This window comes from Streptomyces lasiicapitis, from assembly GCF_014646335.1.
GTDB lineage: Bacteria > Actinomycetota > Actinomycetes > Streptomycetales > Streptomycetaceae > Streptomyces > Streptomyces lasiicapitis.
This window is the reverse complement of sequence record NZ_BMNG01000006.1, coordinates 172,576-224,606: the sequence shown is the minus strand read 5'-3', so window position 1 is coordinate 224,606 and position 52,031 is coordinate 172,576. Positions and strand designations below refer to the sequence as shown.

Below are 52,031 nucleotides of genomic sequence, written 5' to 3'. Positions count from 1 at the left end.
TGTTTCGGAAGGCTCAGGCGACCTTCAGGTCCACCTTGATGTTGCCGCGGGTGGCGTTGGAGTAGGGGCAGACCTCGTGGGCCTTTTCCACGAGGGACTGGGCCGTCGCGGCGTCCACGTTGGGGATGGAGGCGACGAGCTCGACCTCGAGGCCGAAGCCGCCGGCACCGTTGGCGCCGATGCCGACCTTCGCGGTCACGGTCGAGCCGGAGATGTCGGCCTTCTCGCGGCGGGCGACCACGCCGAGCGCGCCCTGGAAGCAGGCGCTGAAGCCGGCGGCGAAGAGCTGCTCGGGGTTGGTGCCCGCACCGCTGCCGCCCATCTCCTTCGGCGGGTTCACGACGACGTCGAGCTTGCCGTCGTCGCTGGCGACACGGCCGTCGCGGCCGTTCTCGGCGGTGGCCACGGCGGTGTACTTGACGTCTATCTGCTGGATGGACATAAGTGCCGATTCCTCCTGGGGTGTGCCGTGTCGCGCGCCCGCCCGACCGGCAGTTGTGGAATTACTTTATCGGATTACGGAAGAGGGGGAGGGGGAAGCGTCCGCGCTTCCCCCGTGGTGCGTCAGGCGTTCAGCGCGACGACCATCTTTCCGGTGTTCTCACCGCGCAGCATGCCGAGGAACGCCTCGGCGCCGCTCTCGATTCCGGGCGAGACGGTCTCGTTGTACTTGAGCTCACCGGACCGCACCCAGGCGCCGACCTCGCGGACGAACTCCGCCTGGAGGTCCTGGTGGTCCTGGACGAGCATGCCCCGCACACTCAGCCGCTTGCCGATGATCATGGCCATGTTGCGCGGGCCCGGCGTCGGCTCCGTGTCGTTGTAGCCCGCGATCATGCCGCAGATGGTGATGCGGCCGTGGACGTTGAGGCGGCTGATGGCGGCCTCCAGGTGCTCGCCGCCGACGTTGTCGAAGTAGACGTCGATGCCGTCGGGGGCCGCTTCCTTGAGCTGCTCGGCGACCGGGCGCTCGTCGCGGTAGTTGAACGCCGCGTCGAAGCCGTACTCCTCGGTCAGGAGCTTGACCTTCTCGTCCGATCCCGCGGAGCCGATGACGCGCGAGGCGCCCTTGAGGCGGGCGATCTGGCCGACCTCACTGCCCACGGCACCCGCGGCGCCGGAGACGAAGACCGCGTCGCCCTCCTTGAAGGACGCGACCTCGAGCAGACCCGCGTACGCCGTCAGGCCCGTCATGCCGAGCACGCCCAGATACGCCGACAGCGGCGCGGCCTCGGGGTCCACCTTCGTCGCGTACTGCGCGGGCACCGACGCGTACTCCCGCCAGCCCGCGAAGTGCAGGACGTGGTCGCCCGCCGCGAAGCCGTCCGCGTTCGACGCCACGACGACGCCGACCGCGCCGCCCTCCATGGGCTGGTCGAGCTGGAAGGGCGGGATGTACGACTTGACGTCGTTCATACGGCCGCGCATGTACGGATCGACCGAGAAGTAGAGGTTGCGGATCAGCACGCGGCCTTCCGCCGGGGCCTCGACCGGGGCCTCGCGCAGCGCGAAGTCCTCCGGGACCGGCCAGCCGTGCGGGCGGCGCACGAGGTGCCAGGCGCGGCCGGTGGCCGGGAGCTTCTCGGGGGTGACGGACATGGGTGGCGTCCTCCTCAGACTTGCCTCGGACCCTGATGCGGTCAGCGATGCTGCTACGCCGTGGCTCACGTCAGGAATGCTTCATGTTCTGAAATAAGCATGCGCTTCGATATTTCATGTTGTCAAGTAAATGGGTAACCTGGTGGGCATGGTCACCCAGAAGCCCGGCACGCCCGCCCCCCGCATCGATCCGCTGACGCTCGAGGTCGTCGAGCTCATCGGCGACGTCGTGGCGCGCTACTACCAGGAGTACGAGGTCGCCGCGGGCAAGCACGCGCTGACCGGCGCGCAGGCGCGGGTGCTCGGGCTGCTCTCGATCGAGCCCATGCCGATGCGCCGCATCGCGCGGAAGCTGAAGTGCGAGCCGTCGAACGTCACCGGCATCGTGGACCGCCTGGAGGCGCGCGGCCTCGTCGAGCGGCGGCCCGACCCGGCCGACCGGCGCGTGAAGCTGGCGGCGCCGACCGAGGAGGGGCTCAGCACCGCGCGCAGCCTGCGGGAGTCACTGGACTTCGCCCGTGAGCCGCTGGCCGAGCTGTCGCGGGACGAACGGGTCTCGCTGCGCGGGCTGCTGCGGCGGATGCTCGGCGAGGACGCGGAGTCACCCAGGGCCTGAGTCTTACGTGCACCACCACAGGAACCTGTCGCACGTCTCCGACGGGCTCGGGTCCGGTTCCTGGGGGTCGCTCGGCGGCTTCGTGGTGGAGGGGTCCGGGTCGGGGTCCGGGTCCTGCGGGCGGCTGGTGGTGGGGGTGCCGGAGGTGGGCTCGGGGTCGGGGCCGCCGGAGGTGCCGCCGGAGCCGGTCGCCCCCTCGGTGGCGCCGCCGCTCTGCCGGTCCTCGTCGTCGGGGCTCGACTCGTCCTTGCCGTCGTCCCGGTCGCCCTTGTCCTTCTTTTTCTTGTCCTTGTCCGCTGCGGACTCCGATGCCGACGGCGACTTGGACGACGACACCGGCTCCGCGGACGCGCCCGCCGCGTCCGATGCCCCGTCGGCGTTCCCCGAGCCGTCCGACGGGTCGTCCGAGGACTCCTCGCGGTCCGGCGCGGACGCCGTCTTCTGGTCGTCGGAGGCGAACTCGGTGCCGAGTTCGGCGAGGCTCAGTCCGCCCGCTGCGAGGACGATGCCCGCGGTGATCAGAAGGATCTTGCGGCGCCTGCGGCGGTGCTGGGCGGCTTTGCGACTGCGTTCCCTGCGGCGGCCTCGGCCGCGGACCCTGCTCCGCGGCTCCTGTTCGTCGTCGGCCTCGTCGAGGTCCTCGGGCTCGTCCTGGACGGAGAGCGCCTCCGCGTACTCACGACAGGCTTCGGCCGGGGTGCCGCACCCCGGGCAGGCGAGGGCGCCGTTGAGGTGCCTGTGGCACGCGTGGCAGTAGTCCATGAGGCTTGGAGGCTAGGTCCCGGGCCGGTACGGAGGAAGCCGAAGCTGTGAATGTTGTGTGCGGAACCGAACCGTCCGGCGTGTCATCGCGTCCGGGGCGGCGGGGAACCTTCCCGGTTCGTCACGTCCGGCCCAGTTCGCCCCGCAGCCTGCGGGCGCGCAGCACCAGTTCCAGCTCGAAGCGGCGGTCGGGGTCGTCCACCTCGTCGCCCCACAGCTCCCTGATCTGACGCAGGCGATAGCGCACCGTTTGCGGGTGCACACCAAGCCGGGCGGCGACCTCGGGGGCGCCGCCGCGGGTCTCCAGCCAGGCGAGCAGGGTCTGGGCGAGGCGGCGGCCGTGTGCCGGGCCGCAGTGGTCCAGGGGCGCCAGGCAGCGGCGGGAGAGGTCCTCGATGAGTTCCTCGGGCTGGAGCAGGACGAGGGCCTCGGTGTGCTCGGTGCAGTACAGGACCTCGCCGGCGGGCAGCAGTCCGCGCTCCATGAGGCCGACCGCGGCCTCGGCCCAGCGCAGCGACTTGGCGGCGTCGGCCAGCGGCACCGGCGGGCCGATGGCGCCCGACCAGCCGGTCATGGCGCGGCGCAGGAGTTCGGGGCGGCCCGCGGCGTCCGGGTCGGGCACGACCATGCGGGGCTGCTCGGCCTCCATGTCGAGCAGCACGCCCTCGCCGACGGCGGGCGCGACGGCCTCGCGGGCGGGGCGCAGGAGCACGCCCACCGCGACGCGTTCGGGAAGTTGCCAGCCGACGCGGGCGGCCCGCTCGTCCAGGCCGTTCTCGGCGCCGAGCGCGGAGGCGGCGGAGGTGTCGGGGCGTCGCTCGGACAGCAGCAGCTCCATGAGTTTGCGTTGCAGGCGCAGACGTTCGCCGGCCTGCCGCGCTGCCGCCTCCGCGTAGCCGCGTACCGACTGGTCGACCAGGCCGTCGAGGTACTCGAAGCCGGACTCGGCGAGCTCGTACATGGCGGGCGGCGGGATCTCGGTCTGCTGGCCGATCTCGGCGAGGCGGCGCCAGGCGAGGCGGACGCCGAGGCGGTAGATGGCCTGGAGCGAGTCGAGGCTGCGGCCGTGCAGGCCCTCACCCCGGCCGAATTCCTGGAAGACCTCCGGGTGGTAGCGCGGCCTGCCCTCGCGGGTGGCGAGCTGCTGGACGAAGCCCTCCAGGGCGCGGCGGATGCCGACGAGCGCCATGGGCTCGCCGGAGTCGTCGAGGACGACGGGCAGACCGGGATATTCGGCGCGTATCTCTCGCAGGATGTCCTGCGCGAGCACCGGGACCTCCTCCAGGGCGAGCGCGGCGAACCGGCGCACCTGGAGCGGCGGCACGTCCCGCCAGGCGGAGCGCGACGACTCGGAGCCGGAACTCCCGGGGGCGCCCTCGACGACGCCCTCGGCGTCAACGGACTCGGGGGCACTTTCGGACACGCTTCTCGGGGCGGCGGCCACGTCGGTCACTGGTCCCGCTCGGGTGTCTCGTAGTGCACGAGCGGCCGGTTCGGCTGGTCGGGCGTGGCGTTCAGGAGCGCGACGATGCCGAGCGCGGCGCCCACGGCGAGAGCCGCGGCGGCCACGACGGTCAGCGTGGCGGCAAACATTCGGTGCATACAGGGTCAGCCTCTCTGCTGGAGGTCGTCCCCTACCCCGCCCCGCAGGTGCCCAGTGTCAACAACGCATTGACACTGCGTCAAGGGTCCGCCTAGCGTTCGCGACCCATACGGGTCAGTAACTCCGTGGAAACAGCGCCGCATCATTTCGGACATTCCGGCGGCAACAGCACCGCAGCAGTCCCCAACTCGTGGGCAATCCACCACAGTTGACCGATCGTCCCCCGTTACGTCCTCATGGCAGGAGCGCCGGATGACGCGCCGCAAAGCATCGCCCTTGTCCCTGGTCCTGCTCGGCCTGGGCGCCTTTCTGCTTGTCCTGGCACCACTGCTGGCCTGGTACGTCGAGCCGCGCGCCAAGCGCACGCCGACCGACATCGACCAGATCACCGTCTTCCGTGGCACAGGCAGCTATTTCGACACCCAGAAGATCAAGACCGTCAAGAAACAGCGCCTGACCATCACCCGGCAGGTGCGCGGCGACGTCGCCGACAGCGAGAAGTCAGGTCGGGCCGTCTGGGACGTATCGACCTCCATCGACCCCGACAAGTCGCTGCCCGCGGCCGATCCGCATGACTCTCTGCAGTGGACGCTCGAACGCTGGGTGACCGACCGCAAGACCAACAAGCCCGTGCACTGCTGCGGCGAAAAGCCCTATTTCGAGGGCGAGGTGTATCTGAAGTTCCCCTTCGACGTCGAGAAGCGCACCTACCTGTGGTGGGACCCCACCCTCGGCGACACCGTGCCGCTGGCCTACCGCGGCAAGAAGAAGATCCAGGGGTACGAGGGCCTCCGCTTCACCGGCACCGTGAAGGCCGCCAAGACCGGCACCCGGCAGGTGCCGGGACGCATGGTCGGCCTGCCCAAGCGCAGCCAGGTCATGGCCGAGGAGTGGTACGCCAACCACGGCGTCGAGCTGGTCGCCGACCAGCGCACGGGCCGGATCATCTACGCCGCGATCGGCCCTCGCAAGACATTGCGGGCACCCGGGGGCAAGAAGGACGTCACGGTACTGCTCGACAGCAAGCGCATCGGGTTCACCGAGAAGACCCAGAAGTCCCAGGTGAAGCTGGCCGACGACGACAGCTCGCGCCTGAAGCTGGTGGGCGAGACGCTCCCGCTGGTCTCCGTGGTGCTCGGCGGCGCCCTCGCGCTGCTCGGCGGCGCCCTCGTCGTACGTGGCCGGGAATCGGGGTCGAACGGGGCGCGAAGGGACGGTGAAGGACCGGATTCGAACGGTCCACATTCCGAAACGTCCCCAAATTCCCTGCAACCCACCACGATGTGATGAGACGTCAGGTCTAAGAAGGGCCGAAATTGTCACCCCGGTGAGTAGCCGCGCCGTTCCTTGCGGCGAAAACTATCCACTCAACCAAGACACAGTCCCCGCACAGTCCCAGCACAACGGTCGCGCAGCCCGACCCCCGCAGTCCCCCGCAGTCCCCCGAGTTCCACCCCGCGCGCACCGTCCCCGCCCCGCCCCGCACCACCCGCGGAAACCCCCGCGAGACCCAGCGCCGCAGAACGGCCAGAGCGAACGGAACCACCCGCACGACCGGGCCCCACCCCGGGAGCCACCTGTAAGCCCCCACAGTTCCGCACCCCGAGACGAGTTGGAGCACCGATGCCCCAGCACGTGCCGTCGTCGCTGCGCCCGGTCGCTCCGCGGCCCGCGCGGCTCCTTCCGGCGCTCCCCCCGCAGCCGCGCCGGATCGCATTCCTCGCCCGCCGCGACCTGGCCAACCCGGCCGCGGGCGGTTCCGAACTCCTCGTCGACCGCCTGGCCGACGGACTGACAGGCCACGGCCACCAGGTGACGCTGCTCTGCGGCGGCCCGGCCGCGTACCGCGACTACCGCGTGGTGTCCGCGGGCGGCGACCTCGGCCACTACCTGCGCGCCCGCTCGGCGTTCACGCGCCAGATCGGCGACTGCGACCTGCTGGTCGAGGTGTGCAACGGCATGCCCTACCTCGCCCCGCTCTGGCACCGCGGCCCCACGCTGTGCCTGGTCAACCACGTCCACACCGAGCTGTGGTCGATGCGCTTTCAAGGCGCGCTCGCCCCGGCCGCGCGCCTCGGGCGGCGCCTCGAGCACTGGGCGCTCTCGGGCGCCCAGCGCGGCAATCTCCTGGTGGCGGTCTCGCCGTCGACGGAGAAGGCCCTGGTGGACCTCGGTGTCGAGCGTGACCGGATCCGCGTCGTGCACAACGGCGTCGAGGAGCCGGGACCGCTCCACGAGCGGTCCGACGAACCGCTGTTCCTGGCCATGGGCCGGCTCGTCGAGTACAAGCGCGTCGATCTGCTGCTGCGGCTGTGGGAGCGGGTCCGCCCGGTCACCGGCGGCCGTCTGGTGATCGTCGGCGACGGGCCCGAGCGGGAGCGTCTCGAACGCCTCGCGGGCCCCGGCGTGCAGTTCACCGGCCATGTGTCGGAGGCCGAGAAGCACCGGCTGCTCTGCGAGGCGTGGATGCTCCTGCACCCGTCGGCCGTCGAGGGCTGGGGCCTGGTCGTCACCGAGGCCGCGGTGCGCGCGACGCCCGCGATCGGCTTCGACGTACCCGGCGTACGCGACTCGATCGAGGACGGCGTGACCGGGCTGCTCGCGGGCGGCGAGAGCGCGTTCGCCGCCGCCTGGTGCACGCTCGCGCTCAGTGCCGAGCGGCGCCGGTCCTTCGGCAAGGCCGCGGCGGAACGCGCCGCGCAGTTCCGCTGGACGAACACCGTCCGCCAGTTCCGCGCGGTGGCCGCGGAGGCCGTCGCCGCCTACGAGCCGCCGGCGAAAGCGAAGGGATCTGTGTGAAGGACCCGTCGCTGCGCCGCTCCATATCCCTGTTCCGGGCCTTCCTGCGGGAGCAGCAGGAGCCCGAGCGGTGCTACGCGCTGCTCGCCAGGGACGCCGCCGACCAGGTCGAACGGCACATTCCGGTCAAGGACCGGGTGGTCGTCGACGTCGGCGGCGGCGGTGGCTACTTCACCGAGGAGTTCCGCAGGCGCGGCGCGCAGGCCTTCCTCTTCGAGCCCGACCCGGCCGAACTCGGCGCGAAGCCCCCCGAGGGCTCCGTGGTCGCCGACGGCTATCTGCTGCCGCTCGGTGACGGCGTCGCCGACGTCACGTTCTCCTCGAACGTCCTGGAGCACGTCGACGACCCGCAGACCTTCCTCAGCGAGATGGTGCGCGTCACCCGCCCCGGCGGACTGATCTACGTGGCGTTCACCAACTGGTACTCCCCCTGGGGCGGCCACGAGTGGGCGCCCCTGCACTACTTCGGCGCCGAGCGGGCCCGCGCCCGCTACGAGCGCCGCACTGGCAGACCCGCCAAGCACAAGCTCGGCGAGAACCTCTTCGCGCACCACGTCGGACCCACGCTCAGACAGGTGCGGGCCCGCGACGACGTCCAGGTCGTCTCGGCCCGCTCCCGGTACTGGCCGTTCTGGGCCGAAACGGTGGCGAAGGTACCGGGCGTGCGCGAAGTCGCCACCTGGAACCTCCTCCTCATCCTCAGGCGGTGTCCATGACCACCACGGTCCAGTCCCCACCCCCGGCGGCCCTGAAGCCGACGGCGCCCGCGCCCGAACCCGGGCGCGGGCCGCGCTCACGGCGCTGGCTCGCCGGGTTCTGGGCCGTGGTGCTCGTGTGCTTCCTGGCCGTGCAGCCGGGGCGGATGACGTTCGACACCAAGCTCGGTGTCGCCGTCGACCCCTGGCAGTTCCTGTCCGACCTCGGCCAGCTCTGGCACGACCGGGGCGGCTTCGGCGGCATCCAGGACCAGTACATCGGCTACGCCTTCCCGATGCTGCCGTTCTACGCCCTGGCCGACCTGGTGCAGCTGCCGGTGTGGCTGGCCGAGCGGCTGTGGATGTCGCTGATCGTCGCCGTCGCCTTCTGGGGCGCGCTGCGGCTCGCGGAGCGGCTGAACATCGGCAGTCACGGCTCACGCCTTCTCGGCGCGGTGGTGTACGCGCTGTGGCCGACGTTCACCGTCGTGGTCGGCTCGACGTCGGCGGCGGCGCTGCCCGGCGCGTTCCTGCCGTGGGTGCTCATCCCGCTCACCAACGCCCGTGTGACCGCGCGGATCGCGGCGTTCCGCTCCGCCCTGTTCATCCCGTTCATGGGCGGCGTGAACGCGGCGTCGACGCTGGCGTCGCTGCTGCCCGTGGCCCTCTATCTCCTTTCGCGGCCGAACGGCCCGCGCAAGCGCAAGCTGATCACCTGGTGGGTGCCGGGCGTCGTCCTGGCCACCGCCTGGTGGGTGGTGCCCCTGCTGCTGCTCGGCTTCTACGGCGAGAACTTCCTTCCGTACGTGGAGAACTCGGCCACCACGACGGGCACGATGTCGGCCACCGAGACACTGCGCGGCGCCGGTAACTGGGTGGCGTACCTCCACTTCGGCGAGGCCTGGCTGCCCGCCGGCTGGACCGTCGCGACGGCCGTGGTCCCCATCGTGTGCTCGGCGCTCGCCGCCGCCCTCGGCCTCGCCGGGCTCGCCCGGCGCGATCTGCCGGAGCGGCGCTGGCTGGTGCTCACCGTCGTCTCCGTCGCCCTGGTCACCCTGGCCGGGTACGGCGGCGCGTTCGGCGGGCCCTTCCACGGCACCGTGCAGGACTGGCTGAACGGCGGGCTCGTGCCGTTCCGCAACATCTACAAGTTCCAGACCGGGCTCGCCCTCGCCCTCGCCTTCGGCCTCGCGCATCTCGTGGGCATGGCGGCGCGGGCGCGCGGGGCGCGGCCGGTGCGGGGGCGGCGGTACGCGCCCCTTGTGGCGGCCGCCCTGGTGCTTCCGGGGCTCGCGTGGCCGTATCTCAACGGCTCGATCCTGCAGCCCGGTTCGTTCAACAAGCTCCCCGACTACTGGGACGCGACGGCCGACTGGCTCGACAAGTACTCCCCCGACTCGCGCGCCCTGGTCGTGCCCGCGACCGCGCACGGCGTCTACACCTGGGGCTCGCCCATCGACCAGCCCCTCGACGTGCTCGCCGACTCCCGCTGGGCGCAGCGCGACTACGTGCCGTTCGGCACCAAGGGCAACCGGCGCGCCATGGACGCCGTCGAGAACGCCCTGATGACCGGCGGCGAAGTCCCGGGCCTGCGCGACTACTTGACGCGTGCGGGCATGTACTACGTCGTCGTACGCAATGACCTGGACCCCGACCAGATCGGCTACGTCCCGACGGCGACCGTCAAGCGCACCCTGGAGGAGTCCGGGTTCTCGCGGGTCACCGGGTTCGGGCCGCAGGAGACCGGCGGGCGGATCGCCGACGACACGCCCGTGCAGGTCGAGGGCCTCTACCCGCGCCAGCGCGCGGTGGAGATCTACGCGCCGGGCAAGGACGCCGCGCGTCCCGGCCAGGCGGGCCTGAAGCCGGTGTCCAACACGGCCGTCGTCAGCGGCGGCCCCGAGGCGCTGCTCCCGCTGTCCGCCGACCCGGACATGAAGGACCGTCCCGCCGTGCTGACCGGCGACAACCACCCCGGGCTCGGCTCACCGCCCGGCCTGCAGGCGGTCGGTGACGGGCTGCGGCGCGCGGACACCCGCTTCGGCCTGGTCAACACCAACACGTCGTACACGTACACCAAGGACGAGAAGAACGCGCCGGACGCGCTCCAGGACGGCGGCGAGAAGCCGCGCCAGATCCTGCCGACGAAGGGCGTCGAGCACCAGACGACGGCCGAGCTGCGCGGCGCCAAGTCCGTGACGGCCTCCTCTTATGGCAACTGGCTCTTCCACCTGCCGCAGTACGACCCCGTGAACGCCTTCGACGGCAACCCGGACACCGCCTGGACCGAGGGCAACCCGGGCAGCCCCGACGGTGAGTGGATCAAGGCGGAGTTCACCAAGAAGACGGCCGTGCCGTCCTCGTTCAAGGTGACGCCGCTGCCGCAGCAGGGCGTGCGCTCCGCGCCGACGAAGGTGCGGGTGGAGACCGAACAGGGCAGCGCCACCACCTACTTGCAGGCCAACGGCACGACGCAGCGCGTCAAGGCCAAGGCGGGCGACACCAGTTGGGTGAAGCTGACCATCGAGGACGCGCAGGTCGCCACCAAGGGCCTGACCGGCGCCGGGTTCGCGGAGATCAGCATCCCCAAGGTGCAGATCACCAAGCTCCTGAAGATGCCCTCCGACACCGTGGGCAGGGAGGGCGACGACGCCGAGGCGGACGCCACGACGTACTCCATGCACCGCTCGGCCGACCAGAGCGGTCTGTCGCCGGTGACCGCGGAGGCCGGGCTGCACCGCAAGTTCACCACCACGGCCGACGGCGACTACAAGGTGAAGGCCAGCGCGGTCGCCACCCCCGGCTCCGCGCTCGACGAGCTGCTCTACAAGGTCGCCCCCGACCAGCGCCAGCAGATCATCGCCAGCGCCGACTCGACGTCCGGCATGGGCAACGGCCTGTCCGCGCGCAACCTCACCGACGGCGACCTGACGACCGCCTGGATCGCCGGTGACCGGCCGGTCATCCATCTGCGGTGGCCCGGCAAGGTGCCCGTCGGCGAGATCGTCCTGCCCCCCGCGGGCGGCCTGTCGTCCCGGCCGGAGAAGATCGAGATCAGCTCTCCGGACGGCGCGGCGACCGCCGGGGTCGACGAGAACGGCAACGCCCGCTTCACGCCGATCACCACCGACCGCCTCGACATCACGATCACGAAGACGGCGCCGCTCACCCTGCACAACCCGGTGGCGGACGAGAAGCTGCAGCTGCCCGTCGGCCTGACCGAGGCCTACGTCCCCGCGCTCGACGCGTACCGCACCAAGCAGCCCTCGCCGAGCCGCACCTTCGAACTCGCCTGCGGCGAGGGCCCGGCGGTGTCCGTCGACGGCAAGCTGTACTCGTCCAGTGCCAAGGGCACCGTGCGGGACCTGGTGGACCGGCGGCCCGTCGAGCTGACGCTGTGCGACGACGGCAAGAAGCAGCGGTCGGTGGAGCTCGCCGCCGGGAAGCACCGCGTGGAGGCCGGTGACGGGGGTCCGCTCGCCGTCACCGACGTCTCGCTGACGCGCGGCACCCCTGGCGCCATCGAATCCACCTCGCGCGAGCTGAAGATCGACGACTGGCTGGGCGACCGGCGCGAGGTGACCGTCGGCGACGGCGCCGCCTCGTACCTGACGACGTACGAGAACGTCAACGACGGCTGGAAGGCCACCCTGGACGGCAAGGAGCTGCGTTCGGTGCGGCTCGACGGCTGGCAGCAGGGCTGGCTGGTACCGGCAGGCGAGGGCGGCAAGCTCAAGCTCGTCTACGAGCCGTCCACGGCGTACGAGGCCGGGCTCATCGGCGGCGGAGTGGGCGTCCTCGCCCTGGTGGCCCTCGTGTTCGTGCGGCGCCGCGAGCCGAACCCGGACGGGCCCGACCTGGCGCCGCCCGCGCCCGGCCTGGTGCTCGGCACGATCGCGCTGACGCTGATCGGCGTGGTCGTCGCGGGCTGGTTCGCACTGCTCGTGCCCGCCCTTGCGCTGCTCGCCTGGCGACGGCACACGCTGCTCGTGCCGGTGGCGTTCCTGGCGATGGCCGGGGCCGGCATCGCGGCGGCGACCGGCGCGGGTGAGGCCGTGGCGGCGGACGAGGGTGCGTTCGGGCACGCGGCCCAAGTCCTCGCGTTCATCGGGTTGTTCGCGGCTCTGGTGAGTGTGCGGGGGCCGGGTGACGGCGGGGCCGGTGTGGCTGCGGGAGTCGGGGCCGGTGGGCTGGCCGGTGCTGCCGGTGGCCAGACTGGTCCTGGTGGGCCCGGTGGTCCGGCTGGTCCGGCTGGTGCTGGTGGGCCCGGTGGCCCGTCAGGTCCCGATGGCCCCGGTGGTCCGGCCGGTCCCGGTGGCCCGGGTGGCACCCCGCCCGTTCCGCCCCAGCCGACCGGCTCCCCCGACGCGACCACGATGCCGCTCGGCCCGGACCGGGACCTGGGCGCACCGACGGGCGCGCCGCCGCTGCCGCACCGCAGGCGCGGGGACGAGGGGTCGGGCGCCGAGCACGCTTCGGGGCCGGGCGAGGGCCCGGACCCGGCGTCCGGCCAAGCCCCCGCCTCCGGCCGGGACTTCGGCTGGGGCGGCGCGGGTCAGCCCCCGTCGGGCGCCCCGGCCGACCCCGGCGCCCCCGACACCGACCCCACCCAGCAGCTCCCTCCGTACGAAGCCGGACCGACCCTCTCGGCCCGTGGCCCCGACCCCCTGCGCAAGGACGACCCCGCCCCCGTGGAGGACTCCGTCCCGGGAGAGGGCACGACCACGGACGAGGGCACGGGACCCGGACGGGGTACGCGCTCGGGCGAGGACCCGCGTACGGGAGAGGGCAACGCACCATGACCGCCCCGGAACACCCCGCCTCCGTGCAGGGCTCCACCCCGGCACAAAGCACCCCCACCAACGAGGGCACCCGCCCCCGACGGGGCACTCACCCGGGAAAGGACCCCCGCACGGGAGAGGACACCGCACCATGACCGCCCCGGAACACCCCGCCTCCGCGCAGGACTCCACCCCGGCACAAAGCACCCCCACCAACGAGGGCACCCGCCCCCGACGGGGCACCCGCCCGGGGAAGGGCCCACGCACGGGAGAGGACAGCGCACCATGACCGCCCTGGAACACCCGGCACGGCGTGCGGACGGCCCCGGCCGGCCGCCGCGCCGGGTGCCGTTCCCCGTCGTCGACGAAGTCGCCCGGCACTGCCTGCAGGAGCAGGAGCCGGAGACCGTCCACATCGAGGTGCACCTGCCGGGCACGCCGGACCCCGAGCGCCTGAAGACGGCGTTCGGAGATGCGCTGCGCAGCCACCCGCGCATCCTCATGCGGGAGGCGCGCGGCGCCTGGTACCGGCGCCGCTACGAGTGGGAGCTCACCGAGGCGCCGGACGTGGAGGTGGTCACGTTCCCGGCGGCCGAGCCGGACGCGCTGAAGCGGGCGCGCGAGCGCGCCCTGTGCGACGCGCCGCCGCTCACCGCGTCCCCGCCGATCCGCCTGGAGGTCGTCGCCGACCCGGAGGCGGGCGGCGAATCCAGCGTGCTTTTCCTGACCATCAACCACACCGCCCTCGACGGCCCGGCGTGCCTGCGCGTGCTCGCGACGGCGGCCGAGCTGTACGGCGGCCGGGACAACGCGCCCGCGGCGCCCCCGACCCGTACTCCCGTGGCGGCGAACGGCGAGGGCGGCCCCGATCAGGCGCCGTCCGGCCTGCCGTCGCCGTGGGCCGCCCCGGCCCGCGTCGCCCACGGCACCCCCGCCCCTTCCCCAAGCTCTCGGCTTCGCTCGAGCAGGGGAGACCCCATTCCGGGCAACGGCATGCTCGTCGCCGACCTGCCGGTGCCGCGCCGCCCCAAGGGCGCGCCGTACACCGTCAACGACCAGCTGATGGTGGCGACCGCGCTGATGATCGCGCACTGGAACCGCGAACACGGCTCCAGGCCGCGCCCGTTGCGCATCACCATGCCCGTCGACGACCGGCCGCGCGACATGACGATGCCCATCGGGAACGGCACCCGGCTTGTGGAAGTACCGTTCGGGGCGGGCGAGTTGGGGCCGGATGCCGCCACAGGACGTTCGGGCCCGGGGGACCTGACCCCCGAGGAGATCCACGCCCTGCTGCGCCGCACCTCCGACCGCACCCGCGCCCTCAAGGCCCTGTCGCGCCCGCAGCTCGGCCACGGTGCCGCGCTGCTCACCGCGCCGGTGCTGCCGGTGACGATGCGCGCCGCCGTCACCCGCGGCCTGCGCAGGGCCGCCGCCCCGTGGACGTCCACGACGCTGCTCAGCAACATCGGCCGGGTGCCGTACGCCCTTGACTTCGGGGACGCCGGGGCCGCGTACGCCGTGTGGTTCTCCGCGCCCGCCCGGATGCCGCGCGGCCTGACCGTGACCACCGCGTCCACCGCGGGCCGCCTGCACCTGGCCCTGCGCTGGTCCCGGACGCTGCTCAGCCACGGCGACGGCGCCCACCTGCGCGACCTCTTCGAGCACTATCTGCACGCCACGCAGAACCTCCACCCGACCCCGGAGGACAGCGGCTCATGACCACGACCAGCACCACCCCTCGTACAAATGCAGAGCAACGCCCGCACGGGCTGCGGGACTTCTACGAGAACCCGGACGTGCCCGTCGCGTCCGGCGACGCCCGCAGCCTGCGCCAGGCCCGGATGCTCGCCGCCGCCCTCGGTCCGGCGGCGTCCGGCGGCGGCGTCGTCCTCGACATCGGCTGCGGCGACGGCAGCGCGGCCCGGGTCGCCGCGCCGCTGCTCACCGGGCACCGCGTCATCGGCGTCGACTGGTCCCAGGACGCGCTGCGCCGCGCGAGCGGCCACCTGCCGCACGTCGTACGCGGCGAACTCACCGACGGCGGCCTTCCGTTCGCGGACGGATCGGCGGACGCGGTCCTGTTCAGCGAGGTCATCGAGCACCTCGTGGACCCCGACAGCGCGCTCGACGAGCTGCGCCGCGTGCTGCGGCCCGGCGGCCACCTGATGCTGTCCACGCCCAATCTCGCCGCCTGGTACAACCGCGGGCTGCTGCTCGCGGGCGTGCAGCCGGTGTTCTCCGAGGTCAGCCTGCGCGGCATCCACGGCCGTCCGGGCCGCGAGGTCGTGGGCCATCTGCGTCTCTACACCGCCCGCGCGCTGCGGGAGTTCGTGGCCGCGTCCGGCTTCGACGTCGTACGGCTCGCGGGCGCGCCCTTCCACGGCGTGCCACGGCCGCTGCGTGCCCTGGACCGACTGGCGTGCGCCGTGCCGGGCGCCGCCTCGATCCTGCTGCTGCACGCGCGGAAAGCGTAGCCATGTGGTGGGGTGTGGCCGCGGCGCTGCTCGCGAACCTGCTCTACAGCACCGGATTCGTCCTGGAGAAGCGGGCCCTGACCGCGATGCCGTCGGTCAGCGTGCGCAATCCCGCCAAGCTGCTGCGCCAGGTGATCTCCAGCCCGCTGTGGATCGGCGGTTCGCTGGCGCTCGCGGCGGGCTTCGGCGCGCAGCTCGTCGTCTACCGGACGCTGCCGATCGCGGCGGCGCAGGGCATCTTCGTCTCCGGCCTCGTGCTGCTCCTGCTCCTGTCGGCGAAGCTGCTCGGCGAGCGCACGTCGGGCCGCGAGCGGTACGCGGTCGGCGCGATCCTCGTGGCGCTCCTGATGGTCGTGCTCTCCCTGAAGGAGGGCACGGACACGGTGGGCCGCGACGCCCCCGCGCCGCTCGTCCTCACCGTCTGCCTGCCCTCGCTCGCCCTCGGCCTGTGGCTGTACGGATCGGCCGAGCGCCGCAGCCGCAGCAGACACCGCCAGCCCACGACGGGCGTGGAGTACGGCGTCGCGGTGGGCCTCCTGTACGGCGTCAGCTCCCTCGCCATCAAGGGCGTCTCCAGCCATCTGCCCGCAGACTGGCACGACGGCTTCGGCGGCGCCCTGCTCGACCTGCTGCGCTCGCCGTACCCCTATCTCCTGCTCTTCACCGGCGCGTTCGGCCTGATCATGTCGCAGGCCGCGCTCCAGCGGTGCCGCGCGTCGCTGATCGTTCCTGTGTGTACGACGGTGACGTCGCTGTTCACCGCGGTGCTCGGGACGCTCGCGTTCGGCGAGGCGCTGCCCGACGACCCGGTGCGGCTCGCGCTGCGGGTCTCGGGGACGGTGCTCGCGGTGGCGGTGCTCCTGATGATGCCCAAGCACGACCCCCCGGCGCCCGCCGCGCCCGCCGAACCGACCCTGCCTCCCAAGGAGCTGATGCCCTGATGAACGCCGATGACCCACTGCTGAAGATCCTCGCCTGCCCGCTGGACAAGGGTCCCCTCGTCCTCCTGGAACCCGACGAGGTCCTCCTTGACGAGGCGGCCGAGGCGGCCGAGCCGGCCCCCGCGCCGGAGCAGTCCCTCTACAACCCGCGCCTGCACCGCCGCTACCCGATCGTCGACGGCATCCCGCAGCTCCTGCCGTCCTCCGGGGAGCAGGTCACGGAGGATGAGCACGAGCGTCTCCTGAAGCGGACCTCGACGTGACGGCGGGCGAGGAGAACAGCGCGGGTGGCGCACCGGCCGCCCCCGCGAGGAAGACCCTCGCCGCCCGTGTCGCGCCACGGCTGCCCACGCGTGCCGTGGCCGCCCTGGCCCGCGCCGTCTATCCGCGCTTCGAGCCCGAGCTGGCCCGCCTGGGCGATCTCTGCCCGCCCGGCTGCGGCACCGCCGTGGACGTCGGCGGCTGGTACGGGCCCTGGTCGCGCCGTCTCGCCGGGCGGGCGCGGCGTGTGATCACCGTCGAGCCGGTGCCGCACCTGGCGCGGCTGCTCGCGACCGCCACGCCCGGCAACGTACGCGTGATCCAGGCGGCGGCGGGCGACCGCGACGGCACCGCGCGGCTGTGGCTGCCGCGGGACGACCGGGGCGACCGGGGTGTGTCCTCGCTGGTGCGCAGGGACGACGTGCACGCCACCGCCCTGGACGTGCGGTGCCTGACCCTGGACGGGCTCGGCCTGCGCGATGTGCACTTCATCAAGATCGACGTGGACGGCAACGAACTGCCCGTCCTGCACGGCGCCCGCGAGCTCCTCGACCGGGACCGGCCCGCGCTCTTCGTCGAGCTGGAGTACCGCATCCAGCCCATCACCCCGGTCGTCGACCACCTCGCCCACGCGCACGGCTACCGCGGCTGGGTGCTGCCCGAGGACACCTGGCTGCCCCTGGACTCCTTCGACCTGGAGGCGCACCAGCGCGCCACCTCGTACGTCGTCTCGCAGGGGCTGCTGCGGCGGGTGCTCACGCCCCGGCGGCCGCGGTACGTGAACTCGGTGCTCTTCCTGCCGGACGGGCGGCGTCCGGGCCGGCCCGCGGTGCGGGACCATGGGGCGTATGTCCGCTAGCTCCGCCGCCGGGCCCGGCTCCGGCTCGTCCCGACCCCCAGGGCCGCCCTCCGGTCCCTTCACGCCGCTGGACTTCCAGCTCGTCCTGCTGCGCCGCATGGCCGATCACAACCCGGGCCTCGTCGAGGACGCCCGGCGCGAGCTCGGGACCTCCCTCGCCGACATGCGCGAGGCCAACCGCCGCTGGCAGGCGATGCTGCACGCGCGCAAGGGCCGCGCGGCCGTCTCCCGCTACCGCTCGGTGCTCGGACAGCCCGAGGCGAGCATTCCCCGGAAGATCGGCGACCTGGAGTGCGAGGCGCTGCTCTGGCCGGTGCCGCTCTGGCCAGACCTGCGCTTCGAGGTGCTGCTCGGACCGAATGCCGCGGTGTGGAACGAGTGGCTGATCCGCGCCCCCGGCACCCCGGGCCCCGCTCTTCGCTCCCTCGCCGACCTCACCCCCTGGTCCTGCACGGTCGACGAGGCGGCCCGCGCCTTCGCGCCCGCGCGGCCCATGGAGGGGACAGCGCCTACGCGGTGGCGCCTCGCGTTCACGGCGCCGGACGGGGAGACGGGGGAACGGCGGCACTGCGTGGCGGAGTTCACGTGGGGGTTGTTGCAGCGGGTGTCGTTTCCGGAGGGGTGAGGGGCGCTCGAAGAGGCGTAGGCGGGTGTACGCGCCCTACGCGAGCGCGGCCTTCAGGATCGCCTCGGCCACCACGGGAGCCGAGCCCGGGTGGGCCCAGAGGAACAGGTTCGGCTCGACCAGTTCCAGCTCCATGACGCGCGGCTGCCCGTCGGCGCCGTCGACCAGGTCCACGCGGGCGTAGAGCAGGTCCGGGTCGCCGGGTATAGCGGCCAACGCCCGTGCGGCGACGTCGAGTTCGGCCTCGGAGGGGGCCCAGGGCCGCACACCCGGGTGGGAGACCTTCTCGGCGTCGTACGCGGTGCCCGGCGCGAGGACCGCGCCCTTCTGGATGGCGTGCAGGAAGCGGCCGCCGAGGAAGACCAGGGCGCGCTCGCCGGTCTCGTCGATGTGGGGCGCGTACGGCTGGAGCATCGCGGTGAGGCCGTCGGCGTGCAGGCGGGCGAGGTGGGCGCGGGCGGCGGGGTGCTCGTCGGGGCGGTAGCGGGCGGCGAGGCGGGCGCCCGCTCCTGCGGTGGGCTTGAGGACGAACTCGGCGCGCTGGGCGGGGAGTTCGACGTGGTCCGGAGTGAGGTAGGTGGTCGGCACCGTGGGGACGTCCGCGGCGGCGAGCTCGCCCAGGTACCGCTTGTCCGTGTTCCAGCGGACGACGTCGGCCGGGTTGGCGAGCCGGGTGACGGCGGCGACGCGCTCGGCCCAGGCCACGTACTCGGCGGCGCGCGGGGTGTAGTCCCACGTCGAGCGGATCACGACCAGGTCGTACGCGGCCCAGTCGACCGCCGGGTCGTCCCAGACGACGGCCCGCGCCGCCGCACCGGCGTCGCCGAGCGCCCGCACCAGCTCCGGAAGATCACGGTCACGCCCGTCCGCCATCTGGGAGGCACAGGTGACCAGGGCGACGGCGGGGCCTGCGGCGGTGCTCACGGGCGGCTCTCCTCATGCGGATACGTACGTCGGGCTCGGCGCAGGCTAACGCGGCCGTGGCGGGGGTGGCCAGCGGTTATGCCGTGGCGGCCGGGGAGGCCGAATCCCAAGGTCCGCGCGGCTCAGGGGAGTTCGTATGATGCGCCCATGGCAAGCACGGGGGAATTGGTCGCCGGACGCTACCGCATCGAGACGCGGCTCGGCCGGGGCGGCATGGGCACGGTGTGGCGGGCCCGGGACGAGCTGCTCGGCCGTGCCGTCGCCGTCAAGGAACTGCACGTGAACGCCGGCCTTTCGGCGGACGAGACGGAGCGGCAGCAGGAGCGGACGCTGCGCGAGGCCCGGTCGGTGGCGCAGGTGAAGCATTCCGGCATCCTCGTGCTGCACGACGTGGTCCGGCACCCCGAGGAGTCCGCGCGGCCCTGGCTGGTGATGGAGCTGGTCGACGGGTGGTCGCTGGCCGACCGGGTGGCTGCCGGAGGGCCGCTGCCTTCGGCCGAGGCGGGCCGCGTGGGCCTGGCGCTGCTCGCCGCGCTGCGGGCCGCGCACACGGCCGGGGTGCTGCACCGCGACCTGAAGCCCGCGAACGTGCTCCTGGAGGCGGAGACCGGCCGCGTCGTCCTGTCCGACTTCGGCATCGCGCAGGTCGCGGGGCAGACGACACTGACGGAGACCGGGGCGTTCGTGGGCTCGCCCGAGTACACGGCGCCGGAGCGGATGTCGGGGCGGCGCTCGGGCCCGGAGTCCGACCTGTGGTCGCTCGGGGTGCTGCTGTGTACGGCCGTGGCGGGCACGTCACCGTTCCACCGGGACTCGGTGGCGGGGGTGCTGCACGCGGTGGTCCTCGACGAGATCCGCCTCCCCGAAGACAAGCTGGGCCCGCTGCTGCCGGTGGCCCGGGGCCTGCTGGAACGCGATCCGGAGCGGCGGCTCACGTCGTCCGGCGCGGAGGCGGCTCTGCGTACGGCGCTGAACGAGCCCGCACCACCCGCTGCGGCGGCCGCCTCCGCGACACCGGTCGCCCCGGCCACGCCCGCGACACTCGCCGGCCCGCCCGCCACCACGAGCCCCGCCGAGGCGGCCCCCACCCCGGCCGGAACCGTCCCCGACCCCCACCCGCCCTCCGGCCACGCCCCACGCTCGCGCCCCCGCTCCCGCAAAGCCGTCCTGATCGGCGCCCTGGTGGCCGCCCTGGTGGCGGGAGGCACGGCGACGGGGATATGGCTGGCGGCATCCGACGGGGACGACGCGGGCGGGCGCGACGGCAAGGGGGCGACGGAGGCCGCGGACCTCAAGGACCTGGAGCCCACCGCGAAGAAGTCCCCGGGCGGCCAGGACACCGGGCCCCGCGGGACCCCCGAGCCCGGGAAGTCGGCCGACTCCGGATCGAAGCCCACCGAAGGGCCCGGCAAGAAGCCCTCGTCGAACGGCACCGAGTCCCCCGACGCGACGAAGGACGGGATCCCCGCCGGATACCGCGAGTTCCCCGACCCGGCCGGTTTCTCCCTCACCCTCCCCGAGGGATTCACCCGCTCCCCCGAACCGCCCCGCGTCTACTACTACTCGCCGGGCAAGAAGTTCCGCATCGGCGTCCACCCCCAGCCCCGGGCCCCCGAGGGCCCCCTGTCGGTGATGCGCGAGGCCCACCAGAAGGGCCCTTCGAACTACCCCGGCTACCACGCCGGTTCGGTCACCCGCACCACTCACCACGGCAGGCCCGCCGCCCTGTGGACCTTCCGCTGGAACGGCGGCGCCGAGGACGGCGGCCCCCGCGTCACCTACGACCTGAGCTGGAACGAGAACGGCAAGATGCACGACGTGTGGGTCTCGGCGCCCGCGGCCAACGAGGCCGAGGGCAAGCAGTACTTCGACCGCGCCCTGAAGTCGTTCAGGTGGACCGCCTGACACTGCCACCGAGCCGCTCGGCCAACTCCCGTACGTGATCGACCAGTTCCGTCGGCTCATGGATCTCGAACGGCACCCCCAACAGCCCCACCCAGAGGGCCAGTTCGTCGAGCGAGTCCGAGCCACAGGTGAGGCGGCAGGTGCGCGCGGTGAGGGGTTCGACCGTGGCGGCGCCGGGAGACATGCGATCGGCGACGTCGACGGCGGGGGCGTGCACGGTGATGCGGGCCCGGTGGCGGTAGGGGGACGTGGACAGGCCGCGGGACGTGTAGGCGGAGAGGTCCGCGGCGGGCGGGGTACGGGGCGTGAAGCGGGGGCCGCCCGGGGTGCGCAGGGTGATGCGGTCGACGCGGAAGGTGCGCCAGTCGGCGCGGTCGGTGTCGTACGCGACGAGGTACCAGCGGCGGCCGGACGAGACCAGGCGGTGCGGGTCTGCGCGGCGCCGGGTCGTGGTGCCGTCGTGGGCGCGGTAGTCGAAGCGCAGGCCCTCGTGGTCGCGGCAGGCCGCGGCGAGCGCGGTCAGCGTCTCGGGCGCGACCGTGGGTCCGCCGTCGGCCAGCGGCACCGTCATGCTGCCGAGCGCCCGCACGCGGTGGCGCAGGCGGGACGGCAGGACCTGTTCCAGCTTGGCGAGGGCGCGCACCGAGGTCTCGGCGATGCCCTCGACGGTGCCGCCGGCCGCGACGCGCAGGCTCACGGCCACGGCCACCGCCTCCTCGTCGTCCAGGAGCAGCGGCGGCAGGTCCGTGCCCGCGCCGAGCCGGTAGCCGGCGAGTCCGGCGCTCGCGTGCACGGGGTAGCCGAGTGCGCGCAGTCGCTCCACGTCCCGGCGCACGGTGCGGGTGGTGACGTCGAGGCGTCCGGCCAGTTCGGCGCCCGACCAGTCGCGGTGGGTCTGGAGCAGGGAGAGCAGCCGGAGGAGGCGTGCGGAGGTTGTCGGCATGTCTCTCAGACTGCCGCACGGTTAGGACCGAAGTAGTCCTAGGTGGCTCCTAGCGTGGTCTGCATGGACATCAACGAGCACTCCTCGAAGGCTTCCGACACCACCGCCCACGCCACCACCACCGCCGCCCACGTCACGACCGGGGCCGACGAAGCCATCCGCCCCTTCCGCGTCGCCGTCCCCCAGGCCGACCTCGACGACCTCCGCGAGCGGCTGCTGCGCACGCGCTGGCCGAGCGAGGCGCCGGAGCAGGGGTGGGCGCGGGGCGTGCCCGTCGCGTATCTGAGGGAACTGGCCGCGTACTGGGCCGACGGGTACGACTGGCGCGCCTGGGAGGCCCGCCTCAACGCGCACCCGCAGTTCCTGACGGAGATCGACGGGCAGACCGTGCACTTCCTCCATGTGCGGTCCGCGCACCCCGACGCGCTGCCGCTGATCCTCACCCACGGCTGGCCCGGCTCCGTCGTGGAGTTCCTGGAGCTGATCGAGCCGCTGTCCCGCGACTTCCATCTGGTGATCCCGTCCATCCCGGGCTTCGGCTTCTCCGGGCCGACGGGCGACGCCGGCTGGTCGACGGCGCGGATCGCCGCCGCGTGGGCGGAGCTGATGCGCAGGCTCGGCTACGACACGTACGGCGCGCAGGGCGGCGACTTCGGCAGCGGGATCTCGCGCGCGCTCGGTGCCCTCGCCCCGGACCGCGTCGTCGGCGTGCACGTCAACGGCGGCACCACGTATCCGAGCGCCGCCGAGGACGATCCCACGCTCACTGAGCGCGAGCGGGCCCGGGTGCGGCGCATGAACGCGTTCATGAACGAGGCGGGCGGCTACCTCGCCATCCAGTCCACCCGGCCGCAGACCCTCGCCTACGGCCTGACGGACTCACCCGTCGGCCAACTCGCCTGGATCGTCGACAAGTTCCGGGACATGACCGACCTCGCCCACGACCTCCCGCACGAGGCCGTCGACCGCGACGCGCTCCTCACGGACGTGACCCTCTACTGGCTCACCGGCACCGCGGGCTCCTCGGCCGCCCTGTACTACGAGGAGGCGCGGGCCTGGGGCGAGCCCGCCCCCTCCCCCGTGCCGCTCGGCATCGCCCAGTTCACGGTCCAGGACATCGCGCTCCGGCGCGACGAGGAGAAGATCAACAACGTGGTGCACTGGGCGGATTACGACAGGGGCGGCCACTTCGCCGCGCTGGAGGCGCCGGAGCTGCTTGTCGAGGACGTGCGGACGTTCTTCGCGGGGGTACGGGACGGTCAGCGCGCCGTATCACCCCCGGTCTCCGGATAGAACTCGCGCGGCGCCCCCCGCGCGTCCCGGGCCCGCCCGAGCAGCGCCGCCGGGTACTCGATCAGCCAGTAGCTCGCGGCGCCCACGACGGCGGCGACCGCGACGACGGTCAACGTCCCGACAGCGAAGCCGAGTTGGCCGCGCGGCAGCAGCCCCCACTTGTCCAGCTCCAGCATGACCGGCTCGTGCCAGATGTAGAGGCTGTAGCTGATGAGGCCGACGCCGGTCACCCAGCGTGCCCGCAGCAGCCCGTGCCACCGGACCCGGCGGCCGTCCCGTTCGCGCAGGTGGAGAGTCGCGAGGAGCAGCACGAACCACAGCAGCGCGGCCAGCGGGTGGTAGTAGGTGTGCGGGACGTTCTCCGGGTCGGCGGTGTACGACAGGGCGTACAGGCCGCCGAGCGCGGCGAGCGACAGCGTCGTCGCGACCCGGGCGTCCACCCGCCCCCGCTCCCCCAGCGCCACGAGCAGCACGGCGAGCGCCATGCCCGCCGCGAACCCGCCGAAGCGGGCCTGCGGGCCGAAGTACACGGGCCAGTCGGTGTACGGCACGTCCAGTGCGTAGTGCGCGTACGAGATCCACAGCACCGGCGCCGCGAACAGCGCCGCGCAGCCCGACAGGCACAGCGCCACCCGCGCCCGCCGCGTGGCCAGGCGCGCGCAGGCCCGGATCGCGAGCGGCCCGAGGGCCACCAGGGCCAGGTAGAAGGCGACTTCGAGGGAGAGCGACCAGGTGGGGCCGAGCGTGTAGAAGATGCGCTCGCGGTCGAGGACGTGCGTGAAGGTGAGGTGGCCGACCAGGTCGCGCCAGTCGCCGGGCAGCGTCGGGTTACGGCTCGACCAGACGACGAGCACCGCCAGGAAGTACAGCGGCAGGATGCGGACGGCACGCCGGAAGAGGAAGTCGCGGCCGGACCGCACCCCGCTCCCGCCCGCCGCCGGCCCGTCGATGGCGGCTCTGGCGTACGACAGCGTCAGCAGATACGCCGACATCACGAAGAACAGGTCGATGACCTCGAGGGAGATCAGCGCGCCGAGGTAGGGGTTGTCGACGGGCGGGTGCGCCCCTGCCGCGTCGTACGTGTAGTACTGCTGCCACACGTGGAACACGACGGTGCTGAGGGCGGCGAGGCCGCGGAAGCCCTGGAGTTCGACGGCTCGGGCGCGGGCGGGCTTGTGGGTGCGGGGCCCGGGGACGGGCTCGGCGGGGAGCGGGTGCTCCTTGGTGAGCGTGGTCCCCTCAGAGGGTTCGACGGCCGTACTCACGAGGCCTCCGCGTCCGCCGTCGCGGCCGCGCGCGGGGTGACCCGCCACTGCCGCTCGCCCAACGCCTCCTTGAGATGCGCCTGCCGGGCCACGAGGTTCTTGAAGTGGGTGTAGAAGACCGTGGTCACCAGCAAGTACCGCCAGAACCAGGCCTTCTTGCGCCGCAGTTCGGGCACCGCGAGCCGCCACGCGAAGGCGGCCTGCACCACCCCGGCGGACATCGTCACCGCCGCGGCCATCAGGCACACCGGCACCGCCCAGTCCAGCTTGTCCGCGCCGCCGGCGCGCCAAGCGGCGTGCAGCAGCACCGGCAGGATCTGGAGCGTGAGCCAGGGCTGCACCTCGCGCCACCCCAACAGCACGAACAGGCCGGTCTTCTGACGGCCCGTGAACCGGTCCGACCGCAGGGCCGCGCGCAGATGCCGCAGCGACACCTGGAGCCAGCCCTGCGCCCAGCGGGAGCGCTGGTTCCACAGGGGCCGCAGCATCGTCGGGGCCAGCTCGCGCGAGATGAGGGTGCGGTCCATGGCGATGCGCGCGCCCGCGCCGAGGGCCCGCATCGTGGAGTCGATGTCCTCGGTCAGCATGGAGCCGTGCATCCGGGTGCGGGCGAGGACGTCCGTGCGCCAGAAGCCGTTGGAGCCGCCGAACACCCCGAATCCGTAGAGCCGGGTGCGGCCCGGATGACTCACGGCGTAGATGGCCTCGAACTCGACGGCCACCATGCGCGCGACCCACGAACTGTCGCCGTTGCGCACCACGCAGTGCCCCTGCACGACGTCATACCCGTGGGACAGCCAGTCCCAGGCGTGCCGGAACGCGTCCGGCGCCGGGTGGTGGTCGGCGTCGAAGACGCCCACGAACTCGCCGCGCACCCGCGTCACGGCGGCGTTCAGGTTCTGCGCCTTGGACGTGGAGCCCGCGACGGGCAGCAGCACCAGACGCGGGTCGCGGCGCGCCACCTCGCGCAGGGTGTCCTCCACGGGCAGCGGGTGCGGGGTGTTGTACGCGAGGACGATCTCCAACTCGCCCGGGTACTCCAGGCGCAGAAAGGACTCGACGGTGTCGACGATCGTCGCCGCCTCGTTCGGGAGATACGCCGCGATGACCGCGCTCGCCGCCGGATACGGCTGCGCGGCGGCCTTCGGCCGTGGCTCGGCGTCCAGCGAGAAGAAGCACTCCAGGACGATGAGCAGCGCCGACGCGACGAGCCCGGCGACCACGACCCAGTAGGCGTACGCGGCCACGTCCCAGCCCAGTTGGTCGTACGCCTGCTGGTACAGCAGGAACGGCACGCCCACGCCGAGCAGCAGCATCAGCACGGGCGACAGGAGCGGGGTGAGCGCGGACCGCAGGGTGCTCAGGCCCACGCGGGCGCGGGCGTGCCGGGGCCCGTCGGCCGCCTTCGCCCGCATCCACGGCTCCCAGCGCACCGGGCGCAGATCGCGGTGGCGCAGCGCCTCGTCGATGGCTTCGCGGGCGCGGCGGGCGGCTTCGTCGTGACCGGGGGCGGCTTCCCGCGCCGGCGGCTGCGTACGAGGCTGCGTCGGGGACTGCGGCTGCGGCGCGGAACTCTCGTACGCGTCGAGCGGGGTGAAGCCGATCGCGGGCGTGAGGCGTACGTTCTCGTCCGCGACGACGAAGCGGGTGCCCGCGACGGAGGCCGCGAACGAGGCGAGGCCGCGCGTGGCGGTCTCCTCGTCGACGCCGGGCATCAGGACGAGCAGATGCCCGTCGTCGTCCCAGCCGAGCCGGTCGCAGACGCTGCCCAGCCTCTCGGCCACCTGGGCGAGGCGCTCGGCGACCTCCCGGTGCACGCGCGGCCCGAGCCGCTTCTCCAGGGCGGGCATCTCGGCGACCCCGACGACGGCGAGGACGCCGCCACGCCGCGCGGCCGGGGGCCGGCGCAGCTCACGGTCGAGCTCGTCCATGAAGTGGGGCCCGGAGTAGAGCCCGGTGCGCGGGTCGCGGAGGAGTTGGTCGACGGGTACGGGGACGCGGTGCAGCTTGGCCGCGATGCGCGCCGAGAGTTCGACGGGCGCGCAGCCGCTGGGCAGGCAGTCGTCGGCGCCGCGGCGCAGCAGGTCGGCGACGGCTGCGGGCTCGCGTGCCGCAGTGCCGACCATCACGAGCGGCAGCGCCTGCCCGGCCGGTTCGGACCGCACCTCCGTGATGACCTCGCCCCCGCAGCGACGCCCGCCGGGCCCGTCGTCGAGCGCGACGATGGCGTCCGGCGGAGCCTGGCGGATGTGGGGGTGTACGTCGCCGGGGACGGCGTGGTCGACCTCGTATCCCGTGGATTCGAGGGCTCTGGTGAGCTGTTCGCGGTCGGGGCCGGGGGCGCCTATGGCGAGGACGCGGCCTATGGAAGAGGATGGCGAAGCTGATGATGAGGGTGAGAGGTGCGAGGTGAGCAAGTGTTGGTCCCATCCTGTTCGGATTGTGGGGGAGGACCGGTTGAACCGACTCGGCCGACGACCGACCGATTCGGCCAATGACTGTCGGTTACTGGCTGTTGACTTGTTCATCACCGAACAACCCCTGAAATCAGGGACAAACGGCCGCTTCAGCCTCAACGATCACTGTGACACCGCACCTTCAGCGGCGTAACGCTCTCATTAAGTCGCCGTGCACACACTGAGGAGTACGACCCGTGGATTCCGAGCCTCTCTTCCCCGCCCTGACCTCGCCGGGCCCCGCCCCCGCCCTGCAGTTCGGCGACCGCGTGGTGACGTACGCGGAACTGGCCGCGACGGCCGGCGCGCTGGCGTCCCGTCTCACCGCGGCGGGCGCGACGCGCGTGGCCGTGTGGGCGACGCCGACGCTGGAGACGGCGGTGGGCGTCGTCGCGGCGCTCGTCGCGGGCGTGCCCGCGGTGCCGCTCAACCCGAAGTCGGGGGAGGGTGAGCTGGGGCACATCGTGGCGGACAGCGAGCCTTCGCTGGTGCTGGCGGGGGCCGGGGAGCGGTTGCCCGGGGTGCTTGAGGGGCTGGGGCGGGTGGATGTGAGGGCGCCTGCGGCGGGCGCGGTGGACGCGGCGGGCGCCGGGGCCTCCGCGGACGGCGTGAGCCCGGCCGCCGCGCTCCCCGCCCACACCCTCGACCCCTCCTCCCCCGCCCTGATCGTCTACACCTCCGGCACCACGGGCCCGCCCAAGGGCGCCGTCCTGCCGCGCCGGGCGATCTCCTCGACGCTCGACGCGCTTGAGGACGCCTGGCAGTGGACCGCGGACGACGTCCTGGTGCACGCGCTCCCCCTTTTCCACGTCCACGGCCTGATCCTCGGCATCCTGGGCCCGCTGCGGCGCGGCGGCGCGGTGCGGCACCTGGGCAGGTTCAGCACGCAGGGCGTGGCGCGCGAGCTGGCCGCGGGCGGGACGATGCTGTTCGGGGTGCCGACGATGTACCACCGGGTCGCGGAGGCGCTGCCCGACGAGCCCGAGCTGGTGAAGGCCCTCGCGGGCGCGCGACTCCTCGTGTCGGGTTCGGCGGCGCTGCCGGTGCACGACCACGAGCGGATCGCGTCCGCGACGGGACGCCGCGTCGTCGAGCGGTACGGCATGACGGAGACCCTGATGAACACCAGCGTCCGCGCGGACGGCGAACCCCGCGCGGGCACCGTCGGCGTGCCCCTGCCCGGGGTCGAACTCCGCCTGGTCGACGAGGCGGAGGGCGAGATCGCGCCGGACGCGGGCCCGGAGGCGGTCGGCGAGATCCAGGTGCGCGGCCCGAACCTCTTCTCCTCCTACCTCAACCGCCCCGACGCGACGGAGGCCGCCTTCGCCGACGGCGGCTGGTTCCGCACCGGCGACATGGCGGTGCGCGACGCCGACGGCTACGTACGCATCGTCGGCCGCAAGGCCACCGACCTCATCAAGAGCGGCGGCTACAAGATCGGCGCCGGCGAGATCGAGAACGCCCTCCTCGAACACCCCGCGGTCCGCGAGGCCGCGGTCACCGGCGAACCCGACCCCGACCTCGGCGAGCGCGTCGTCGCCTGGATCGCCCCCGCCGACCCCGCCCTTCCCCCCGCCCTCGACGACCTCGCCACCCACGTCGCGACCCGCCTGGCCCCGCACAAGCGGCCCCGCGTCCTGCACCTGGTGGAGGCGCTGCCGCGCAACGACATGGGGAAGGTCCTGAAGCGGGCGCTGGGCGCGGACACGCCGTAGCGGCGGGGCCCCTCCGGCCGCCCGTCACGTCAGGGCCTCGCCTCCGAAGTGGGCGCCGCGGGCAAGCTGTTCGGACCGTGCACGGAGTCCAGAACGGCTTGCCCCTGGCTGTCCACGAACCTGGTGAACAGCTGCTGGGAGTACCCGAAGATGACGGCCCACGCGATGATCTGCGCCGTCGAGTCGAGCGCGCTGAGCCCCGGGACGAAGCCGCCGCGCATGAGCAGCAGCCCGAGCGCGGCCGTCAGGGCACCGGTGGGCAGCTTCAGGAGCGCGAGGGCGACGGGCACGTTGTACGGCAGCGCGGTGCCTCTGATCCGCCTCAGGGTCGCGGCGGCGGCGACGGAGGCGGAGACCACGCCGATGATCTCGACGACGAGGTAGTCCTGGGCTCGGGCGATGCCCATGATGTCACCGGCACTCGGTGCAGCCGGGAAGTCCTTGCTGAAGGACGGGCAGACCACCTTGAACATCGTGCCGTGCACCGGATAGGAAACCCCCGGAAAGCCGCTCGAAGAGGAACCCCCCTGCGGGGCGATCTCCGGAGTGAAGCAGAGCGGGACCGCGGTCTCCCAGATGCACGTCATCACCGCGACCGCGACCGCCACGAAGGACAGCCCCACCGTCACCGACATGACGATCCACACGAAGCTGCGGACACGAAGGGTCTCCCTCCGGAGCAGCCGCCGGGCGAGGCTGACCGTCTCGGCCAGGAAGGCGCGTTCGCTGAGCGTGAGCTCGCCATTGTGCTGGAGGCTGCGCGCGATCTCCGTGGCGCGGGTACGGCGTCGGTCACCGGGCGAGAAGTGCTCCTCGATGAGCGCGAGCATCTGCGGGAGCAACGCCTTGATGTCGTCGCCCGAGGCCATCCAGACCATGAGGTTCAGGGCGGCGTCGACGTGCGACTGGGCGGCGCCGAGGTGTGCGGCCCGCCGCATGCGGGGGTGCTCGGTGTGCGCGAGCGCGAGCCTGGCCCGTTCGAGCTCCTCGTACGCCTTGCCCGAGTAGTTCTCCACCATGTCGCGCCGGCTGTCGTCCTGCAGCGCGCTCTTGGCGACCGCGTGCAGGATCGCCTCGAGTTCGGTGATCCTTGCCCGCAGACCCTCCTTCTGCTCCCACGGCCCCATTTCCCCACGGGAGGACCTCTCCTCTGCTGCCTCACCGGTCTTCGTGCCCATGCAGGCCTCCCTCGCTCGCGTCACGTCTCATGGCGCGAGTCGGTCGCGGCTCGGCAGGCCTGCACAGGTGATCGACCAATTGGGCTGTGAAGTTCGCCCGCCGGGGCTACCGCACGCCCACCCCCCGCACAATCTCCTGCTTCACCGCTCCGCCCCGGTCGTCCGCCACCGAAGCCCGCAGCGAGATCGCCTCCGCGTCGCGCGGAACCCTCAACTCGCCACGCCAGGCAGCCAGTTCACCGGACGAGCCCCGCTTCAGCCGCACCGACGACCACGTCTTGCCGTCGTCGTACGACACCTCAAGCCGGGCGGAACCGATCACGCCGGTCCCCACGGCGCCCTTGATGTACTCGGCGGACAGACCGATCGGCAGCCGGTGTCCGCCGCGCACCTGACCGGAGAGGTCGGTGTCGACGTCGAAGCCCAGGTTCAGCATGGGCAGGAACGTCTTGCGGTCCTCGGGGGTGCGGGCCGAGCGGACGGTCCACTCGGAGTGGGCCTCGGTGGCCAGGCGCCAGCGGTCGGCGTCGAGGGCGGTGTCGGTGACGACCTTGTAGGTGCGCTCCTCGGGGTCGGCGCCGGTGACGTACGCGCCGGAACTCTTGCGCCGGTCGACCAGCTTCCCGTCGGCGTACACCGACGTCTCCTGGGTCATGGACTCGTCGGACCAGACGTCGCCGAAGCCGGTGTGGTCGGGGCCCGAGTCGCCCCAGCCGGGCACGTTGAAGTCCAGGTTGTCGCCGCTGCGCTGCTGCCCCCAGCCGAGCCCGGTGCCGAGCCAGGGGCGCCAGACGGGCCTGAACCAGTCGAGCGGGGTGTGCTTGCCCGCGCGGTAGTCGACGAGACCGCTGCGCTGCTCCAGCGAATCCGGGCCGTAGCGCACGGACTCGTGCCAGAGGCGGCCCTTGCCCGCGGCGACGTAGTCGGTCCGCTTCGCCGGGTAGGAGATCCGCTCCGGGAAGCCGAGCCCGATCTTGAAGGTGTCGGTGAGGGAGTAGCGGAACTCGCCGCCCGGTTCGGTCCGGCCCGTCGGCGCGTGGAACTTCGTGTCGACGACGGCCAGTTCACGCTTGCTCGGCGCGTACGTCAGGTCGCGCGAGGGGATCGCGCCCGTGTGCCCGTCCTCCAGGTCGTACACGTACGGCGTGTAGGTCGTCGCTTCCGTCTCCACCGAGCGGCCGCGCCGCGCGTCCTCGCGCAGCTTGGCGCCGTCCGCCGCGTCGACCGTGGCGATCCGCAGCGGCCGGTCCGCGTTGTCGTCGGTGCCGAACCACGCGTTCAGCCGGCCCGGCACGTCGTCCGTCACGAACAGGGCCTTGGCGCCCGCGTCCTGTGCGGCGTCCGCGAGTTGTCCGGGCGTCGGCTGCCCCGCCGCGCCCGTGCGGCGTACGACAACTGCCTTGCCCTTGACGTCCTTTCCTTCGTACGCGGCCGGGGTGCCGTCGCCCGCGTCCACCAGCTTCAGCCGGGACCGGCCTTCCCCGACCGTGCTGCCGGGCTGGGCCACAGCCTCGCCGACGCCCTTGACGTCCAGGAGCGGCTTGCCGAGCCGCCACACGGTGCGGTACTCGAAGCGGCCGTCACGCACCTTGGCGGTCGGCGCCGCGAACACGCTGTCGTACTTCACGGGCACCTGCGCGGCGCCCTGGTAGGTGGAGCCGTTCGCGGTCCTGTCGAACTCCATGACGAGCTGCCGGGTCTCGGCACTGCGCGGCACCTCGGCCGCGATCTCCCTCAACTTCCGTGCGTCCAGGGTGACTTCACGATCCCGGTCCAGGGTGATCTCGGGCGCGGCGAGGAAGCCGAGGCCGAGCGAGTCCTTGCCGTGGCTGCCGCGCACGTCGAGGAAGGACGACAGGGCGTAGCCGCCCGGCTCGAGGCGCAGCTTCAGCTCGCCGGAGGCGCCGACCGCTGCCGGATAGGCGTCCGCGTCCTTCTTCAGCGGCTGCACGACCAGGTCGGCGGGGCTCGCCGCCCCGTCGCGGTCCTTCACCTTCACGGTGAGCGTGTACCGCTCCTCCTCCTTGACCAGGCCGAACGCGGTCCGCGTGACCTCCTTGCCGCCCGCGCTCGCCACGATCGCGCCGCTGGTGGCGCCGACGGGAGCCTTCGCGCCGTCGCCGGTGACGGTAGTGGAGGCGGTGCCGTGCGCGGGGACGGTGAGCTCGGTGTCGGCCAGTGCGACGACACCATCAGCCGCGCCGCGCGCAGCCAGCGTCAACTCCACAGACTCTGCCGAGGAGTTGGTGTACGTCACCGTCCTGCTCACCGGCTTGTTGTCGCCGTACGGCCAGCGGTAGAAGCCGAAGTCGGCGCCGCCCGTGGCCGTGACCCGCGCGCCGATCGCCGACGGCACGTCCACGCGCCCGGCGCCGAGCTCGTACACGGACGCGTCCAGCGCGTGCGAGCTGGACATCAGGGCGTCCTTGAGCTGCTGCCCGCTCCAGCCGGGGTGCCGCTCGGCGAGCAGGGCCGCGACGCCCGCGATGTGCGGGGTCGCCATCGACGTACCGCTCATGGAGGTGTAGTAGCCCTGCCCGGAGGTGAGTTGGGACCGGGCGGCGAGGATGTCGACGCCGGGGGCGGACAGGTCGGGCTTGAGGGCGTTGTCGCCGAAGCGCGGGCCCTGGCTGGTGAAGTACGCGGCCTTGTCGGCGGAGTCGACGGCGCCGACGGTCAGCGCGGAGTCGGCGGCGCCGGGCGAACCGATCGACGACTGTGCCCCCGTGTTGCCCGCCGCGACGACGAAGAGCGCACCGGTCTCCTTGGAGAGAGAGTTGACAGCGGCGGCCATCGGATCGGTGCCGTCGCTCGCCTCCGACGAACCGAGGCTCATGGACACGATCTTGGCGTCCACGTCCTTGGCAGCCCACTCCATGCCCGCGATGATCTCCGACTCGCTGCCGAAGCCCTCGTCGCTGAGCACCTTGCCGACGGCGAGGTCCGCGCCCGGCGCGACCCCCTTCTCCTTGCCGTCGGACGCGGCGCCGCTGCCGCCGACGGTGGAGGCGACATGGGTGCCGTGACCGCCGCGGTCGGCGACTTCCTGCCCCGGTATGAAGCTCTTGGTGTCGCCTGTCCGGTCCTTGAGGTCGGGGTGGGTGAGGTCGGCGCCGGTGTCGAGGACGGCGACCTTCACCCCCTTGCCGGTCAGCCCGGCCTCCCAGGCCTTGGGGGTACCGATCTGGGCGTTGCTCTCGGCCATGTCCTTCTCGACGCGCCCGTCGAGCCAGATCTTTCCGATGCCGCCGCCGAAGGAGCGCGAACTCTCTTGCTGTGTACGTGAGTTGGCGCCGGTGTTCGTAACATCCCGCCAGAAGGCCGTGCCCTTCTCCGCCTTGAGGGCCGCGCCGCGCACGCTCGGCAGCGAGCGGACCTTGTCGGTGCCGCGCGGGGTGCGGGCGTCCCGTCCGGCGCGGGTCTTGTCGTACGTGACGATCAGCGGCGTCGTCGCCCCGGCACCGCCGAGCCGCGACAACTCGGTCACGTCGAACAGGCGCTTGTCCAGGACGCCCGCGCGCAGATAGGGGCGCGCCTCGTCCGGTACGACGGTGATGCGGCCGTCGGCCACGGAGGTGCGCACGGCGCCGCTCGCGCCGGGCGGGCGCTCCACGGTGACGGTCTGCCTGCCGCGGCCGAGCGGGGTGACGGTGACCTTGTCGCCGGTGACGAGGGTGACGGTGCGCACCGTGGACTGCCGTGCGCCCGCGGCCTGTTGGGCCGGGCCTTCGCCGGGGGTGGCGGCCGTCGCGGTCACGGTGAGTCCGGCCGGGATCAGGGTCAGGGCGAGCCCGGCCGGCAGGATTCTGAGTCGGGCTCTGCGACGGCCTCGGGGGGCGCTTCGGGGTCTCGGCATCAACGCGGCCTCTCTTCGTGGGCTCCGGGTGGGGGGTGGTCCCGGGTGCTGCGAAGAAGTGTCGGTCGCGTGGTGTTGCGGGAGAGTTGCCACGGACTGGCGGGAAGCTGCCAGGGCGGCTTTCCGCCAGGTCGGCGGGGCGCGCACGGAGGCCTTCGGCACCGGCTCGCGCGCCTTCGGCTCCGTCAGGGCTGCGGATCGCGCGCGTCGTAGCGCAGGAACGTCCGTGACCGGGTCACCAGGAGCCCCACCGCCACCACGCAGGCGACGCCGCCGCCGATGATGGCCGCTCGGGGCGAGGCGAGGTCGCCGACGGTGCCGGCCAGGAAGTCGCCGGCGCGGGGGCCGCCCGCGACGACCACGATGAACACGCCCTGGAGGCGTCCGCGCATCGCGTCCGGTGTGGCCGCCTGGAGCATCGTGCTGCGGAAGACCATCGAGATGGTGTCCGCGCACCCGGCGAGGGCGAGGAAGACCAGGCCGAGCCAGAGGTTGCGGGTGAGGCCGAAGACGGCGACGGCCGTGCCCCAGCCCGCCACCGAGAGCGCGATGGCGAGCCCGTGCCGGTGCACGCGGCCCAGCCAGCCGGAGAACACCCCGCCGAGCAGCGCGCCCACCGCGGGCGCCGCCGCGAGCAGGCCCGCCGTCTTCGCGTCGCCGCCGTACCAGACCACGGCGATCGCCGGGAACAGCGCCCGCGGGTGCGCGAGCACCATCGCGCACAGGTCGGTGAAGAAGGTCATGCGGATGTTGGGGCGGGTGGCGAGGAAGCGGAGGCCGTCGATGACGGAGGCACGTTGCCGCTTGTCGGCGGGACCCGTTCCCACCGCCTTCGCCCCTTCCGCGTCCGGGCCGTCGGCCAGGGGCCGCATCGACGGCAGCCGCCACATCGCGTACAGCGCCGCCGTGAACGCCACCGCGTCGATGACGTACGCCGCCTGATAGCCCCAAAGACCCACGAGGAGGCCGCCCAGCATCGGGCCGAGCATCGCGCCGGACGTGGTCGTGATGGAGTTCAGGGCGTTCGCGGCGGGGAGCTGCTCGGGCGGGAGGAGGCGCGGGATCATCGACGTGCGCGCCGGGGAGTTCAGCGCGCCGCAGGTCGCCTGGAGCGCGACCACGCCGTACAGGAACCACACGTGGTGGTAGCCGATGAGGGCCGCGCCCGCGAGGGCGAAGGACAGGGCGCACAGCCCTGCCGACGAGTACAGGCCGAGCTTGCGGCGGTCCATGGTGTCGGCGATCGCGCCGCCGTACAGGCCGAAGACGACCAGCGGGACGAGGGAGAAGAGGCCGACCAGGCCGACGGAGAAGCTGGAGTGCGTGATGTCGTACACCTGGAGCGACACCGCGAGCGCCGTCATCGCCTGGCCGACCCAGGAGATGGTGTTGCCGACCCAGAGGCGCCGGTAGTCGGCGGAGGTGCGCAGGGGGGTCAGGTCGGCGAGTATGCGGCGCTTGGGGGTGGAGTGCGTGGCGTCGGCTGCTACGAGGGGGTCGCCCTCACCGGATGTTATGGGAGGTTCGCCCTCGTCGGACCGCCCGGGTTGCCCGGACTGTCCGTCAGGTGTGTCTTTCGCGGATGCTCGTGTCACAAGGGATGCTAACCGGCGGCGGGTTGGCCGCCACCGAGGGCCGGGTCGGGCCGCCGCCCCCGAAAGATCACCCGCGCGGCGGCACCCCGCCCGGCGCATCCCAGCGCGCGCCCCGCCCCCGGCCGCCGCACGATGCGAGTCAGGACCGCCGTCCGGCGGCCTCGACTCGGGCCGTCGTCCGGCGGCCCGCACGGTCTGCGCTCTCGGGAGGATCTGCCATGACCGTCAGCCTGGAGAACTTGCGCCGCTGCCATATCGCCGTCGACCTGGGCGCCGCGCGCACGCGGGTGTTCGTGAAGGGCGCGGGACTCGTCGTCGACGAGCCGAGCGCCGCCGCGGTGAACACGCGGACGGGCGCGCTGATCGCGGTGGGGCAGTTCGCGGAGCAGATGACCGGACGCACGCCCGGATACATCCGTGTCGTACGGCCCGTGTCCGGCGGCACCGTCGTGGACATCGAGATGTGCCAGCGGATGCTGCGCCATCTCCTCGGCGAGAAGCTGCGCCGTACGCTGCGCCGCAAGCCGCGGCTGCGGGCCGCCGCGTGCACGCCGCACGACGCGGATCCGCTGGCGCAGCGGGCGGCGGTGGAGACGATGGTCGGGCTCGGCGCGCGCCGCGTGGAGCTGGTGGACACGCTGATCGCGGCCGCGGTCGGCTGCGGCCTTCCCGTCGAGCGGCCCGAGGCGACGATGATCCTGGTGTGCGGGGCGGCCACGACGCAGGTCGCGGTCCTCTCGCTCGGCTCCATCGTGACGGCCGAGCGGATCCCGGTGGGCGGCGAGGCCATCGACCACGCGATCGTGCAGCACCTGCGCCACCAGCACGAGTTGATGCTGCCGTCCCAGTCGGTACGTCCCCTGCAGCTCGCGCTCAGCGGCAACGGCCTGACCCCGCAGGGCCCGGAGTCCACGGAGATCCACGGCCGGGACGTGGCGACGGGCCTCGCGCGCTCGGTGCAGGTGGACACCGCCGCCGTCCGCGACGCCATCCACACCCCGCTGACCGCCGTACTCGACGGCATCGGCAAGGTCCTGCGGGACTGCCCGCCCGACCTCGTCGCCGACCTCGCGGACCGCGGGATCATGATGGTCGGCGGCAGCGCGCTGCTCCCCGGCCTCGACCAGATGCTCGTGAACGCCACCGGCATGCCCGTCCACATCGCCGAGCGGCCCGACGTGTGCGCGGTGCTCGGCCTCGGTGCGATGCTTGAGGGCAAGATCCAACCGCTGGTCCTGGACCCGCTGGCGGGCTGAGCGAACGCTCTTGCCCGCGGGACGCTCGAGTTCCGTCTCGCGGGCCGCAGACTCATGGGGAGTACGCCGACGACATGACCGACGACGTCAGCGAACCGTCGCTGCCGCTGCTCCTGGACGCGGTCCTCAGCGTCGGCACCGAACTCGAACTGCGGGCCACGCTGCAGCACATCGTGGACAGCGCGACGCGGCTGACCGGGGCGGACCACGGTGTCCTGCGGGTGACGGCGGCGGGGGACGGTGGGCGGCCGGATGTGTTCACGTCGGGGGAGATCACGCCCGAGGCGGGCGAGGCGCCCCTGACAGGTGAGGCACCCGTGCCCGGTGAGACACCCCCGCCCGACAAGGCGTCCTCCCCGTCCTCCCTCAGCATCCCCATCCTCGTGCACGACGAGGAGTTCGGGACCCTGCATCTCACGTCCGGGGCGGCCGGTGGGTTCTCCGGCGCCGATCTGGGGCTGCTGCGGGTGCTCGCCGGGCAGGCCGGGATCGCGGTCGGCAACGCGCGCCTGTACGAGACGGCAAGGCAGCGCGAGCGCTGGATCGAGGGGGCGGCCGCGGTCACCACCGCGCTGCTCACCGGTGAGGCCGCCGCCGACGCGCTGATGACGGTGGCCCAGCAGGCCCGGCGGCTCGCGGGCGCGGCGGCGGGCGTGATCCTCCAGCCCACCGAGGCGGGCGGCATGAGCATCGTGGCGGCGGCCACGGACACCGAGCGCGGCGAGCTGCCCGCCGAGCGCCGCACGCACCCCGCGGCGGCCGCGCAGAACGACATGATCGGCACCACCATCGAGCCCGGCAGCGCCGTCCTTGAGCAACTCCTCGGCGGCGAACCGGTGTTCATCGAGGACTCCGCGACCGACCCCCGCATGACGACGCGCGTACGCTCCCGATTCGGCCCCAGCATGATGCTGCCGCTGCAGGCCGGGGGCCGCCTCATCGGCACCCTCGCGCTGCCGCGCCGCCGCGGGGAGCACGCGTACACGGCGGTGGAGCGGCTGCTCGCCACGCAGTTCGCCTCGCAGGCCGCGCTCGCCCTCGTCCTCGCCGACGCGCAGCAGTCCCGGCAGCGGCTCGCCGTCTTCGAGGACCGCGACCGCATCGCACGCGACCTGCACGACCTCGTCGTACAACGCCTGTTCGCGACCGGGATGATGCTGGAGTCCACGCGGCGCAGGGCCGGTTCGGCGCCGGAGGAGACGGCGCTCGACCAGGCCGTGGACGAGCTGGAGTCCACCATCCAGGAGGTGCGTACGGCGATCTTCGCCCTCCAGCAGCCGCCCGCCGACGCGCCGACCACCTTCCGGGGCAAGGTCCTCAAGGAGACCGCGGGCGCGGCCGCGCTGCTGGGCGTGCAGCCCTCCGTCCACTTCACCGGCGCCGTCGACACCCGCGTCACGGAGCCCGCCGCCGGTCACCTCCTCGCCGCCCTCCGCCGGGCGCTCGCCGCGGCGTCCCGGCGCGTCGACGTCACGCGGGTCGATGTGGCGGTCGACGCGGGGGCGGGGTTGCCGGACGGGCGCACCGGCGTGCGGCTTGTCGTCTTCGACGACGGGTCGACGGGGGACGCGAGCGCGGGGACGACGGTCACGTGGCAGGCACCGTTGTGACTGGGGGCGCTGCCGCTGCCCCCAGACCCCCGCTCCTGTCAGCCCGCGCCGCCACCCCGCGTCTGGGGCTTCGCCCCTCTCCCCCAATCGGCGCTCCGCGCCTCGTCCTCAAACGCCGGACGGGCTAGACCTTGCCGGTGCGGCTGGGTTGGTTCTTTCAGCCCGTCCGGCGTTTGAGGACGAGGCCGTCCAGGCCGATGGCGGGGGTCCGGGGGCGGCAGCCCCCGGTTTCGGGAAGGGGCGGGATTGGGGAAAGCCCCGCCAGGGCCTACAGCTCCACCACCGAAACCTCCGTCGCCTTCACGCTCGTCCACACCTCCACCCCGTCCCCCAGGGAGAGCTCGGCCGCCGCGGCCGGGGTGATCTCGGCGACGAGATCGGGCGCCTCCGGCGAGGTGACAAGGACACGCAGGCGACTCCCCGCCGCGGTGATCTCGCGGACCGTACCGGGCCAGACATTGCGAGGGCTGCCGGCCGGCTTCTCCCGGTGCACCGACACCGCCTCGGGGGCAATGACGGCAAGGGCACGGACCCCGGCGTCGAGAGGATCCGCGACGACAAGCCGCCCAGCCCCCGCAAGGGCGAGCGTGCCGTCGGAGTCGGCGACACCCGGCCACGCGTTGCGCCCCAGCATCCGCGCGACCCACGGCGAACGCGGATGCCGCGTCACCTCGGCGGGCGGCGCGTCCTGCAACGTACGGCCTTCGTCGAGCACGAGGACCCGGTCGGCCAGCGACACGGCCTCGACCGGGTCGTGCGTGACGATCAGACAGACACCGCCGAAACCGTCGAGGTGCCCGCGCAGGGTGTGCCGTACGTGGGACCGAGTCGTCTGGTCGAGCGCGGCGAGCGGTTCGTCCAGGAGCAGCAGCCGCGGGCGCGCGGCGAGGGCGCGGGCGAGGGCCACCCGCCCCGCCTGCCCGCCGGAGAGCTGCGCGGGCTTGCGGTGCGCGAGGTGCCCGATCCCGAGCCGGTCGAGCCACTCCTGCGCCGCCCGCCGGGCCGCACCGCGCGGCACGCCCTGCGCCCGCAGCCCGTAGGCCGTGTTCCCGAGGGCGTTCAAGTGCGGGAAGAGCGCGCCGTCCTGCGGTACCCAGGCCACCTTGCGCCGGTGCGGCGCGAGCGCCGTGACGTCGGTGTCGCCGAGGCGCAGGTCGGCGTGCGCGCGGGGAGTCAGACCGAGGAGGGCCCGCAGGAGCGTGGTCTTGCCGGCGCCGTTGGGGCCGACGACGGCGATGGTGGTGCCGGGGTCGGCGTCGAGGCTGAGCTCGGTGAACCCGGTGACATCGGCATGCAGGCTCCAACTCCCGCCCTCGTCCAGCGACTTGGATACGTCGACAGCCAAGGCCTCGGACCCGACGGCACCAGACGTCTGCGGCACATCGGCGACACCCGGCGACTCAGGCACACCCCGGTCCACCGCCACAACCGCACCCCCACCCCCTCCCCCGGCCCACCGCCCCCGCAACCCCACCAACACAGCCATCGCGATGGCGAGCAGCAGCAGGGACACCGAGGTGGCGGCCTCAGGCGAGTCCTGGAGGAGCAGGTACACATGGAGCGGCAACGTCTGCGTCGTACCGGGCAGGTTCCCCGCGAACGTGATCGTCGCGCCGAACTCGCCCAGCGCCCGCGCCCAGGTGAGCGCGGCCCCGGCGGCGAGCCCCGGCGCGACCATCGGCAGCGTGACGGTGAAGAACACCCGTACCGGGGACGCGCCGAGTGACGCGGCCGTCTCCTCGTAGCTGGGCCGCAGCCCCGCGATGGCCCCCTCCAGGCTGATCACCAGGAACGGCATCGAGACGAACGTGGCCGCGACGACCGCGCCCGAGGTGTGGAAGGGCAGGATGACGCCGAAGTTGTCCTCCAGCCACGGCCCGAGCAGCCCGCGCCGCCCGAACCCGAGCAGCAGCGCGACACCGCCGACGGTCGGCGGCAGCACCATGGGCAGCAGCACGAGCGAGCGTACGAGCGCCTTACCGGGAAACGGCACCCGCGCAAGCAGCCAGGCCAACGGCACGCCAAGGACCAGCGAGAGCCCGAGCGCCCAGAAGGACACGACGAGCGACAGCTGAAGAGCCTCGGTCACCCCCGGGCTCGACAGGTGCTCCCCGAGCTCCCCCCACTCCGTACGCGCCAACACCCCGATGAGCGGCATCAACAGCAACGCGACAGCGAGCAGCGCGGGCACCGCGAGCACAAACGGCGCACGCACGCCGCCCCCGCCCGGACGAGATCTGCGGAAGCGGTTCATCGATGGATCCTGACGTACGAAGCGATCAGCGGCACAACTGCGGGGCCGGGCCGTGCCCCGAAGGGGCGCGGGGCTGCATCGACATGCGGCTCCGCCGCGGGGCGCGACCAGCCCCCACCGAGCCGCAGGCGAAACAGAAAACCGGGCCCGGCCGGCTACGGCTTCTGGAAGCCCGCGTCCCGCAGAATCTTCTGCGCCTCCGGCGTGGCCAGCCACTTCACAAACGCCTCCGCGGCCTCCTTGTGCCCGGACTGCTTGAGCGCAGCGGCCGGGTAGGAAGCCACAGCGTTCTGCGAGTCAGGGATGGTGACGGCGTCAACCTTGTCGGGCGAGACAGCCGCATCCGTCTTGTAGACGATCCCCGCATCGGCCTCGCCGAGCTCGACCTTGCTGAGCACCCCGCGCACGCTGGTCTCCTGCGAGACCGGCTTCACCTTGAGCTTCTGCGCGTCGAGGACCTGCTGGCTGTAGCGCCCGACGGGCACCTCGGGCGCGGCGAGCACGACCTTCAGGTCGCTGCCGGTGAGGTCCTTGAGGCTCTTGACCTTCTTGGGGTTGCCGTCGCGGGTGGCGATGACGAGCCGGTTCTTGGCGATGACGCTCGGCGTGCCGGTGTCGGACTTCAGGCCGTCCATGGTCTTGGTGTCGGCGGTCACCAGGGCGTCGGCGGGCGAGCCCTGCTTGACCTGCGCGGCGAGCTCCTGGGACCCGGCGAAGGAGAAGGTGAGCTTCGTGCCCGGGTTCTTCTTCTCGTACGTCGTCTCGACGGTCTTGAACACGTCGGTGAGCGAGGCCGCCGCGAGGATGGTCAGGTCGGCCTTGGGCGCGGCACCGGCCTTGGCGCCGCTGCCGCTGCCCTTGTCCTTCTTGCTGTCGCCGTCGTCGTTGCCGCAGGCGGCGAGCGGAAGGAGGAGCGCGGCGGCGGCCACGACGGCGGCGGCGCGGCGCCGGGTGCGCGGGGAAGGCGCGGTGCGGGCAGGGCGAACGGGCGGAACGGGGGACATGAGCGGTACTCCTCGCGGGGCGTTCGGGCGTTCAGACGCGGTCGATGTGCACGCTGGTGGACTTCACGCGGGCGGTGGCCTCCATCCCGACCTCCAGGCCGAGCTCCTCCACCGCCTCACGGGTGAGCAGCGAGACCAGGCGGTGCGGGCCCGCCTGGATCTCGACCTGAGCGGCCACGTCACCGAGCTTCACGGCGGTGACGATGCCGGGGAAGGCGTTGCGCGCGGACGTGTACGAGTCCTCGTCCTCGCCGGTGCCGCCCGCGCCGTTCTGGGCGAGTTCCACGGAGAACGCGGCCAGGTCGCGCCCCTCGATGAGGCGGCGCCCGGCGTCGTCCCGGTGCGTGGCGACGCGGCCGGCGTCGGCCCAGCGCCGCGCGGTGTCGGGACTGACGCCGAGGAGCCGGGCGGCCTGGCCGATGGTGTAGGACTGCATGTGCAGCACGATAAGCCCGTTTGCCTGGCATCTGTAAAAGTTCAGGCGAACACACATGGCAGATGCGAGCCCACACCCTGCGACCTGGACGATGCCCCAACCCCGCTCCCCGGGGCCGGGGAGCGGGGCCCGGGGCGTCCCGGCGGAGCACTCAGCGGGCCTCGGAACTCCGCACCGTCAGAATCCGCACGCTCCGCTCCCCCTCGTGCCCGTCCCGCCCGTGCCAGCACCGGTAGTTGTCGAGTACGAGGACGTCGCCCGCGTCGAGGCGGAAGCGCGGCAGGGCGGGTTCGAGGCCATGCACGGCCACGGTGAAGCGTTCCAGCATGGCGGTCACGTACGCCGCGTCCGGGTCCCGGTGCAGCGGCGCCGCGCCGTCGGTGCGGCGGACGACCCGGCGGCCGGTGCGCGTCCACTCCACGTGCCGGCCCACGCTCGGCGTCGCGGGCAGCCCGCGCAGGCCCGCCCACGCGCCGTACAGATCGACGTCGAAGTCGGTGAGGAACGCCCGCAGCTCCGGGTCGGCCGTCGCGAGCCCGTCCACGAAGCGGCCCGCGTCGAGCACGAAGGAGTGCCCGCCGGAGGGTGCCGGGCGCACGCACTGTACGAAGACGTGGTCCTCGTCCGGGTGGCGGCGCCGGGTGGGTACGCCCCCGACGTCCACCCGCACGTCGAAGCTGTCGGCGTGCAGGTGGACGGGCCCGCCGTCCCGCGACGTACGCAGCCGCTGCGGGTACAGCTCCCGCAGCCGGGCGCCGAGCACGCGCGCGGCGGCGACGGTGAGAGCGTCGCCGCCGGCGGCATGCGCGGACAGGACGACGGCGCCGTACTCGGCGAGCAGCGCGGGGGCCTTGCCGAGTTCCTCACCCGCGACGCGGGGCGGCTCGATGCCGTATCCGGGCGTGACGCCCGGGAGTTGATCACTCATTCCGTGAATCTCACAGTCAGTCGTTCTGTACGTCGCGTACGTCCGGTCGCCGCGCGAACCCGCGCGCGCTCGGCACCAGCGCCGCCGCCGCGGGCGCCGCGAAGCACAGCACCGCGCACACCGCGAGCACCGGGCGGGCCCCGAAGTGCTCGATGGCCGGGGCGATCAGGGCGAGGCCGAGGGGGGCGAGGCCGTAGGACAGCATGAAGTCGAGGGACGAGACGCGGGCCAGCTTGTCGGGCTCGACCTCGCGCTGAGTGGCCGTGAACCAGGGCACGTTGAACAGTTCGATGCCGATGCCGGCCACGGCGTACGCGGCCACGACGACCGCCCAGTGCACCGGAAGCAGCAGGCTGAGCGGCGCGAAGCCGTACAGGCCGAGGCCTGCGAGGGCGGCCCAGCCCTGCGCGCGCGGACGCCAGCGCGCGACGACGACGGCGCCGCCGAGCGCGCCGAGGGTGTACGCGGTCATGGCGGCGGCGAGGACGACCCCGGTGTCGTACTTGTCCCGGCTGACCATCGGCAGCGCGACGCCGGTGGCCGAGTAGCCGGTGGAGATGACCACGGTCAGCGCGCCGAGCCCGGCGAGGAACCAGGGGTGCCGCCGCGCCTCCCGCAGCCCTTCGGCGAACTCGCCGAAGAAGGAGGGGCGTTGGCGGGGTACGTCCCCGTCGGCGCCGCCCGGGTCGGGGGCATCCGCAACGGCGTCGTCGGCGACACCCGCAACCCTCGGACGCCGCACGCCCGGCCCCGGCACCAGCGCCGCCGCCAGCCACAGCACCCCGATGCCGAGCAGCAGCACCCAGGTGTCGAGGACCACGGCGAGCAGTGCGGTGAGCGAGGGGCCGGTGAGAGTGGTGGCCCGCACGGACAAGGTCATCGCGGCGTTCGCGGACTGGCGCCGGCCCTCGTCGACGACTTCGGCGGTCAGCGCCTGGAACGCGGGGCGGCACGCACCCTGACCCGCGCCCGCGACCACGGCGGCGGCCAGCATCAGCGGGAGGGAGCGGCCGAGGCCGACGGCGAGAAGGGGCGTCGCGGCCGCGGCGGCGAGGCCCGCCCAGAGGACGACGCCCCGCCGCGAGTAGCGGTCGGCGAGGACACCGCCGACGGCGACGGCGACGAGGAATCCCGCGGTGCGGGCGGCGAGCAGCAGTCCGAGCGTCGCCGCGCCGATCGTGCGGTCCAGCACGGCGAGCCCGAGCACGAACGGCAACGCCCAGGTCGCGAGCCCGGAGGCGGTGGTCCCCGACCACAACCGCAGAAACGCGACGTCACGCAGCACGCCGCGCCCGCGGGCCGCCCCGTCCCCGGCTTCGGCGGCATCCGCCTCGGCAGCGACCGCGGCACCCTCGCCCTCGTCCCGTGAGGCCTCCGGCCCCTGTGGATCCCCCTGGGCGCCCGAGGCCCCCTCGGCCTCCCCCGTCCGTATCGGCGTAGTCGCCACGGCCCGCACTCCTCTCCAGTAGCCCGTACGGGCCCGGAACCGGCCCCGTACGGATCTCGAAATCGTTATGCGACCCCGGCGCCACCCCCAACAGGCCTACAACTCCCGGCTGTTGACGGCACCCGGCGAGCCCCCGCCGTCCGGCGGAGCCCACCCCGAGGCACGCTAATGAAAATGATTGCCATTACAGTACCCTTATCGCGTCCCACCCGAGACCGGAGGTCCCATGCGTCACCGTCACCCCGCCCGCTTCGGCACAGCGGTCCTCGTCCTCGCCCTGACGGCGGTCGGCTGTTCGTCGTCCGACGGCGGCGGCAGCGGCTCCGCGTCGGACGACAAGGCGTCCAGCAGCGGGACGAACGTCACGAGCTGCGGCAGAAAGCTGAGCTTCGACGGCCCGCCCGAGCGCACCGTGGCCCTCGACCAGTCCTCCACCGAGGTCCTGCTCGAACTCGGCCTCCAGGACCGCATGGCCGGCACGTCCAACCTGAAGACGAAGATCGCGCCGGAGTACAAGGCGGCGTACGACAAGGTCGACGTGCTCAGCCCGAAGATCCTCACCGGCGAGCAACTGCGCGCCGCGACACCGGACTTCGCCCTCGGTGGCTTCACCGACTACTTCACCAAGGACCGCGTCGGCACCCGCGAGGAACTCGCCGACCTCGACCTGCCGACCTTCGTGAGCGCCGTGGACTGCCCGAAGCAGAACACCGCCGGCGCGGACAAGAAGGCGGGCAAGAAGGCCAAGTCGCCCTTCGACCTGCTCTTCCAGGACTACACGGACCTCGGCAAGATCTTCGGCGTCGAGAAGCGCGCCGCGAAGCTGGTCGAGGACCAGCGGGCGACGCTCACCGAGGCGGCGAAGACCGCGGACCGGGTCAAGGGCGAGCCCACCGTCGTCTGGCTGTACTCCGTCTACGGCGACACCCCGTACGTCGCGGGCAAGAGCGCGATACCCAGCGAGATGAGCCGCACCGTCGGCGCGAAGAACGCCTTCGACGACCTCGACGAGGACTGGCCGACCGTCACCTGGGAGCAGATCGCCGAGCGCGACCCGGACTTCCTCGTGATCGGCGACCTCTCCGAGCGCGGCAAGCCGGGCGACAGCGCGGCCGACAAGCTCAAGGCGATCCGCGCGAACCCAGTGATGTCAAAGCTCTCGGCGGTGGAGAAGAAGCGGTTCATCGAGATTCCGGGCACGGAGATGGATCCCTCGGTGCGTACGGTCAGCGCGCTGCCCCGGCTCACGGCGGGGATGAAGGACCTCGGGTATGTCCGCTAGCCCGGACGCCGTCGGTGCTCCGGTGCAAGCGGGGGCCGGTGCTCCGGTGAAGGCGGGGGCGGGGGCGGGGTCGCGGGCCGCGCACGGCGTCGTGGATCTCCTGCACCCGTCGGCCCGGGGCCACGCCTCGGCCACCGCACCGGGCGCGGCCCCGGCCTCCCGGGGTGAGGGGCGCCGCTCCCGGCTGTCCCCCGCGTCCTCGGCGGGACTCTTCCTCCTGGGCGCCGTCGCCCTCCTCCTCTCCGTCGCCGCCTCCGTACGCATCGGCACCACCGACGTCTCGTACGCCGACGTGGCGCGCACCGCCGGCTTCCATCTGGGCCTGGACGTCGAGCCGTTGCCGCGGCTCGTGGACTCGCTGATCTGGGAGCTGCGGGTGCCGCGCGTGCTGATGGCGGCGCTTGTGGGTGCCTCGCTCGCGGTGTGCGGCGCGGCCCTTCAGGCGATCACGCGGAACGCGCTGGCCGATCCGTATCTGCTCGGGATCTCGTCGGGGGCGTCGACGGGCGCGGTCACGGTGGTCGTGCTCGGGGTCGGGTCGGGATCGCTGGGGGTGACGGGCGGGGCGTTCGTGGGCGCGATGGTGTCGTTCGGGCTGCTGATGGTGCTGCTCAGGAAGGGTGGCCTGGACTCGGTCCGGGTGGTCCTCACCGGCGTGGTCGTCTCGCAGCTCTTCACGGCGCTGACCTCGCTCGTCCTGATGGCGTCCGGCGACTCGGAGGCGATCCGGGCGATCACGCAGTGGCTGCTCGGCTCGATGGCGCCCGCGCGCTGGGACACGACGGCGGTGACGGCCGCGGTGACGGCGGCGGGACTGCTCGTGCTCTGGCTCAACTCGGCTGCCCTGGACGGGTTCTCGTTCGGCGCGGACACGGCGTCGTCGCTCGGTGTGGATGTCCGTACGACGCGTTGGGTGCTGCTTGTGGTGACGTCGCTGATGACGGCGGTGGCGGTGGCGACCGTGGGTGCCATCGGGTTCGTCGGCCTGATCGTGCCGCACGGGGTGCGGTTCCTGGTCGGGCCGCTGCACCGGCTGCTGCTGCCGCTGTCGGCGCTGGCCGGCGCGGTGTTCCTGGTGTGGACGGACGCGCTCGCGCGGGTCGCGTTCGCGCCGCAGGAGGTGCCGGTCGGGGTGTTCACGGCGCTGCTCGGCGTACCGCTGTTCCTGCTGGTCCTGCGCAAGCGGGGTGAGCTGTGAGGATCACCGCCGAGGGCCTCGGCTGGTCCGTCGCGGGCAAGCGTGTCGTCGCCGACGTGAACCTGGACGTCGCGCCGGGCGAGACCGTGGGCCTGATCGGCCCCAACGGCTCGGGCAAGTCCTCGCTCCTTCGCTGCCTCGCGGGGCTGCGGGCGCCGACGACGGGCACGGTCGCGTACGACAGGGAGCCGATCCGGCGGTGGAGCACGCGCCGCGTGGCACGGCACGTCGCGTTCGTGGAGCAGGCCACCGAAACCGAGAGCGATCTGCGGGTCGCCGACGTGGTGGGGCTCGGCCGGACCCCGTTCGGCGACCGGTGGCGCGGCTTCGGCGCGGACGACCGGGCCGTCGTGGACGCGGCCCTCGCCCGGCTCGGCCTCACCGAACTCCGCGAACGCCCCTGGAAGGCGCTCTCCGGCGGCGAACGCCAGCGCGCCCACATCGCGCGCGCCCTCGCCCAGCAGCCGTACGCCATCCTGCTCGACGAGCCGACCAACCACCTCGACGTGAAGCACCAGTTGGAGCTCCTCGCCCTGCTCGCGGACACCGACCAGACCGTCCTGGTCGCCCTGCACGACCTGTCCCTCGCCGCCCGCCACTGCGACCGGCTGCTCCTGATGCACGGCGGCCGCCTCGTCGCCGACGGCCCGCCGAAGGACGTCCTGACGCCGCGGCTGCTCGCCGAGGTCTTCGAGGTGGACGCGGAGACGGGCCCTGACGCGCTCGGCAACCTCACAGTCACCTATCGCGGCGTCGTGGCCGCTCCCGCACACCCCGACCTGCCCCCAGCCCCCACACCCGTACAGAAAAGGCATGGAGATCTCTCATGAAGACCGTCGACGACCTGCTGTCCGCCGTACTCGCCGGTGAACTCGGCCCCGATCCAGCCGAGTTGACGGCGACCAGCGTGTTCTGGATCCACCACGGCACCCGCCTCGCGGGCGGGAACGTCACGTACCTCAATCAGTACGTCCTCACCCGCGTCGGCGGCTCCTTCGGCGGCTGCGCCTTCGAGGCGGGCGAGATCGACCCGGCGATATGCGCGGACGCGTCGGGCAGCCCGCTCGCCACGCTGCTGCGCGAAGCCCCGCGCCCGCTCCAAATGGCGGCCCTGGACGCCTACTTGGCGGCCGTGCAGCCGCACCGCGACGCGCCGGACGCCGAGGCCGTGACGCTGCCCGCCGGACCGCCGGAGGTGCGGGCGGTGGCGCGGGACACGGCCATCGCGGGCCTCCTCGACATCGGACGCGGCGCCAAGGTCGCGCTGATCGGCGTCGTCAACCCGCTGATCGCGGCCATCCGCGAGCGCGGCGGCGACCCGCTGCCCTGCGACTTCAACCTGCGTACGACCCAGTGGGGCGACCCCGTCAGCACCGACATGCACGAGGTGCTCGACGCCGCCGACGCCGTCGTCGCCACCGGCATGACCCTCAGCAACGGCACCTTCGACACGATCCTGGCCCGCTGCCGCGAGCGGGACGTGCCGCTGATCGTGTACGCGCAGTCCGGCAGCGCGGTGGCGCGGGCGTTCCTGGGCGCGGGGGTGACGGCGCTGTCCGCGGAGCCGTTCCCGTTCTCGCAGTTCAGCGCCGAGCAGACGGCGCTGTACCGCTACCGTGCGGCGCCGCGCGAGAAGGACGGGTCGTGACGCACGCGGCGCCGAAGGACGGACCCGGCACCGGCCCGGACACCGACGCCCGCTCCGCCACCGGCACCGGCACCGGCACCGGGCACGCCGCCTGTCACCACGGCGAGATCCTGCAAGGTGTCTTCCTCGACGACCGGGGGCGGCGCCGGGCCGGTCTGGTGACGCTGCCGATGTCCTCCCTCGGCACCCGCGCGGAGTTCGTACGCCGCCCGGGGGCCGAGGACGTCACGGTGCTCCCGGCCGACCGCACCAAGGCCCTGCGCGCCGCCACGTACGCCATGGCCGAATGCGCGACGCACTGCCAGGAACCTTTGTGCGGCGGCGAGTTGAAGCTGACCGGGAACATACCGGTGGGCCTCGGCATGGGCTCGTCGAGCAGCGATGTGATCGCGGCGGTGCGCGCGGTCGCCGACGCGTTCGGCGTGCTCCTGGCGCCGGAGGCCGTCGCGCGGCTCGCGGTGCGTGCCGAGCGGGCGTCGGACCCGCTGATGCTGGACGGCCGCCCGCTCCTCTTCGCCCAGCGCGAGGGCCGGGTCCTGGAGGAGCTGGGCGCCGCGCTGCCGCCCGCGGTCGTCGTCGGCTGCGCGCTCGGCGGCGGGCGGCCCGTGGACACCCTCGCGCTGCCCGCCCGCGGGTACGACGACGAGGACGTACGCGGCTACGAGCGGCTGCGGGACCTGCTGCGCCGCGCCGTCGCCACCGCCGACCCGGTGCTGCTCGGCCATGTCGCGACCGAGAGCGCGCGGCGTGGCCAACGGGTCCTTCCGCACGAGGAGTTCGGGGAGCTGACGGCCATCGCGGGCCGGGTCGGCGCGGTGGGCGTGCAGGTCGCGCACAGCGGCAATGTGGCGGGGCTGCTGTTCGACCCGGCCGCGCCGGACCTGCGCGGGCGGCTGCGCCGCTGCTCCCAGGCGCTGACGGCGGCGGGCATCCCGGCCACGTACACCTTCGCCACGAACCCGAGCCCGAACGTGACCGGGCCACATACCCCCAACTCACCCTCTCCCGCCGCCAGTTCACCCACCCCCAGCAAGGAGCCCCCGCATGGACGAGCACATCGCGGAAGCGATCGGCCGCCCCGACCTGATACGCGTCGACGACCGGCTCATCTGCCTGCGCTTTGAGACCATGAAGGTGGTGTCGGCGCTCGCCGCGGTCCGCCACCTGCTCGACACCGGCAGGGTGCGGCGCGGCGACACCCTCCTGGACAGCTCCAGCGGCATCTACGCGTACGCCCTCGCACTCGCCTGCCACCGCTACGGCATGCGCTGCCACATCATCGGCTCCACCACCGTCGACCACACCCTGCGCACCCAACTCGCGGTCCTGGGCGCCCACTTGGAGCAGATGCCGCCGAGCGCCGACCTGAAGCTGGACCAGAAGCGGCGGGTCGCCCGCGTGCACGAGGTCCTGCGCGTGCACCCCGAGTACCACTGGATGCGGCAGTACCACGACGACATCCACTACCTCGGCTACCGCGCGATCGCCGAGCGCGTCCGCGCGGCGGCCCCCGCCGACGGCTCGCCCCTGACTCTGGTCGGCGGGGTGGGCTCGGGCGCGTCGACGGGCGCCCTGGCCCGCTACCTGCGCGAGGACGGCGCGGGTCCGGTGCGGCTCGCGGGCGTGCAGCCCTTCGGCAGTGTCACGTTCGGCAGCGAGCACGTGGCCGACCCGGAGATCATCATCGCCGGGATCGGCAGCTCGATCCCGTTCGCCAACGTGTCGCACACCGCGTACGACGCCGTGCACTGGCTGTCGTTCGACACCGCCCTCGCCGGGAGCGTCGACCTGCTCCGCCGCCACGCCGTCTTCGCGGGCCTGTCCACGGGCGCGAGCTACGCGGCGGCCCGCTGGGAGCACGCCCAACTCCCGGGCGGCACCACGGTGTTCATCGCCGCCGACACCGGCCACCGGTACGTCGACACGGTCTTCGCCCGCCATGCGGAGGCCGCCGACCTGGACACCCTCGCGCCCCGCGCGGTCTCGTCCTTGGGGGAACTGGCTCTGCCCTGGGCGCGGATGGAGTGGAACGGAGCGAAGGCGCCCGCCGAGGCGGAGGCGCCACTTGGAACCGCGCACGGGCGGGCTCGGGCAGCCTGCGGGGGCCAGGCCTAGGGTTGGGCATGATCCAGCAGGGGGCGGGCGCCCACGAGGCAGGGGATGGGGCTGGGCGTGGGCGTGAACGCGGGCACGGGGGTGGGCGCGAGAACGGGCGCGGGCACGGAGGTGGGCGCGGAGGTGGGCGCGGGCACGGACGCGGGCACCGGCACCGACACCGGCACGGAGGTGGGCGCGGATGCGGACACTGGCGTCCGTGACCGCCGTGACGGTGCTGATCCCGGTGCCCTCCTCGCCGTCACCCGGCGCCTGATCGACCTGGACTCCGCCGGAGGCGGGTCCGCCGCCGTACCCCTCGTGCGGGCGGTCATGCGCGAGGTGCCCGAGGCGACCGCCGCCCCCGCCTCCCTCGCCCGCACCGGCAGCGACCGGCTCGCCGCACTCGCGGAGCTGTGCGAGGTGATCGGCTGGATCCTCTTCGACGCGGGCTTCCACACGGCCGCCCACCGCGTGAACGCCCGCGCGCTCGCCCTCGCCGAACTGTGCGGCGACCGCTGGACGGCCCGCCTCACCCTGCTCAACGACAGCATGCTCCTGGCCCACACCGACCACCCCCGCGCCGCCCTCGCGGCCGCCGCCCGCGCACGGGGACCCCGGCCGCTGCCGCCGCGCGTGGCCACCCTCGTACTGATCCGTGAGGCCCACGCGACGGCGATGCTGGGCGCCCGGCGCGAGCCGGCGGACCTCATGGCCCGCGCAGGCAGCCTGTTCCTGGACGGCGTCTCGCGCGGCGACCCGGCGTGGGCGTGGTGGATCGACGAGCGCGAACTGGCCGGCCACCGGGGCTGGGTCGCCGCCCGCGTCGGCGACTTCGACCGCGCCGTCCCCCTGCTGCGCGCCGCCGCCGCGCCCTCCGGTCCGTCCTACCGCCACCTGTTCACAGCTCACCTCCTGGCCGCCCTGACCGGCGCCGGGGCGTGGTCGGACGCGGAACAACTCATCGCGGACCTCGCGCCGCGCGCGGCGGGCATCGGCTCGGCGCGGACCACCGAGAGCCTGCGGGACACGGCGGTGCGGCTGCTGCGGGCACGCGGACACCGACACGACCGCGCCCCGGCTTCGGCACGGGACGCGGCGGTGTTCCTGCTGGAGTCACTGACGCCGACGAGCCACTAGTCCCCGCCCTCCCCCATACCGCCCACACCGCCGTCGTCCAAGTCGTCGTCCATCAGGCACAGATCCGGCGGAACGAGCGTCGTCGACTCGACGAGCCCCCGCAGCAGGTTGTGCAGGAGGCTGTTGTCGGAGGGGCGGCCGGCGGACTTGTCGTGGAGGAGCGGGTGCGGGAAGCCGGTTTCGTGCAGCCGGTGGCGTACGAGATCGACGCGGTACTCGACCTTGCGCTCGTTCCAGTTCCCGTCGGGCCGCAGGTAGACGAGCAGCTGCGCGGCCCTGCTGTACGTCAGGGGGCGCGGCCTCTCCTCGTACAGCAGGTACTCCTGGCCGAGGACGACGAGCAGCAGCCGCTCGTCGTCCTCCAGCGACCACCGCTTCGGGGGCACGGTGTCCGCGCCGCGGCGGGATACGAGTCCCTGGTCGTCGTGGCCCGTGACGTACAGCTCGACGAGGTGCTCGCGGTACCCGGAGCCGCGGACGAACAGCGGGGTGTAGCCGGGGGCGAGCGGCAGGGGTTCGGTGCTCGCGTGCATCATCCGGCCGCGCGGCAGGCGGACGAGCTGCTGGCCGGTGTTGCGCAGCCACC

41 protein-coding genes (1 of these 41 running past the window's edge) are annotated in these 52,031 nt (G+C 73.2%); 23 read left to right on the top strand and 18 right to left on the bottom strand.

Features of this window, described 5'->3' with window-relative positions; genetic code table 11:
- Positions 1–13: 13 nt before the first annotated feature.
- Both IEY91_RS15100 and IEY91_RS15095 read right to left on the bottom strand, forming a co-directional pair.
- The gene (locus IEY91_RS15100; RefSeq protein ID WP_164325383.1) at positions 14–442 is read right to left on the bottom strand and encodes an organic hydroperoxide resistance protein; all 429 of its coding nucleotides are present in this window, start codon (positions 440–442) and stop codon (positions 14–16) included.
- Positions 443–564: 122 nt separating this feature from the next.
- Positions 565–1,599 carry an NADP-dependent oxidoreductase gene (locus tag IEY91_RS15095; RefSeq protein ID WP_164325381.1) on the bottom strand — a complete coding sequence of 345 codons (1,035 nt, stop codon included), beginning with the start codon at positions 1,597–1,599 and terminating at the stop codon, positions 565–567.
- Between the two features lie 148 nt (positions 1,600–1,747).
- On the opposite strand from IEY91_RS15095, the gene IEY91_RS15090 reads away from it, so the two are divergent.
- Complete coding sequence (locus IEY91_RS15090) at positions 1,748–2,215, top strand: MarR family winged helix-turn-helix transcriptional regulator (RefSeq protein WP_164325379.1); 468 nt, start codon at positions 1,748–1,750, stop codon at positions 2,213–2,215.
- 3 nt (positions 2,216–2,218) lie between these two features.
- Here the strand turns inward: IEY91_RS15090 and IEY91_RS15085 are convergent, their stop codons facing one another.
- The 3 genes from IEY91_RS15085 to IEY91_RS15075 form a co-directional block, all read right to left on the bottom strand.
- Positions 2,219–2,977, bottom strand: a complete 759-nt coding sequence (locus IEY91_RS15085) for an SCO2400 family protein (protein WP_189174317.1) — start codon at positions 2,975–2,977, stop codon at positions 2,219–2,221.
- 121 nt (positions 2,978–3,098) lie between these two features.
- Positions 3,099–4,301 carry a PucR family transcriptional regulator gene (locus IEY91_RS15080; RefSeq protein ID WP_189174487.1) on the bottom strand — a complete coding sequence of 401 codons (1,203 nt, stop codon included), beginning with the start codon at positions 4,299–4,301 and terminating at the stop codon, positions 3,099–3,101.
- 125 nt (positions 4,302–4,426) lie between these two features.
- A complete protein-coding gene (locus IEY91_RS15075) occupies positions 4,427–4,579 on the bottom strand; it encodes a hypothetical protein (RefSeq protein ID WP_189174316.1) in 153 nt (50 codons plus the stop codon).
- A gap of 253 nt (positions 4,580–4,832) precedes the next feature.
- Here IEY91_RS15075 and pgfA point away from each other — a divergent pair, with 253 nt between their 5' ends.
- From pgfA to IEY91_RS15025, 10 genes are all read left to right on the top strand, one after another.
- The gene (pgfA, locus tag IEY91_RS15070; RefSeq protein WP_189174315.1) at positions 4,833–5,867 is read left to right on the top strand and encodes a cell envelope lipid trafficking protein PgfA; all 1,035 of its coding nucleotides are present in this window, start codon (positions 4,833–4,835) and stop codon (positions 5,865–5,867) included.
- 336 nt (positions 5,868–6,203) lie between these two features.
- Positions 6,204–7,379 (top strand): glycosyltransferase family 4 protein, encoded by a 1,176-nt coding sequence (locus tag IEY91_RS15065; protein ID WP_189174314.1) that lies wholly within the window; start codon positions 6,204–6,206, stop codon positions 7,377–7,379.
- A complete protein-coding gene (locus IEY91_RS15060; protein WP_164325371.1) occupies positions 7,376–8,095 on the top strand; it encodes a class I SAM-dependent methyltransferase in 720 nt (239 codons plus the stop codon). The genes IEY91_RS15065 and IEY91_RS15060 overlap by 4 nt, the downstream gene beginning before the upstream one ends.
- Positions 8,092–12,876 (top strand): alpha-(1->3)-arabinofuranosyltransferase, encoded by a 4,785-nt coding sequence (locus IEY91_RS15055; RefSeq protein ID WP_189174313.1) that lies wholly within the window; start codon positions 8,092–8,094, stop codon positions 12,874–12,876. Before IEY91_RS15060 ends, IEY91_RS15055 begins: the two co-directional genes overlap by 4 nt.
- Before the next feature lie 264 nt (positions 12,877–13,140).
- On the top strand, positions 13,141–14,577 hold the full coding sequence (locus IEY91_RS15050) for a condensation protein (protein WP_164325367.1): 1,437 nt from the start codon (positions 13,141–13,143) through the stop codon (positions 14,575–14,577).
- Positions 14,574–15,332 carry a class I SAM-dependent methyltransferase gene (locus IEY91_RS15045; protein WP_189174312.1) on the top strand — a complete coding sequence of 253 codons (759 nt, stop codon included), beginning with the start codon at positions 14,574–14,576 and terminating at the stop codon, positions 15,330–15,332. Before IEY91_RS15050 ends, IEY91_RS15045 begins: the two co-directional genes overlap by 4 nt.
- 14 nt (positions 15,333–15,346) lie before the next feature.
- A complete protein-coding gene (locus tag IEY91_RS15040; RefSeq protein ID WP_189174486.1) occupies positions 15,347–16,273 on the top strand; it encodes a hypothetical protein in 927 nt (308 codons plus the stop codon).
- Complete coding sequence (locus IEY91_RS15035) at positions 16,273–16,536, top strand: Trm112 family protein (RefSeq protein WP_189174311.1); 264 nt, start codon at positions 16,273–16,275, stop codon at positions 16,534–16,536. Before IEY91_RS15040 ends, IEY91_RS15035 begins: the two co-directional genes overlap by 1 nt.
- Positions 16,533–17,393: an FkbM family methyltransferase gene (locus IEY91_RS15030; RefSeq protein WP_164325361.1), complete on the top strand. Its 861-nt coding sequence runs from the start codon at positions 16,533–16,535 to the stop codon at positions 17,391–17,393. The genes IEY91_RS15035 and IEY91_RS15030 overlap by 4 nt, the downstream gene beginning before the upstream one ends.
- Positions 17,383–18,018, top strand: coding sequence for a hypothetical protein (locus tag IEY91_RS15025; RefSeq protein WP_189174310.1), 636 nt, complete (start codon positions 17,383–17,385; stop codon positions 18,016–18,018). Before IEY91_RS15030 ends, IEY91_RS15025 begins: the two co-directional genes overlap by 11 nt.
- Before the next feature lie 36 nt (positions 18,019–18,054).
- On the opposite strand, the gene IEY91_RS15020 is transcribed toward IEY91_RS15025, so the two are convergent.
- Complete coding sequence (locus IEY91_RS15020) at positions 18,055–18,942, bottom strand: ATP-grasp domain-containing protein (RefSeq protein ID WP_506005021.1); 888 nt, start codon at positions 18,940–18,942, stop codon at positions 18,055–18,057.
- A gap of 147 nt (positions 18,943–19,089) precedes the next feature.
- Here IEY91_RS15020 and IEY91_RS15015 point away from each other — a divergent pair, with 147 nt between their 5' ends.
- Positions 19,090–20,847 (top strand): serine/threonine-protein kinase, encoded by a 1,758-nt coding sequence (locus IEY91_RS15015; protein ID WP_189174309.1) that lies wholly within the window; start codon positions 19,090–19,092, stop codon positions 20,845–20,847.
- Here IEY91_RS15015 and IEY91_RS15010 read toward each other — a convergent pair.
- A complete protein-coding gene (locus tag IEY91_RS15010) occupies positions 20,831–21,790 on the bottom strand; it encodes a helix-turn-helix transcriptional regulator (RefSeq protein WP_189174308.1) in 960 nt (319 codons plus the stop codon). The two genes, IEY91_RS15015 and IEY91_RS15010, sit on opposite strands and share 17 nt — an antisense overlap.
- Positions 21,791–21,853: 63 nt before the next feature.
- Here IEY91_RS15010 and IEY91_RS15005 point away from each other — a divergent pair, with 63 nt between their 5' ends.
- On the top strand, positions 21,854–23,083 hold the full coding sequence (locus tag IEY91_RS15005; protein WP_189174307.1) for an epoxide hydrolase family protein: 1,230 nt from the start codon (positions 21,854–21,856) through the stop codon (positions 23,081–23,083).
- Here IEY91_RS15005 and IEY91_RS15000 read toward each other — a convergent pair.
- Together IEY91_RS15000 and IEY91_RS14995 are read right to left on the bottom strand one after the other, a co-directional pair.
- The gene (locus IEY91_RS15000; protein ID WP_189174306.1) at positions 23,050–24,348 is read right to left on the bottom strand and encodes an acyltransferase family protein; all 1,299 of its coding nucleotides are present in this window, start codon (positions 24,346–24,348) and stop codon (positions 23,050–23,052) included. The genes IEY91_RS15005 and IEY91_RS15000 overlap by 34 nt on opposite strands.
- The gene (locus tag IEY91_RS14995) at positions 24,345–26,765 is read right to left on the bottom strand and encodes a glycosyltransferase (RefSeq protein ID WP_189174305.1); all 2,421 of its coding nucleotides are present in this window, start codon (positions 26,763–26,765) and stop codon (positions 24,345–24,347) included. Before IEY91_RS14995 ends, IEY91_RS15000 begins: the two co-directional genes overlap by 4 nt.
- 236 nt (positions 26,766–27,001) lie before the next feature.
- Here IEY91_RS14995 and IEY91_RS14990 point away from each other — a divergent pair, with 236 nt between their 5' ends.
- Positions 27,002–28,519, top strand: coding sequence for an acyl-CoA synthetase (locus IEY91_RS14990; protein WP_189174304.1), 1,518 nt, complete (start codon positions 27,002–27,004; stop codon positions 28,517–28,519).
- Positions 28,520–28,548: 29 nt separating this feature from the next.
- Here the strand turns inward: IEY91_RS14990 and IEY91_RS14985 are convergent, their stop codons facing one another.
- The 3 genes from IEY91_RS14985 to IEY91_RS14975 all read right to left on the bottom strand — a co-directional run bounded on the left by IEY91_RS14985 (position 28,549) and on the right by IEY91_RS14975 (position 35,148).
- Positions 28,549–29,697, bottom strand: a complete 1,149-nt coding sequence (locus IEY91_RS14985; protein ID WP_189174303.1) for a hypothetical protein — start codon at positions 29,695–29,697, stop codon at positions 28,549–28,551.
- A 106-nt stretch (positions 29,698–29,803) separates the two neighbouring features.
- Positions 29,804–33,553, bottom strand: a complete 3,750-nt coding sequence (locus IEY91_RS14980; protein WP_189174302.1) for a S8 family serine peptidase — start codon at positions 33,551–33,553, stop codon at positions 29,804–29,806.
- A 185-nt stretch (positions 33,554–33,738) separates the two neighbouring features.
- A complete protein-coding gene (locus IEY91_RS14975; RefSeq protein ID WP_373287946.1) occupies positions 33,739–35,148 on the bottom strand; it encodes an MFS transporter in 1,410 nt (469 codons plus the stop codon).
- Between the two features lie 218 nt (positions 35,149–35,366).
- Between IEY91_RS14975 and IEY91_RS14970 the strand changes: the two genes are divergently transcribed.
- Both IEY91_RS14970 and IEY91_RS14965 read left to right on the top strand, forming a co-directional pair.
- Entirely contained in the window at positions 35,367–36,404 is a 1,038-nt protein-coding gene (locus tag IEY91_RS14970) for a rod shape-determining protein (RefSeq protein WP_164325338.1), read from the top strand.
- A gap of 74 nt (positions 36,405–36,478) precedes the next feature.
- Positions 36,479–38,014 carry a GAF domain-containing protein gene (locus IEY91_RS14965; protein ID WP_164325336.1) on the top strand — a complete coding sequence of 512 codons (1,536 nt, stop codon included), beginning with the start codon at positions 36,479–36,481 and terminating at the stop codon, positions 38,012–38,014.
- Positions 38,015–38,282: 268 nt separating this feature from the next.
- Here IEY91_RS14965 and IEY91_RS14960 read toward each other — a convergent pair whose 3' ends face one another.
- The 5 genes from IEY91_RS14960 to IEY91_RS14940 all read right to left on the bottom strand — a co-directional run bounded on the left by IEY91_RS14960 (position 38,283) and on the right by IEY91_RS14940 (position 43,900).
- Positions 38,283–40,268, bottom strand: a complete 1,986-nt coding sequence (locus IEY91_RS14960) for an ABC transporter permease (protein ID WP_189174301.1) — start codon at positions 40,266–40,268, stop codon at positions 38,283–38,285.
- Between the two features lie 155 nt (positions 40,269–40,423).
- Positions 40,424–41,272 (bottom strand): molybdate ABC transporter substrate-binding protein, encoded by an 849-nt coding sequence (gene modA, locus IEY91_RS14955; RefSeq protein WP_189174300.1) that lies wholly within the window; start codon positions 41,270–41,272, stop codon positions 40,424–40,426.
- Between the two features lie 31 nt (positions 41,273–41,303).
- Positions 41,304–41,708, bottom strand: coding sequence for a TOBE domain-containing protein (locus IEY91_RS14950; protein ID WP_189174299.1), 405 nt, complete (start codon positions 41,706–41,708; stop codon positions 41,304–41,306).
- 151 nt (positions 41,709–41,859) lie between these two features.
- Positions 41,860–42,636 carry a TauD/TfdA family dioxygenase gene (locus IEY91_RS14945; protein ID WP_189174298.1) on the bottom strand — a complete coding sequence of 259 codons (777 nt, stop codon included), beginning with the start codon at positions 42,634–42,636 and terminating at the stop codon, positions 41,860–41,862.
- A gap of 16 nt (positions 42,637–42,652) precedes the next feature.
- Positions 42,653–43,900, bottom strand: a complete 1,248-nt coding sequence (locus IEY91_RS14940) for an MFS transporter (protein ID WP_229696994.1) — start codon at positions 43,898–43,900, stop codon at positions 42,653–42,655.
- Between the two features lie 409 nt (positions 43,901–44,309).
- Here IEY91_RS14940 and IEY91_RS14935 point away from each other — a divergent pair, with 409 nt between their 5' ends.
- The 7 genes from IEY91_RS14935 (at position 44,310) to IEY91_RS14905 (ending at position 51,445) form a co-directional block, all read left to right on the top strand.
- A complete protein-coding gene (locus IEY91_RS14935) occupies positions 44,310–45,365 on the top strand; it encodes an ABC transporter substrate-binding protein (protein WP_189174297.1) in 1,056 nt (351 codons plus the stop codon).
- 91 nt (positions 45,366–45,456) lie between these two features.
- Positions 45,457–46,563 (top strand): FecCD family ABC transporter permease, encoded by a 1,107-nt coding sequence (locus tag IEY91_RS14930; RefSeq protein WP_229696993.1) that lies wholly within the window; start codon positions 45,457–45,459, stop codon positions 46,561–46,563.
- Positions 46,560–47,393 (top strand): ABC transporter ATP-binding protein, encoded by an 834-nt coding sequence (locus IEY91_RS14925; RefSeq protein ID WP_189174296.1) that lies wholly within the window; start codon positions 46,560–46,562, stop codon positions 47,391–47,393. The genes IEY91_RS14930 and IEY91_RS14925 overlap by 4 nt, the downstream gene beginning before the upstream one ends.
- On the top strand, positions 47,390–48,211 hold the full coding sequence (locus IEY91_RS14920; RefSeq protein WP_164325323.1) for a Rossmann-like domain-containing protein: 822 nt from the start codon (positions 47,390–47,392) through the stop codon (positions 48,209–48,211). Before IEY91_RS14925 ends, IEY91_RS14920 begins: the two co-directional genes overlap by 4 nt.
- Positions 48,208–49,335 (top strand): GHMP family kinase ATP-binding protein, encoded by a 1,128-nt coding sequence (locus tag IEY91_RS14915; protein WP_189174295.1) that lies wholly within the window; start codon positions 48,208–48,210, stop codon positions 49,333–49,335. Before IEY91_RS14920 ends, IEY91_RS14915 begins: the two co-directional genes overlap by 4 nt.
- A complete protein-coding gene (locus IEY91_RS14910) occupies positions 49,256–50,326 on the top strand; it encodes a pyridoxal-phosphate dependent enzyme (RefSeq protein ID WP_189174294.1) in 1,071 nt (356 codons plus the stop codon). Before IEY91_RS14915 ends, IEY91_RS14910 begins: the two co-directional genes overlap by 80 nt.
- A gap of 57 nt (positions 50,327–50,383) precedes the next feature.
- Positions 50,384–51,445 carry an NsdA family TPR-like regulatory protein gene (locus IEY91_RS14905; protein WP_229696967.1) on the top strand — a complete coding sequence of 354 codons (1,062 nt, stop codon included), beginning with the start codon at positions 50,384–50,386 and terminating at the stop codon, positions 51,443–51,445.
- Here IEY91_RS14905 and IEY91_RS14900 read toward each other — a convergent pair.
- A protein-coding gene (locus IEY91_RS14900; protein WP_164325317.1) for an FHA domain-containing protein crosses the window boundary here: on the bottom strand, positions 51,442–52,031 show its 3' portion. The gene runs 244 nt beyond the window's last position; 590 of the gene's 834 nt are visible here — the last part of the coding sequence; its start codon lies beyond the right edge, outside the window; it ends in the stop codon at positions 51,442–51,444. The two genes, IEY91_RS14905 and IEY91_RS14900, sit on opposite strands and share 4 nt — an antisense overlap.

Excerpts from the sequence above, each read along its gene's own strand:
- IEY91_RS14960 (WP_189174301.1), bottom strand. The coding sequence starts at position 40,268 with ATGAACCGCTTCCGCAGATCTCGTCCGGGCGGGGGCGGCGTGCGTGCG.
- IEY91_RS15025 (WP_189174310.1), top strand. The coding sequence starts at position 17,383 with ATGTCCGCTAGCTCCGCCGCCGGGCCCGGCTCCGGCTCGTCCCGACCC.
- IEY91_RS15100 (WP_164325383.1), bottom strand. The coding sequence starts at position 442 with ATGTCCATCCAGCAGATAGACGTCAAGTACACCGCCGTGGCCACCGCC.
- IEY91_RS15085 (WP_189174317.1), bottom strand. The coding sequence starts at position 2,977 with ATGGACTACTGCCACGCGTGCCACAGGCACCTCAACGGCGCCCTCGCC.
- IEY91_RS15045 (WP_189174312.1), top strand. The coding sequence starts at position 14,574 with ATGACCACGACCAGCACCACCCCTCGTACAAATGCAGAGCAACGCCCG.
- IEY91_RS15050 (WP_164325367.1), top strand. The coding sequence starts at position 13,141 with ATGACCGCCCTGGAACACCCGGCACGGCGTGCGGACGGCCCCGGCCGG.
- IEY91_RS15035 (WP_189174311.1), top strand. The coding sequence starts at position 16,273 with ATGAACGCCGATGACCCACTGCTGAAGATCCTCGCCTGCCCGCTGGAC.
- IEY91_RS15095 (WP_164325381.1), bottom strand. The coding sequence starts at position 1,599 with ATGTCCGTCACCCCCGAGAAGCTCCCGGCCACCGGCCGCGCCTGGCAC.
- IEY91_RS15005 (WP_189174307.1), top strand. The coding sequence starts at position 21,854 with ATGGACATCAACGAGCACTCCTCGAAGGCTTCCGACACCACCGCCCAC.
- IEY91_RS14965 (WP_164325336.1), top strand. The coding sequence starts at position 36,479 with ATGACCGACGACGTCAGCGAACCGTCGCTGCCGCTGCTCCTGGACGCG.
- IEY91_RS14920 (WP_164325323.1), top strand. The coding sequence starts at position 47,390 with ATGAAGACCGTCGACGACCTGCTGTCCGCCGTACTCGCCGGTGAACTC.
- IEY91_RS15075 (WP_189174316.1), bottom strand. The coding sequence starts at position 4,579 with ATGCACCGAATGTTTGCCGCCACGCTGACCGTCGTGGCCGCCGCGGCT.
- IEY91_RS14970 (WP_164325338.1), top strand. The coding sequence starts at position 35,367 with ATGACCGTCAGCCTGGAGAACTTGCGCCGCTGCCATATCGCCGTCGAC.
- IEY91_RS14945 (WP_189174298.1), bottom strand. The coding sequence starts at position 42,636 with ATGAGTGATCAACTCCCGGGCGTCACGCCCGGATACGGCATCGAGCCG.
- IEY91_RS14980 (WP_189174302.1), bottom strand. The coding sequence starts at position 33,553 with ATGCCGAGACCCCGAAGCGCCCCCCGAGGCCGTCGCAGAGCCCGACTC.
- IEY91_RS15055 (WP_189174313.1), top strand. The coding sequence starts at position 8,092 with ATGACCACCACGGTCCAGTCCCCACCCCCGGCGGCCCTGAAGCCGACG.
- IEY91_RS15015 (WP_189174309.1), top strand. The coding sequence starts at position 19,090 with ATGGCAAGCACGGGGGAATTGGTCGCCGGACGCTACCGCATCGAGACG.
- IEY91_RS14985 (WP_189174303.1), bottom strand. The coding sequence starts at position 29,697 with ATGGGCACGAAGACCGGTGAGGCAGCAGAGGAGAGGTCCTCCCGTGGG.
- IEY91_RS15010 (WP_189174308.1), bottom strand. The coding sequence starts at position 21,790 with ATGCCGACAACCTCCGCACGCCTCCTCCGGCTGCTCTCCCTGCTCCAG.
- modA (WP_189174300.1), bottom strand. The coding sequence starts at position 41,272 with ATGTCCCCCGTTCCGCCCGTTCGCCCTGCCCGCACCGCGCCTTCCCCG.
- IEY91_RS15065 (WP_189174314.1), top strand. The coding sequence starts at position 6,204 with ATGCCCCAGCACGTGCCGTCGTCGCTGCGCCCGGTCGCTCCGCGGCCC.
- pgfA (WP_189174315.1), top strand. The coding sequence starts at position 4,833 with ATGACGCGCCGCAAAGCATCGCCCTTGTCCCTGGTCCTGCTCGGCCTG.
- IEY91_RS14950 (WP_189174299.1), bottom strand. The coding sequence starts at position 41,708 with ATGCAGTCCTACACCATCGGCCAGGCCGCCCGGCTCCTCGGCGTCAGT.
- IEY91_RS15090 (WP_164325379.1), top strand. The coding sequence starts at position 1,748 with ATGGTCACCCAGAAGCCCGGCACGCCCGCCCCCCGCATCGATCCGCTG.
- IEY91_RS14910 (WP_189174294.1), top strand. The coding sequence starts at position 49,256 with ATGGACGAGCACATCGCGGAAGCGATCGGCCGCCCCGACCTGATACGC.
- IEY91_RS14935 (WP_189174297.1), top strand. The coding sequence starts at position 44,310 with ATGCGTCACCGTCACCCCGCCCGCTTCGGCACAGCGGTCCTCGTCCTC.